The following is a 57,671-nucleotide window of genomic DNA, read 5'->3' as shown; positions in this document are numbered from 1 at the left end:
TTATTTTAAAAGAGTTGAATCAAACGGTTGATTCGTTATTACCAGATGATAGATGATCCGAAGTAACTTTCGTACACAGTGTCCCTGAGCGCAACGATGGCCTTTCCCTTGCGACAACTTGAGATGATAGTATTCGTTAAATACAGGATTGTAGCGAATAACAGGTAAGATCACCTGATAAAGTGTTTTGCGAAGATATCGTGATCCCTTCTTGGTAATGGCTGTATGTTGGGCTTCATATTGACTTGATTGATGCTTATATGGGGAAACACCGGCAAATTTGATGATTTGAGACGCCTTAGAATAGTTGCGTAAATCTCCTAATTCAGCTAAAATAGAAGTACCGGAGAAATGTGAGATTCCCGGTATGGTGAGGATAGGAGAGTTAAGTTGCGTGCTGAACTCTTCTATTTTTATATCCACATCGTTGATTTGTTCTTTGATCAATTCGATCAAATCGATCAGATGACGTATTTCGATCACTTCAGCCTTTGAAGGAAACCCGATCGAATGCTTAGCAGCTTCTTTTAATTTTTCCGGTGTCAGTGAAATAGTGCGGCCGTTCCTATTGGTTTCGAAGCATTTGCGAATATTGCGGATATCGGCATGAGCAATAGCATTCGCACAGCCAAACGCTTTTAAGACCTTCATATATACAGTTCCATACTTGGATTTAAACAGGGAGTTATATTCAGGAAAAACGATATCAATACATTTCTGAAGCTTATTGGCATATACGTTTAATTGTTCCTTGAGATCGTGATGTTCACGGGTCAGACGTTTCTGCTCATAAAATTCAAAATTATTGATTTTAGAAATCCTGTAACCCTTTTTACGAGGACTGGAAGCCAGGACATCACAGATGGTCATGGTATCCAGGTTGTCGTCTTTGGTAGGATTTAGTTGCATCTTTCGGGTAAGATCGGTCGTTATGGGATTGATGAGTGCAACGGTATAACCGGAATCGAGTAAAAACTTCAAAAGGTTGAAATGATAATGGCCTGTATCTTCCATACCGATCAGCAATTTGTCTTTGGGATAAAGCTTGATGTTGCCCATCAGAAAATCAAAGCCTTGTTTATTGTTTTTAAAAGAAACAGGACTGACGAGGATTTCGCCATTGGAAGAATCCATGATGCAAAACATGTGAGAGAGCTTACCGACATCGATTCCAACAAGAAACATAAAAACACATCCTTTCTGAAATAAGAGTATGTGAAGTGAAGAAACCACAGCACTTAGACCATAAAACCTGGAACGAGATACGAATTCAAAGACTCATCTAACTCATCATTATTTTGGAATAAGGAGTGGTAAGAACCTTTCTAAAGTAGTCAGAGCCACAAGGAGCAATACAAATCCACATTCACATATTTCAATCATACAGACAATGAACCCCGTAATCAACCACGGGTATAAAGGTTGATAGAAAGGAAAAGGTATGTTGTAATGACTTTTAGATGAGTCATTTCCAATATACCAGGAGCTGTATGAATCGCTGTGCATTGTGTTTACAGATGTTGCGTTTATTAAAGGCCAGAGGCATGATGAGCCGACAGGAGCTCGCCGATGAGTTACAGACCAACATTCGCAATTTAAGTGAGTTTCGCAAAGAGCTGGAAACGGCCGGTTATGTGATCGAAAGCACGACCGGCCGCTATGGCGGATATCGGCTGGTAGAGGAAGAAGCGTTAGCGGTGCCATCGCTTAACAAAGATGAGCAGACGGCGCTTCTTGAAGCATGTGCCTATTTGCAGGCACATAAGGATTTTGCCTATGGCGATCCGTTTATGAAGGCCATGGATAAGATCCGTGCCGGTACAAGGGGAAAGGCGCATGGAAGCGGCACTTATCTGGAAGAGAGCGATCTGCATATATCCGCGCGTCTTAGACAGTATCTGACCCTTTGTAGGGAGGGAATCGCCCGGCAAAAAGCGATGCTTTTACAATACCGCTCTTTGCAAAGCAAAGAAGTCAAAGAAGTTACGTTATTTCCTTATGAGCTGGTGTATTATCAAAATGCTTATTATGTGATCGGCTATGCGCTGCATGCACGGGATTTTCGCACTTATAAGTTTTCAGAGGAACGTATGAAAGCCTGTACGCTAACCAATCGTTCCTTTACGCGCGATCGTGATTTTACACTGCGTGATCATGTCGGGATCGGGCTGATGAAAGATCAGGTGGTCGAACTGCGGCTGAGCATTTATGATGAAGTGGCGGTGCTGGTTTCGGAAAGCCGGATCGGATTGTGTCTGGAGGCGTACTGGCAAGAGGATGGCGGTTATTATATGCACTTGTTGATTGACGGTGAAATGCGGGCCGAGCAGTTTCTGCTTTCTTTGGGATCACATGTGGAACTGCATGAACCGAAGGCTTGGCGCAAACGTATTTATCAAAATGTGCAGGCAATGCTTGTAAACTGGAAAGAATCCGGTACATAAAAGCATTGGATATGCTTTGCCAATCGGCACTTGGTAATTGCGGCATCGTTTGGTATAATATACAGGATTGAGGGTGAATGATATGATACATCTGTCAGATGTCAAAAAATTTGAACGCTGTGCCACATTTTACTGGCGGCATGTGCATGAGCCGATCTATCCCAAGCCTTTTGTTTACTATAACGAAGATTTGATCGAACTTGTCAAAAAGAGGCTGCGCATCACAGATTGCTTTGAAGGAAAGCGGGGCGATGCAAAAGAGGTGGCGCTTGCGGCGTTAAAGGAGCATAAGGTGCTTGTAAATGCTCGTTTTGTGTATGAAGATTTACGGATCAAGATACCGATCATGATCAAGCAAGCGCAGGGCTATGTTCTGTATTTTCCATATGCGAACTGTTATCCCAAGGAATCAGAAGCGCAGTACATCAAAGACCATCTGACGGTTTTGAAGTGGCTGGGGATACCGGTGTCTGCTGTTTATGTCATTCATCTAAACGCTGCGTATATAAGAGAAGAAGAGCTTTGTGTCGATGCTTTGCTTTGTATCAACGACTGTCTGTATAATGCACATAATCGCATGCAGCACACGCTGGATTCGCTGCTTGAGAAATGTGCGCGCGATCTGCAGGCGGTATTGCTTGCAATGCGGCATGTAGCGGCTTTGAGCGAGCAAAAAGGCGAGCGGGGGAAAAACTGTACCCGCGGAGCGAAGTGCCTGTATTTTGACCGTTGTTTTCAAAAGCCGCAGGCAAATTCCATTTTACATCTGGTCAATTCCGCTCATAAGGGAAGGATGGAGCAACAGGGGCGCAAAACGTTGAAGGAGGTCGATCTTTCCTTGCTGGAAGGAAACCGGCTTCAGTATGCCCAGATCATGGCAGATCAGGAAGGCGGCTTGTTCTATGATCGTTATGCGCTTTCCAGCTGGTTAAAGGGAAGCATCGTTTATCCGCTTTCTTATTTAGACTTTGAATGGGAAACCTATGCCTACCCGCCTTATTCCGGTATGAAGCCATATGATGTGCTCTGCTTTCAATACTCGCTGCATATAGAAGAAACAAAAGGCGCACCTTTGCTTCATAAACAGTTCATCAAAGAAAAGGACTGCCGTATTTCTTTTATTGAAAAGCTGTTGGCGGATTTGCCAAAGGAAGGCTCGATCATGGTCTTTAATATGGAAGGAGCGGAAAAACTGCGCTTAAAACAATTGGCAAAACAGTACCCGCAATACCGGGAACAGCTGCATGCGGTATGTGATCGCATGGTGGATCTGGCGCTGCCTTTTGTAAGCGGTAATTTTTACCATATTGATATGGAAGGCTTTTATTCCTTAAAAAAACTGGTAACGATCTTTTCGGATTTTTCCTACGAGGAACTGGAAATTTCCTATGGATTAGATGCGGTACAGGCATGGCGCATGCTGCAAGAGCTTGATGAGCAGACGCAAGCTGTGCTGAAAGAGCAGCTTTATGCTTATTGTGCAATGGATACATATGCGATGTGGATCGTTTATCATAGCCTGTTATCGTTAGTGGAAACCGGCTGTCTGCATAAAATGCACATTGCTTCTGTAAATACCGATGCTTGATATAGGAGATGTCGATGATGCGGCATCTTTTTTATGTATTTTCTTTCTTGAAACAGGAAAAGAGATCGTTTTTGTTTCAAAAACGATAGAAAATAGGCGCTTTCCCATACGGTTTTGGGTAAATGACATATGGAAGGATGGGAGGTGTGATTATCGCAACCGGTTATTTACAGGTACAGCTGTTTACGGCAGAACAGGCGCTGCCGATCAAAGGCGGTACCATTCGTGTATTTAAGTCAGAGGAGAATGAGGTTGTATTTGAGGATTATTTTATGAGCGATGAGGAGGGAAAAACAGCTTGGATCGCCTTGTATGCACCGAGCAAGGAAATGTCGCTTGATGAAGCAAATCGCGAACGTCCTTATGAAACCTATAACGTGATCGTACGGTTAGATGGCTATGATAGTGAGGAACGCATCGGTGTGCAGATCTTTGCCGATGAAAATGCGGAACTGCCGATCGCCATGATTCCCAATAATATCGAATATGACGTGTATCGTATTCCTAATACCAGAAATGTCAATATGATCGAAGATCATCATTTATTGACAAACTATGGGGGCAATAACAGCGGCGCCGATCATTTGGCGATCGCGCAGGGAGAAGTGGTGCCGGCGGTATTGAATACGGTCATCATTCCAAGCAAGATCACCGTGCATTTGGGACGGCCAAGTGCACCGGCGGAAAACGTAACCGTAGATTTTCGCTATTATCTGAAAAATGTCGCAAGCAGCGAGATTTATCCGACCTGGCCTTATGAAGCGTTGAAAGCGAATATTTGGGCACAGTGTTCTTTGGCGCTGAATCGTGTTTATACGGAATGGTATCGCAGCCGCGGCTATGATTTTGATATTACGAATAATACGGCGTTTGATCAGGCGTTTGTCAAAAATCGCAATCTTTATGAATCGGTAAGCAATATCGTCGATGAAGTGTTTAATGAGTTTATTCGCAAGGAAGGATATTTAGAGCCTTTTTATGCGGAATATTGTGATGGCAAGATCGCTCAGTGTCCGGGCATGAAGCAATGGGGAACGCTGGAATTGGCAAATCGCGGCTATGACGCATTGCGTATCTTAAAATATTATTACGGCAATGATATTCTGATTGATTCTTCTGATAATATCCAAGATATTCGTTTGTCGTATCCGGGTACGCCGTTGCGGTTTGGAGATAGTGGCGAAGATGTCAGAACGATGCAGGAATTTCTGAATGCGATCGCGGTCAATTATCCGCTCATTACGCCGATCTATCCGGTAAACGGCGTGTTTAATGCGGAAACAGAGGCAGCGGTGCGCGTTTTTCAGCAGCAGTTTAATTTGCATGCGGATGGCATTATCGGCAAGCAGACTTGGTATCAGATCTCGTATATTTATGTTGCGGTGCGTAAGTTGGCAGAACTAAAAAGTCTGGGAAGAAGAGAGAGCTTTTTAAGCGGAGAATATCCGGGAATCGTCCTGCGGCAGGGAAGCCGTGGGGTGGAGGTACAGCAGGCACAGTTTTATTTGGCATCGATTTCCTTATTTTATCAGCAGATTCCGACCGTTACGATCGATTCTCGTTTCGGTGCACAGATGGAACGCGCGGTCCTTGCTTTTCAGAGAGCTTTCGGTTTGATCCCGGATGGACAGATCGGTCGTGATACTTGGAATAAATTATTTGAAATTTATTCCACTTTGGAAGAAACGCAGCCGGGGATCATCTTTCCGCAGTATCCGGGCACACCCTTGCAGCTTGGCAGCAGCGGCCTGGCAGTGGGACAGATCCAGGGTGCTTTGAATATCATTTCGCAGCAGTATAACAATATCCCGGTACTGATCGAAGACAGTATTTTCGGGGCGGCAACACAGGAAGCAGTCATGCAGTTTCAGCATACCTTCAATCTGGTGCCGGATGGCATCGTGGGAGAGACGACATGGGGCGCTATTTTTCAAACGGCCGCAAAACTGGTATTGGGCGATCAGCCAAGCGTCGGTATTCCTACTTTCCCGGGAACGGTACTGCGCCTTGGCTCTGTCGGTAAAGATGTGGAACTGCTCCAAAATCGTTTGAATACGATTTCTATCTACTATAAGAGCATTCCGGGAGTCATAGCGGATGGCATCTTCGGCAATGCCACAAGAGATGCTGTCATCGCCTTTCAGCAGCTTGTTTCCATTACGGCAGACGGCATCGTAGGGGAACAGACGTGGAATCTGATTCAAAAGGTTTATTATGAACTGACGACTTAAACTGCCAGCCGGCAGTTTTTGTCTTAGGAGCATACCGCTTTATGAACGGTTCATATGCTAAACAAAGGGTGGAGAGCATGGAATTGTATTTTTTCTTAGTTGGCGCTATAATAGTGCAGAAGATAAGGGAATGGAGGATAAGGAGATGCCTAATATCATCACGCATAAATTATTCGGCGAGCAGGCGATCACAGCTTTGATGAAAAGCACCGATCCGATGAAGCATGAAGCGCTGCGCGTCATTCAAAAGCATGCGCATTTATTTTATATCGGTACCAACGGACCTGATTTTCTGTTTTTTCATCATGCGAAGCCATGGGAAAGCTGGAAGTCCCACCGTCTTTCAAAAATAGGGGGGAGCTTGCATCGTGGACAGGTAAACGATTTTTACGAAGCGGCGATCACGGCGATCCGCAAGCAGGAGGATCCGCTCATCAAAGAGCGGATGGTCGCTTATTTAATGGGACATTTGTGCCACTGGGCGCTGGATAAGACCGCACATCCTTATATTTTTTATCGTACCGGCAACTGCAAGGGAAAAAGCGCCTATGCGCATCACCGCTTTGAATCGATGATGGATGCGATGATGCTGCGGCGCTATCACAATGAAACGATCGAAACCTACAAGGCGGCGGACATTGCGGCGGCGGATCGTGAGATGTTACAGGCGATCGCCAGAATTTATGTGCCTGCGGTAGGAAGCGCGCTGCATCAAAAACTAACGGTCCATGAGATCCATGAGGCTTTGCTTGACTGGCATGAGATTTTGTTGCTGCTGCACGATCCGACGGGCAAGCTTTGTGAAAGGCTACAAAAAGCGGAAATCAGGCTGCATCGCAAATGGATGATCAGCGGTCATATCATACCGAAAGACATCGATCCGCGTTTTGATGTATTGAATTTACAAAAGCAGACATGGTATCATCCATGTACGATGCGCCTTTTTAGCAATGCTTCCGTGCCGGAGATGTTTGAGGAAGGCATCGGGGTCGCCGCAGAAGCGATAAAGCTCGCTTATCAGGATATTTGTGAGGAAAGCGGTTTTGGCTTAGGCAATCTTTTACATGATCAGGCATATGATACAGGGATGGATCCAAGTGCGAAAATGAAGCACTTTGATCTGATCTATGATGATATGGATTAAAAAGGAATGAGGGAAATGATGCGGGAAATCGGTTATTTTGATCTGCATGGCGATATCGGCTATGATGTGCTGCTGCATAAACGAAGAGGCGAAAGCGATATTTTTGCCAATCGTCATCTGAAAAAATTTCAAAGAGGCAATATCCAGATCATGTGCATGGCATGCTTCTTCGATGGGCATGAGACATGGGAGGAAATGCAGGAAATGGTGCTGGCGTTAAAAGCGGATCTGGCAGCTTGTAAAGAAGTGGAAACGGTGTGTGAACTGCCTGATGTGCTGCAGGAAGGAAAAATCTATGCGATCATCAGTGTAGAAGGCATGTGTGGGATCAAAGAAGATGTGGGAGCGAAGATCACATGGCTCTATGAGCAGGGCGTGCGGCTGGCGTCGCTGGCATGGAATGATGAAAATGCGCTGGCGAGTGGTGTCGGCGGCAGTGAAGAGCGCGGCTTGAGCGAACTGGGACGGTGCGCCATTGCGAAAATGGAAGAGTTGGGGATGATCTTAGATGTATCGCACTTAAACGAACGCAGTTTTTGGGATGTCGTTGCATGTGCGCGCAAACCGTTCATCGCCAGTCATTCGAATGCTTATGCGCTTTGTGCCCATCGCCGCAATCTCAAAGATGAACAGTTAAAAGCGATCGCAAAGGCAGGCGGGATCATCGGCATCAACAGCGCCAATCAGTTTATTGATGAGAAGCGAAGCAAGCAGGACTGTGCGCATTTGGTGAAGCACATGAAGTATATTGCCGATCTGATCGGCATCGAGCATGTGGCGCTTGGATTAGACTGCATGGATTTCTTTGAAGATGATAATGAGATGCCGCTGGACTTTTTGAGCTGTGAGGATACCGGTCGTCTATTAGAAGAGATGAAAAAGGTGTTTACGCTGACAGAGATCAAACAGATTGCTGGTGAAAATGCAAAAGCGTTATTTAGAACAAAAAAGAGATAAGGCAAGCAGCCGAATCCCTTTCTTCTTTGCATCGTAAATTTTCCATATTCTTCCCATTACATCCCATTTTCCAAATCCCCGCTACAACGATATTATAACAGAAACAACGATGAAAAGAAAGACTGGTAAATCAAATTATCTGACATATAATATAGGTAAAGATAAGGAGTGATTTTATGAAAGTCCAAATTTATGGGAAGAATTTTCCGGTAACTCCGGCAATCGCAGAAAAAATTGAAAAGAAGCTGGATCATTTAGCCAAGTATTTCATCATTGATGATTCGGTGGTTGCCAATGTCGTGGTAAGAGTTTACCCGAACAAACAGAAGATAGAAGTAACGATTCCTACCAAGTATGCAGTGCTTCGTGCAGAGGTTACGCATGATGATCTCTATGCGGCCATTGATTTGGTAGTTGATAAACTGGAAGATCAGATTCGTCGTCAGAAGACGCGTTTAACACGGAAGCATAAAGAAAAACTGGCGATGGCTTTCATTGATGATGAAGCGCTTTATGTTGATTATGATGAAGTGGATGAAGATGAGGATGAAGTGGTCAAAACGAAATCGCTGGTTCCGGAAACGATGGATCTGGATGAAGCGATCATGCGTATGGAAATGTTGAATCATACATTCTTCATCTACCGTGATGAGGAAACAAATGAAATTGCCGTTGTTTATAAGCGTCATGACGGCGGTTATGGTTTGATCGAAACAGAATAGGTGTGCAAACACCTTTTCTTTTTGGGGAAATACAAAGAAGCGTTATATGCAATGAGTATGGACTGCTAAAGAAAGCAGGGTGGAAAAACGGTTTTTTATGAAATCCGCTTGACAAAAGCAAAGTGATGCGATATTGTATAATTGTACTAGGATAGTAATACAATATGGGAAGGAGGCATATGTTTGCAGTATCAAAACAATGAACCGATCTATTTACAGATCATTCATGATTTTAAGAGCAAGATCGTAAGCGGCGCTTATCCACCGGGATCAAAGGTACTGCCGGTGCGGGAGTGTGCCATCGCATATGCGGTCAATCCCAATACGATGCAGAAGGCGTTGTCGATCTTAGAGCAGGAGGGACTGGTTTATACCAAGCGTACGGCCGGACGCTTTATCAGTGAAGATGCCGGACGCATTGCACGGCTCAAAGAAGAAATGGTTTCAGTCTATGTAAAACGGCTGGTTAGTGAAATGCGTTCTTTTGGCATCAGTGATGAAGTCATATTGACATCAGTGAGAGAGGAGTTGAAGCGAAATGTTGATGGAAGTACGTCATGTAAGTAAACGATATGGAAAGAAAACCGCTTTGGCAGATGTGAGCTTAAAGCTGGAAAAAGGAAAACTCTATGCCCTTTGCGGCAATAATGGCGCCGGTAAAAGCACCTTGATGCGCATATTGGCCAGTGTGGAGCGTGTTGATCAGGGAGATGTGCTGTTTGAAACACATTCGCTCAGTTATTTAGATCGAAAGGAGATCGCTTATTTTGCGGATGAAAGCTTTTTTTCAGATGATGTGGAAATAGAAGAGATCTTTGATTTATATGAATATTTTTTCGATGATTTTGACCGAAAAAAATGTGAGCGGCTAGTGTATCAAAACGGAATTGATCGTAACAGCGCTTTATCCTCTTTAAGCAAGGGAAACAGAGTGAAGCTGGAGCTTTCATTTACGCTCAGCCGCCGTGCTAAGCTGTACCTGTTTGATGAACCGTTTGCAAGTCTGGATCCTTTGGCAAGAGAAGAAGTGATGCAGATGATCGTTTCCTGCGGCAGCGAAGATGCGACCTATGTGATTGCGACACATCTGTTGGCGGAGTTTGAATCCTATTTTGATCAGGTCCTGTTTTTACAGGATGGCAAACTGATCGTCGATCAAAGCGTGGATAAGATCCTTGGCGAAAAACAGATGGGCGTGCAGGATTATTTGAAAACGTGTCTTAGAGCAAACGGTTAAAGGAGGAAGCATCATGAAATGGTTGGTTTATGAGTGGCGGCAGCTGCGTTCCTTTCTTCTTGCCTATGGTGGTGTATGGATTATTTTGTTTGTGATCGCATCGTTTTATTTCATGCAGCCGCAGTATCGAAGCGATCACGCAGACGGTGCGGATGCCATTGTGATACCGCTGTTGGTGATGTTGCTGCTGCATGCGGCGGCAATGCTTTTATGGCGCAGCCTGTATGCGGGCAAATTAGCAAAGCGGCGGTCTTTGATCGTTGCCGGAAAACATCAGATCGTCCTTTGGAAAATGTCTTTGATCTTAGTGAATAGCGTTATTATTTTGATCGTAACGCTGCTGCTAACGCATATGATCCTGTATTTATGCGGACATGAACAAGGACTTCTCAGTAATTTTGCGGATCGGAAATTTCCGGTTTGGCTGGTGGAACAATTCGTTCATGTATCAATTGCCGTGATGGTGCTGCAACTGCTTTTTGTTTATCTGAAAGAGTTTACTGCCGTGCATAGAGAAACGATCATGATCACAGCAGAAGCGGTGTGTCTGATCCTGATCTTTGGCGGAATGAATCTGTTTGCTTCACATGCGATCGCTTTGATCTTATTTGGGTGTGTGCTGCTCCTATTGCTTGGCATGTTCTTTTATCAGTTTCATAAGGAGGGATGAGGATGCTTGCTTTTTTACGCTATGATCTGCATAAATTAAAATCACCGCTGCTGATCATTTTCGGAATTCATCTGCTGGGATCGCTTTTTCTCATTGCATCGGCACAGGATCGTTCTTATGAACAGACGGTGCTGGTATTAACGATCATGCTCATGCTTGAGTATCTGATCGGCTGGATCAGCGTGGAGAAGGTACAGAATACATGGTACAGCGGCAAGAACCGCTTTCTGAAATGTATACCGGTATCCTTGAAAAAACGTATTTATGCTTCGATCTTGTTAAACAGCATCGTTACTTTATTCATTTCCATGGTCTTTGTCATGACTGCGTTTCTGGGGCTTCCTGTACTTTATGAGACCGGCTTGTTGTGGGAAAACGTCATTCAGGTGATCGTTTCCTTACATTTGATCTTTCTTACCTTTATGAGCGCGAATTTATGGCTCGATCTGATACCGCTGCCGAAGCGCTTTGAGAAAAACCGCAAAAGTTTTAATGCTTTGCTCGGCGGGCTTTTGGTTTTATTTCAATCTTTTATCGTCAATAAGTTTCTGTCTCTTCAGACGTATCTCATCATTATGGTGATCCTTTGTCTGCTTCTGCATATCGTTTTGATCCGTTTGGCAAAACACAGTGAATGGTTATAACCGAACGCATAAAAACATGTTCTTCTCATTCGGAGCATGTTTTTTATATGTCTGCGGGAAGAAAAGGATAGAAAGCAAACTGTTCTCATAATCTGACAAAATCCGGTTGTCCTCCTTTCTATAATACAGGAGGAGGGAAGCAGTGGACAGTTATTTGGAGGTTACTTGGCTGAATGCCGTGATCGTGATCTTATTTTCCTTATGCACAGCGTCCTATCTGTCCATTCAGCCGCTGTCATGGCGCAAGATGCTCATTTATACGCTGTTTATTACCTTGTTTGGTGTAGTGCTTTGGAATGATTGGAGCTTATGGTTTATGATCGCCATGGAGGTCATTTTGTTTTTTTCGATTTTTCGCTGGCATATGAAATGCTACGTGTTCGCATATACCATACGCATGCTTTTGTCCTTTGCGGAATATGCTTTTTTGAAGGGCAGTTTTCACAATCTGCTCTACTTTGTGCCGATGCGCTGTGAAATCATTTTGTTTTGGGTGGTTTTATTGCTCGGTCTGGTATTTTTGTTTGCGAATGGCAAATTGTTTCTATGTGCGATGCAGTACAGTTATCCATTTACGCTTTATACGGCAGATACAAAGCTGAAGCTGATCGGATACTTGGACAGCGGCAATCTGGCGACTTATCATCAGATTCCCATTATTTTTTTAGATCAGCGCTATTGCTCCTATTTTACTGCTTCACAGGTCGATCTGGTCATTTTGCACAGTGTGAGCGGGGTCGAGATCACAAGGGTGTATGAAGCGCGGATCAAATTGGAAAACGGCATATGCGCGAAGGTATATGTCAATGTAGAAAAGACGATATCCAAAGAACTGGGTGCGGCTTGTATTTTGAATCGCAATATATTTATGGTGAGGTGAACATATGAAACGATGGATGCGTATTTGGAAATGGCTATTTCATAAAAAAGATCTGCACAGCGTCGCGTATTTGCAGGGAAGTGAAGCGCTCCCGCAGCCGCTTTCCAAAGAGGAAGAACGGGAAACGCTGATCGCTTTTGAAAACGGCGATGAAGCAGCGCGCAATAAATTGATCGAACACAACCTGCGGTTAGTCGTCTATATCGCCAAGCGTTATGAGACCAATCCGATCTTTATGGAGGATCTGATCAGCATCGGCAGCATTGGCTTGATCAAGGCGGTCAATACCTTTAAGCGGGATAAGAATATCAAGCTGGTTACATATGCTTCCCGCTGTATCGAAAATGAGATCCTGATGTTTCTGCGCAAGAAAAACCGGCGCAAAGCCGAGGTATCCTTTGATGAACCGTTAAATGTCGATTATGACGGCAATGAGTTGTTGCTATCGGATATCATCGGTACCGATGATGATCTGGTAACAAAAGAATTTGAAAAGAATGAAAACCGCAGAGAGCTGTTAAAGGCGATGAGCACGTTAAAGGAGCGCGAACGGCTGATCTTACAGATGCGCTATGGGATCGATCACGAAGAGCTGACCCAAAAAGACATTGCGGATCGTTTGGGCATTTCACAGTCGTATATTTCCCGCCTGGAAAAGCGGATCTTGGCAAAATTAAAAACGACGATGCACCAAGACTAGACAACTGGCATGTTTTACCAGTTGTTTTTTGTTTGCTTTCGGGAACAATGCTACTAGCAAGGAGGCTGGGGCATGAGTCGCTATAAAGTGGAGATCAGCGGTATTACGACATCGTCGCTGCGTGTTTTATCCAATGAGGAAATGAAGGAACTGTTTTTGAAACTGCAGGCGGGGGATGAAAGCGCCAAAGAAAAACTGATGAACGGAAATCTGAAATTAGTGCTGTCGATCGTACAGCGTTTTTCATCTCGCTGTGAGAATATGGATGATCTGTTTCAGGTCGGCTGCATCGGGCTGATCAAATCGATCGATCATTTTGATCTGAAGCATGAAGTGCGCTTTTCCACTTATGCGGTGCCGATGATCGTCGGTGAGATCAAGCGTTATTTAAGAGACAATAGCGTGATCCGCATTTCTCGGCATCTGAAAGATCTCGCTTATAAGGCGATGCAGGAAAAAGAGCGCTACCTGCAACAACATCAGCAAGAACCGACTAACCAGTGGCTGGCAGAAAAGCTGCAAGTGAAGGTGAAGGATATTGAGGATGCGTTTGATTCGATCCAAAGCGTACTTTCGATCTATGAACCGATCTATAATCATGACGGCGATGAATTATATTTGATCGATCAGGTAAAAGACGAGCATGATGAGATCGGCAAGCTGTGTAATATCATGACGCTGCGCAAAAGTATGCGGACATTGAGTGAAAAAGAGAGCGATATCATTCGCAAACGCTATTTTCAGGATATGACACAGGTTGAGATCGCACAAGAGCTTGGTATTTCACAGGCGCAGGTTTCAAGGCTGGAAAAAAACGCCATCGCGGCATTGAAAAAGCAGTTTGAATAGCACTATTTGATAAAAGCGCGCATATATTGTAGCAGGGTGATAGGATGCGTTATACGGAGCTAAGAGAAAAAGAAGTGGTCAGTGTTTGCGATGGGCGCTTTTTAGGCTATATCAGCGATCTGGAAATCGAGGAATGTGATCTGAAGATCACGGTGCTCTTTGTAAGGCAGCCGCCCAAAGGGATCCATAAATACTTTCCATGGCTGTTTCAGGAACCGGAAATTGCGATCGCGGTCAAACGGATCGAACAGATCGGTAAGGACGTCATTTTGGTGGTAGAAGCAAATTCTTAAAGCTTTTTGGACACAAAGACCTGAAAAAAGTGCAGAGGTACTATATTCGTGAGAAAAAGTATGTTATAATATCATGGAATTAGGAGGTGCCTTTATGGGATTTGGTCAGAAATTTAAGGAATTTATCGCGCCGATGGATGACGATGAAGTTCTTGAATTAGATGAGGAAGAAGCAGTCGGCCTTTCTGAATATGAAAGCCATCATGCCAAAGCGATGCCGAAGATGTCCGGTGATACGAAGATGGTGCTGTTTGAACCCCGTTCTTTTGATGAGGCGGAGGAAGTGGCGCGCCGTTTGAAGGAAAACCGTGCGGCAGTCATCAACCTGCATAAATTGCAGCGGGAATACGCACAGCGCACGATCGACTTTTTGACCGGTGTGGTGTTTGCACTGGACGGGTCGATCCAAAAGATCGGTCATAACGTGATCTTGTGTACGCCGAAAGTGATTTCGGTCGGCGGTAAAATCAACTTGGATGCCGGCGAAGAATAATGTAACAGGCAGCAGCGAACGAGGTAATGAAGAACTGATCGAGCGTCTGCATGATCTGATGGATCAAGCGCAGCGCACGTATCAGCCGATGATTACCTCTTTTTTGACGCCTGCACAGCTCATGTGCGCGGTTACATATATCGGCAGACGCATGACTTATACATACGGCGGCGGTTATGCCGGCGCTGAGCATTGTCGTTTGAAACTGTTTCCGCCCTATACAGAGGTCGATGAGGATTTTCAGATCGTGTTATTAAAGGCGCGTCTACATCCTCGTTATGACAAGATCACCCATCGTGATGTACTGGGGGCAATGATGAAGCTGGGCGTAAGCCGTGATGTATTCGGCGATATTTTGATCAAGGAGGACGCGCTGTATGTGTATGTGGCAAAGCATATGGCTGACTTTTTCATGATGGAGCTTACCCGTGTGCGCCATAGTAGCGTGAAGTTGGAATGCTGTGATGAAGAAGTGATCCATGAAGCAAAATACGAGGAGTTTCATCCGATCATCAGCAGTGCGCGATGCGATGCGGTAGTCAGCGCCTGCGCACACATTTCCAGAGCCAAAGCAAAGGAACTGATCCAGCGCGGCTTGGTAAAAATCAATCATGTAATACTTGAACAATGTGATAGAATATGCAATAATATGAGTACCATTTCGATTCGTGGCTATGGCAGATTTGTCTTTGTGGAAATCTCCCATACGACAAAAAAAGGAAACTTCGTTGCAGTGATAAGAAAAATGCGTTAGGGGAGGTGAAGGGATGGCAGAAAAATTTGATACGATGCGCAACGGCTACAATCGTTATCAGGTTGATGACAAGATCGCATCTATGAATGAAGAAATCGCCATGCTCTATCGCAAACTGGATATGTATCAGCTGCAAAGCGAGGAAATGGAAAAGCAGATTCGCCAGATCAAAGAAAAATACCAGCTGGTGGTGGATTCTTTGGCGGCGAAGGAACGGGCGGCGCAGGATTTGACCCGCATTGCCATGAAAGACGCTAACACGATCGTAAATACCGCGCATAACAATGCGGATCTGATCGTGCAGGAAGCGCTGATGACGGCGCGCAGGATCTTATTGGATGTGGCAAAGCTCGGTATGGAAGCCAGTGAACTGAAAGGAAATATGCGCGAGCAGTTAGATGCATTAAGCACAACTTTAGAGCAGTTTCAGATACCGCCGATCCCCGATCCGGAGTTTTTGAACAGTACGAAAACAAATGAAAAGCAATGAGAAAGACGAAGCAGTGAAACATTGATAGCGAGTCGAAGTATGGTGAAAGTTCGATGAATGGGAAACTGTTTGGATCACTTTTGAGCTGATGATCTGAAAGCGAGTAGGATCATCCGCAGCCTGCGTTACAGGTTTGAGCGCATATGAGCAATCATATGAACTAAGGTGGTACCGCGTAATTTTACGTCCTTAGCGATAAGGGCGTTTTTTTATGAAAGAAAGGAGCAGGAATGAAAAAGCATTCCGGGTGAAAAAGATGGAGTATAAAGAAACACTATTGATGCCGAAGACCGCATTTGAGATGCGAGGGAATCTGCCAAAGAAAGAACCGGGCATTCAGGAGCTGTGGCAGCGTGATGATCTCTATCACGAAATGCTGGCGAAACGGGAAGGCGCGCCGCTTTTTGTACTGCATGATGGTCCTCCTTATGCAAACGGAGATATTCATTTGGGGCATGCGATGAATAAGATCATCAAAGATTTTATCGTGCGTACACATTTTATGGATGGCTATGCCACGCCGTTTGTGCCGGGCTGGGATACACATGGTTTGCCGATCGAAACGGCGATCCAAAAGCTTGGCTACAACCGCAAGGAAATGAAGATCGCTGATTTCAGAAAGCTTTGTTACGATTATGCGTTAGAGCAGGTGGAAAGACAGAAAAAGGGCTTTTTATCACTTGGGTGCATCGGGGATTATGATGATCCTTATATTACCCTGCAAAAGGTATTTGAGGCACGACAGATCGAAGTATTCGGAAAGATGGCGATGGATGGCTTGATCTATAAAGGATTGAAGCCGGTCTACTGGTCGCCTTCCAGTGAATCAGCCTTGGCGGAAGCGGAGATCGAGTATAAAGATGTGAAATCACCGACGATCTTTGTTAAGTTTTCGGTATTAGATGGCAAAGGCATCTTGGATCAGGACTGTGCTTTTGTGATCTGGACGACGACGCCATGGACGATTCCTGCCAATCTGGCGATCTGTTTGAATCCGGATTTCACTTATGCCTTAGTGGAAAGTGAAAAAGGCAAACTGATCGTTTTGGAAGAATTAGTAGATACCCTTTGGGAGAAGTTTGCGCTGCAAGAGAAAAAACGGTTAAAGACGTTCAAAGGCAAAGAATTAGAACTGATTACCTGCAAGCATCCTCTTTATGATAAAGAATCACTGGTGATCTTAGGCGATCATGTCAGTGCGGATGCCGGTACCGGTTGTGTGCATACGGCGCCGGGCTTTGGAGCGGATGACTTCTTTGTCGGCATGAAGTATGGCTTGCCTGCTTATTGCAATGTCGATGAAAAAGGGTGCATGATGAAAGAAGCGGGCGAGTGGTTAGAAGGACAGTATGTGGAAGACGCCAACAAGACCGTCACCCAACGTCTGGATGAACTGGGCGCCTTGTTGAAACTGGAATTTATCACGCATGCGTATCCGCATGACTGGCGTACGAAAAAGCCGATCATTTATCGTGCGACGACGCAGTGGTTCGCATCGATCGATCAGATCAGAGAAAAACTGTTGCAGGAGATCGATCAAGTGGAATGGATCCCGGCATGGGGCAAACAGCGCATGCACAATATGATCGCAGACCGCGGCGACTGGTGTATTTCCCGTCAGCGTGCATGGGGCGTGCCGATTCCGATCTTCTATGCGGAAGATGATACGCCGATCATGGATGAAGCGGTGTTTGCGCACGTGGCAAAGCTGTTTGCGGAGCATGGCTCTAATATTTGGTTTGAAAAAGAAGCGAAGGAATTATTGCCGCTGGGCTATACGCATCCATTATCGCCAAACGGCATTTTCCGCAAAGAGATGGATACGATGGATGTTTGGTTTGATTCCGGTTCTTCCCATACCGGCGCCATGATGGAGAAAGGCTTAGGCTATCCGGCTGATCTTTATTTTGAAGGCAGCGATCAGTACCGCGGCTGGTTTAATTCTTCTTTGATCATCGGTACGGCAGTGCATGGACATGCGCCGTATAAACAGGTGCTTTCCCATGGCTTCGTAATGGACGGCAAAGGAGTCAAGATGTCAAAATCACAGTGGAATGCGGTGGCACCGGGTGAGATCACAAAGAAATACGGTGCGGATATTTTACGCATCTGGGCGGCAAGTGTGGATTATCAGGCAGACTGCTCGATGAGCGATGAAATCTTGAAGCAGTGCAGCGAAGCCTATCGCAAGGTGCGCAATACGTTCCGTTTCCTGCTTGCCAATATCAGTGATTTTACCAAAGCGGATCTGGTAGCGGCTAAAGAGCTGCCGTTAAGTGATCAATACATGCTTTGCGTTCTTAACGATGTCAATGAAAAAGTGAAACAGGCGTATCGGGAGTATCGCTATTCCGATGCGAGCGGTTTGCTTACCAATGTCATGACGAATGAATTTAGTGCGTATTACTTGGATTATACCAAAGATATTTTATATATCGAAAAGCAGAATGCGCCAAGACGTCATCAGGTACAGAGCGTGCTGTATCATGCGGTAGATGTGCTGCTGCGCCTATGGGCACCGATCCTGGTACATACCTGTGAAGAGATCAATTCTTTCTTCCATGCAGAAGAAAAAAGCATTCATCTCGGCCGCTTTGCGGAAAACGTACCGATCGCAAACAGTGATGATATCGTTTCTAAAATGAAACGGTTACTGGCAATGAGAAGCGATATTTTCAAGGCGCTGGAAGAAGCGCGCAGTGAGAAGATCATCGGTAAATCATTGGAAGCACATGTGCATTTGCAGGTAAGCGAAGCAGATCGTGCTTTGATCGAGAAAGTATTCGGCGATCGCTTTGCCCAGTGGCTGATCGTATCGGAAGTTTCTTTCAGCGGCGATCAGCTCAAGACCTATGAAACATGTGAGGCGGCGGTTACAAAAGCGGAGGGCGTCGTATGTCCACGCTGCTGGAACATCACCCATTCACATGCAGAGGATGGACTTTGCGAACGCTGTGCCAATGTTTTGAAATAACACATTGAAGTTTTATCAAATGATCGATCCCATCTATTTTGCGGCAGCCGATCTTGTGCTGCTGAGCAGATGGGATTTTTCTATTGTTTCTTTTCGCTGAAACGCTGGGAATACCGCTGGGCATTATGCTATAATAACGATACGAAGAAGGGATGAACAGCATGCAGATCACGTCAAAAACAAATGCAAAAGTAAAAAAATGGGTAAAATATCACCAGAAGAAATATCGGATGCAGGATCAGCGCTATTTGATCGAGGGCCTGCATTTATTAGAAGAAGCAAAAAATGCCGGCGTATTGGAAACGATCATTGTGGAACGCGGTTATCCGCTGCCTTTTACGGGCTATGAGGTGTATGAAGTAAGCGGCGAAGTCATGGAGAAACTGCGCATGCACGTATCAAAGGAGCATTACATGGGGATATGTCGAATGCAGGAAGCCACCTTGTGCGAAAATGCACAAAGAGTCATCTTGTTAGATGGCTTGCAGGATCCCGGCAATGTCGGTACGATCATTCGTACGGCGTACAGCTTTGGCTTTGATGCAGTGGTCTTATCCTCTAACAGTGTCGATCTGTATGGGGATAAGCTCATTCGTTCGACGCAGGGGGCGCTCTTTCATATCCCGGTATTTCAAAATGACCTGCTCACGGTGATCGCTCAATTAAAAAAGCAGAACATACCGGTGTATGGCACCGCTTTGCGCGGCGGTAAAGGACTTTCTGCATTCATGCCTGTCAAAGCAGTGGCACTGGTGTTTGGCAATGAGGGAAACGGCGTCAGTGAAGCGGTGTTAAACGCCTGTGATCAAAACATCTTTATCGAGATGGAATCGTTTGAATCACTGAATGTAGCGGTAGCGGCGGGGATCTGTATGTATCATATGAGGGGAAATGGGCATGCTTCTTGAGATTTTGCCCATAGAGAAAAAGCAGTATGCGATCCTTTTTCGGATGCTGAGAAAAAAACATCGTCTTACACAACAGGAGATCGCGGATCGCTGCGGCATATCCCTTCGCTCTTATCAGTCGCTTGAAGCAGGCAAGCTCTTAAAAGATGACGAACATTATGAAAAGATCTTAGCGATCTATCATTTGCATCATGATGCACATATGGACGAGTATGTGGAATTTCATCAATTAACGAAGCGCTTGTCAGATGCGTTTGCTTATTATCACGATAAAGAAGTTTTCATTCTTTTGGCGGAGCTCTCCGAAGTATTATCGAAGCAGTCCGGCGCTTTCTCAAAAATTGCCTGTGAAGCCTGTGTGCTTATGAAAGAGATCCTGGAACAGGAGCGCGGTTTTACAAATGAAGAGGCGGGAAAGTGGCTGGAGCTATGCGGCTGCTTATCCGGCAGCATCAAGGATGTAATGGCTTTTTTACTTTATCAGCGGGAATATGCCTATCGCCATGATCGCCTCTTTTTAGCGAAACTGTACGAACGATATATCAGTCAGTCTAACGCCTACCGTTTACTGATCACGGCGGCGCTGCATTTGGCGAATTTATCAGATAATCAAATTGCGGCATATCGGCTGCTGCGCATTTGTTTGAAACAAAGCAGAAAAGCTGAGAATCATACCGGTGAGGTCGATGCGCTTGCTTATCTGGCATCTGTTTGCGGCATCTGCGCGAAAAATGAGTTTGTTTATTATGCCTCTTTATGTGAAAAGCAATTTGCTGCTTACGAAGACTTAGAAGAAAAACGGAAACTGGCCGCGGTTCATAATCTGGCACAGTGCTATGCGGATATGGGAATGTACGAGAAAGCGATCAAATGGTTTGCCTGCTATCTCAATGATGATAGATCCGTACAGCTGCCTGCCTTGCTTTGGTATATGGATGCCCAGTTTGCTTTTAATGGCATGCTTTCAAAAGAAGCAATCGTCATACGCGATCTTTCAAAGGCGAGCAAAGCGCTGCAGAAGTGCTGGAGCTATTATGATGCTTATTTTAAGGGAAAAGACGTGTATTTTTTAGAACGGTGTCTGATGAAAGAAGTATTGCCGGTTCTAAAAGGTCTGCACCCTGCTTTTCATCAAGTATTTCATAAACAGTTGGTATGGCTGGTAAAGCAGACAAAGCATTATAAAAGTCTGTATGAATTTGAATGTGTGCTTGCGTATCGGTAGAAAAGAAGTGCATGAGTCGCTTCTTTTTTGTTGATGTGCAAAGAATCCAATGTTTCTTTTTTATCTGTTATCCTATCATATAGAGGTGAAAGAATATGGATTATCAAACGTATTATCAGCAATTTCAAGAAGAAAAAAGATTTTTGAGTCAGGCGCTTTCTATTGAACACTGGATGACGATGCAGATCATTATGGAACTTCCTCTAAAAAAAGGCATGAAGATCTTAGAAGTCGGCGCCGGCTGCGGCGCTTATAGCACTACCTTAGCGAAGCTTGGATATGAGGTTGTGGCTATTGAGCCGGTAAGGCGCAATGTGAAGGTGCTAAAGGAGCAGGCAAGGGATCTGCCGATCACCGTGATCCATGCGGATCATCAGGCGCTGCAGCATTTTGAGGATGGACAATTTGATGTGGTATTGTGCTTAGGACCGATGTATCATCTGCATGAACAAAGCCAGCAGGAACTATGCTTAAAGGAAGCGTGGCGGGTATGCAGATGCGCACTGTTATGTGCCTTTGTGAACGAAGAAGCGGTATTTGTCAGCGAAGCGCTATATCAAGCGAACCAGTCTATGCTGTTAAGTGAAGATTATGAGCGGGAAAATATGCAGATCAAAGATGGTGTCTTTGTGTTCTTTGATCCATCAGAAATAACGGCACTGTATCAAAGATTAGGCATTTCAAATGATCATTTGTATGCGGTCGATCCATTTTCCGAAGTAAAATACGATGTGATCAATGCGTTTACCGATGCACAGCTGGACGAGTGGAAACGCTATATTTGGAAACATCGTGAAAATCCACACTATTATGGGGCAAGCAATCATCTGCTGATGATGTCTTTGAAATAGATTTCTCAATGAATGGCTTTTGCCAGTAGTGGTACAGCTTGCAATTTGTTGTTGATTTTTATGTTGGCAGAGAAGAATGAATGATAAAACACTTGCGATTTAGCGATTATCTGCTATAATTAAAAACAGTAAAAGCGTTGAAAAGGACTAGTATTATAGAGGATTTCTGTCAGGGAGAGAGGGTCATCGACTGCAAGCCTTCTTCGGATAGTCTATAAGAATTCACCTTTGAGCGAGGCCAATCCCCTCCCGTATCAAACGGTTATCATGAGTATGAAATAAAGGGTGTCGTAAGATGAAGCGAGATGGTACCGCGGTGAAAATCGTTCTCGCACAGATTGCGGCTTTTTTTAATGCCGGCAAGGAAAGGAAGAAAGTTATGGAATTACAGGAATTAAAACAGGAAAGCTTGTCCCAGATCGAAGCATGTGAAAACTTAGCGGATCTACAACAGTTACGTGTGCTTTATCTTGGCAAGAAAGGACCGATTCAAGAAGTTATGAAAAGCATGAAGGATCTGCCTAAGGAAGAGCGGCCTGCCTTTGGACAGCAGGTCAATGCGATCAAATCGCTGATCTTGGAAGCGATCGATGAAAAAAAGGCGGTCTTGGAAGTCAAAGAGATGGAAGAAGGACTGGAAAAGGAAAAGATCGATATTACCTTAAACGGTTATGAAGCGCGTCTTGGCAATTTACATCCGCTGGTATTGGTACAGCAGGAACTGGAAGATCTGTTTGTGGGACTTGGTTATACGGTAGCGGAAGGACCGGAAGTAGAATTGGATCTTTATAATTTTGAACGTGCCAATATTCCCAAGAATCATCCGGCGAGAGATATGCAGGATACGTTCTATATTGATGCGCAAACACTGTTAAGAAGCCATACGACAGCCATTCAGACCAGAATGTTGGAACAGTTTGCACCGCAGGTGCCGGTCAAGGTCATCTGTCCGGGAAAGGTATATCGCCGCGATGATGATGATGCGACCCATTCCCATCAGTTTACACAGTGTGAAGGATTAGTGGTCGGAGAACACATTACATTAGCTGATCTGAAAGGCACACTGGAATTTATGGCAAAGAAGATGTTTGGGGAAAAGCGCGTCATCCGCTTTCGTCCAAGTTATTTCCAGTTTACCGAACCGAGTGTGGAAGTCGATGTTTCCTGCCATATTTGCGGCGGAAAAGGCTGCCCGGTATGCAAAGGTACCGGCTGGATCGAAATTTTAGGTGCCGGCTTGGTACATCCTAATGTATTGGAAATGGCGGGCTATGACAGTAAAAAATATTCCGGTTTCGCATTTGGCGTGGGAATCGAGCGTATTGCCATGTTGAAATACGGCATTGACGATATTCGTCATTTTTATACCAATGATGTGCGTTTCTTAAAGACGTTCACACGCTTTGAATAGGAGGAAGAATCATGCTGATTAGTAGAAAATGGTTAAGTCAATATATGGATCTTTCTGATATCAGTGATGCGGTGTTTGCCGATGCGATCACGCAGGCTGGTTTAGAAGTAGAAGCGATCCATCCATTATCAAGCGGTACAAATCTTGCGATCGGTGAAGTATTGTCTTGTGAAATGCACCCGGACAGCGATCATCTGCACATTTGTCAGGTAGATCTGAAAGATCAGGTAGAACAGATCGTATGCGGTGCGCCGAATGTTGCCAAAGGGCAAAAAGTCATCGTGGCAAAAGTCGGGGCAAAGCTGCCGGGCGGCGAAATCAAAGCAGGTTCGATTCGCGGAGTTGCTTCCAATGGCATGATCTGTTCTTTGGCAGAGTTAGGCGTCGATCCGCATTTATTGAGCGAAGAAAGTAAAAACGGTATTGAAGTATTAAGTGCCGACGCCCCGATCGGACATACGGACCCGCTTGCTTACCTAGGCTTAAATGATACGGTTTTTGATGTCGGTCTGACACCGAATCGCAACGACTGTCAGTCCGCATGGGCGATGGCAGTGGAGTGCGGGGCGATCTTACATAAAGAAGTCATGCTTCCAAGGGTGGAAGGGGCAAGTCAAAAAGGTTCCTCGACAAAACTGAAAATCGCTTCTAAAACCGCAAAATGTCCGACTTTTTTAGGAAAGGTCATCAATCATGTAACGATCAAAGAATCGCCGCAGTGGATGAAAGAATTGCTTTTGGCAAGCGGTATGAAGTCAATTAACAATGTCGTGGACATTTCCAATATCGTCATGCTGGAAACCGGGCAACCGATGCATTTCTATGATATCGACGCGATCCCGGCACAGGAGATCACAGTTGTAGATGGTCTGCATACCACTTATACCGCTCTTGATGGGAATGAATATGAAGTGCTGCCGGACGATATCATGATTACTACCGAAGCGAAACCGATTGGCTTTGGCGGAGTCATGGGCGGTGATGATTCTAAGATCGAAGCAACGACCAAAGGCATCATCATCGAAGCCGCAAGTTTTGATCATGTATCGATTCGCAATACTGCACGCCGCTTAAACTTAAATACCGACGCCTCTTTGCGCTATCAAAAGGGAATTGAACCGTTGGCTGTTTATAAGGCGATGGACCGTGCGATCGCGTTGTTGGAACAATATGCCGATGCAAGCGGATTGGAAGAAACGGTTGTTTATGAAACCAAGCAGTATGAACCGACTGTGCTTACCGTAGATGCGGATTCCATCAATGCGATGCTGGGCACTGATTTCACTGTTGAAGAAATGATTGAGGTACTGGCTGATCTGAAACTATCGCCGATCGTACGCGACCATAAAATTGATCTGTGCATCCCGAGTTATCGCAGCGATCTGAAGATCGAAGCAGATATTGCGGAAGAGATCATCCGTATCATCGGTTATGATCGTTTGCCATCTACTTTACCGCTGCTTCCGGAAAGTGAAGGTGCGCTTTCTCCTCGTCAGGCAATGCGCAGAAAGATCCGTACACAGCTCAATCAGGCGGGATTGTATGAAGCCAGAACTTATACGCTCATATCAGATGCCTTTTTAGAAGATGCGATTTTAAGCGCCGGAGAGGCGGTGCGTTTGGCAGTGCCGATGAGCGAAGAGCGCAAATCCATTCGTACCTCTGTACTCCCATCTTTATTAGATGCGGTTTCCTATAATCAAAATCGTTCTGCAAAAGATGTCGCCTTATTTGAAATCAGCTCTGTTTACAGTACAGAAAAGGAAGTGGAGCATCTGGCGATTGCAATGGAAGGTGCGCTGCAGAAAAGCAGATGGCAAAATATTGAGATCAAAGCAGACTTCTATACGTTAAAAGGACTGCTCATGAATCTGCTTCAAACATTTGGCTTCGAGGGCACACGAATCAGTGTGAAAGAGAATACGGTGGATACCACTCATTTCCACCCATATCGCAGTGCCTGCCTGTATATCGGAAAAGATCTGTTCGCGGTATTTGGGGAAATCCATCCGGCAATGGCAAAACGCTATGATGTAAGCCGTCTGGTCATGGCAGAGGCAAATATCGAGGTGCTGCTTGCTAATCGCGCAAGCAAGATTAAATATGAACCGATCTCAAAATTCCCATCGGTTGTTCGTGATTTAGCATTGGTCGTATCACAAGCGGTCAATGCCCAGCAGTTAATTGATATCATTCGCAAAAACGGCAAGCAGTATGTCAGCCATGTAGAAGTATTTGATGTTTATACCGGTGAGCATGTGGCAAAGGGCTATAAGTCGATCGCTTTAAGCATTACCTTTGGTTCACATGAAAAAACGCTGACTGATGAAGAGATCAGTGCAGTAAATGCAAAGATCATGGATGCTTTGCAGAAAGAAACAAACGCACAGCTGCGTGCTTGATCACTTATTAGCAGAAACTGTCTTCTTTCTTGAGGAGGACAGTTTTTTATTAGTAGAGATATCTGGTGTTTACGCTTACAATAAAAGTAGATAAATATGGGAAAATATGGTATAGTGTAAACAAGCAAAGATAGCGTCTGTAAAAGGAAACAGACGAGAAGGAGGAAAAAGATGAAAAAGAAAGTATCGTTGCTTTTGGCAAGTCTATGCCTGATGCTAGGCATGGCAGTAAAACCGAACATGATTTTTGCCCAGGGGGGGGGGGTACTGTAAATCAGTACTCTGAAAATGATGTTGGCGGATTAACGCTGGATGATTGGGATTATACAGAAACAAGTGATAAGATCACATTAACGAAGTACAAAGGGGATCAAGTAAATGTTGTCATTCCTTCTGAGTTTGAAGGACAGGAAGGGAAAACAGTAGAGATCGTAACAGCTCTTGGAAATATGTTTGACAAATTCAAGATAGAGAATCCATCTGGAAGACCATCAAAATACTATAATAAATTAGTATCACTGAAAGTAGGAACCACCGATAAGAAAGTGATTTCAAAAGGACAAATTCTTGATTGCGCATTTTATCCAACAACAACGAATTATGATAAGGTTCAGTTTTATAAATTAGTATCAGTAGATTTAAGCGGACTAGATACAAGTGGTAGTGGTATAACTAGTATGTATGAGATGTTTATGAATTGCACAAATTTGAAATATGTAAATTTAAGTGGGCTGGATACAACTAGCATTACGACTACCTATGGAATGTTTAGTGGCTGCTCAAGTTTGCAAAGTGTAGATTTAAGTGTGTTTGATACAAGTAATGTTGTTAATATGGATGAAATGTTTTATTATTGCACCAATTTAGAAAATATAAAAGGATTCGAAAACCTTAATACAGGAAAACTTAAAAGAATGGAAAATATTTTTAATGGATGCTCAAAAATATATATTTTTGACTTAGGAAACATTGATTTCGACAATATAGTAACTGAATTGGACTACATGTTTGATTCTGTGGATACTGAAAATGTTCCTATTCCATCTATCATTATATCTGATTCAGAAAAACTATATAATAAATTGAATGATCCAGATAGCATCTGGGGTAGAACCCCATACTATGCAAAAGTCGTATATCATGGAAATGACGGTACTTTTAATAATGGGAATACAGAAAGTGAAATAATCGTATATCGAGCAGATCATTTCATCTATTCCACAATGGAAGAAGCAAAACAAGAGTTTACCTTAACCGGTACAACCGTATTAACAAATAACCCATCTACTAGCCTAAGCAAAGAGGGAAGCATATTCAATGGGTGGTATTTAGATGAAGCATGTACGAAGCCATTTGATGAAGCAGCAACGATCGACTTTACGACATTAGCGAACGGTACGCTGCACTTATATGCAGGATACAGTGAACCGCTTCAAGCAGTCGAACTGATCGCATATGAAGGAGGATCGGGAACCGACGCCAGCAATCATGGCGATGCCTTGCCGGAACCGCAATGGGAAGAAGGCTTGGAAAGCTATGCGATCAGCGTAGATGGAGAAGCATGGGATCTGGAAGAAGAGGGAGTGCCATTTGCATGGGAATATCGAAACAGCGAGGGAGAGAAGGTAGAGAGCGCAGCGAAAGCGGGAAGCTATGCACTGTATGCATTACCAAGAGTAGATGATAAAGAGATCCGATTAGATGAACACATATTGAGTATACCGGAAGAAGGGATGGCAGTAGGGGAAGTAAAGGTAAGAGAAGTAAGCGATGAAAGTGCAGAGACACTGAGCAGTGAGATCTATAAGGGTGTATATGAAGAAGAAGGAGCATGCCAGATCAAAGAGGCACATGCACATGTAAAAGCAGGGACGCAGTTTTATAAGAACGGGAATACGATGTATCCGGTAAATGAAGATGCGAAGATCGTGCTGTTATGGGATGAATTGATCGAAGAGGTATTGGGATCAGCAGAACGGATGGAAGCACTGCATGCAAAGGGAATGGAAGCAGTGAAAGGGATAGATGAAACGAAGGAAGTAAAAAGAGAGTTTCGGTATTTGGATCTGGTCGATCAAAATGACGGGAACTTATGGGTAGGAACGGAAAAGGAAACGGTAAGCGTATATTATCCATATCCGGAAGGAAGCGAAGCGGGGGATCGGTTTGCGGTCGTGTATTATGAGGGATTGACAAGAGATTACACGATGCAGATGAGCGAAGAGGCTTTGGATGAAGAGATCGCAAAGAGCAAGGCGAGAGAGATAGAAGTAAGAAAGACAGAGGGTGGATTGGAGTTTGAGGTAGGAAGCAAGGAGTTTGGGACATTTGAGGTGATGTGGCAGAAGGAAGAGAAGCCGACAGATCCGGAAGAGAAACCAAGTGAACCGGAGGAAAAACCGACAGAGCCGGAAGAAAAGCCGAATACACCAAATGAAGAGGAAAAGGGAGAAAGCAGTATAGAGGAGATCAAGAAAGAGGAGAGCGAAGCAGTAAATACAGGGGATGAAGTAAGCAAGGGAATGTATTATGTACTGCTAGGGGGAAGTGTGATCGTGTTCGCTGCAATGTTACGCAAGAACAGAAGAAGCGAGCAGTAGACAGATAACAGGCAGTAGAAAAAACGAGCAGGTCAAACAAATGATCTGCTCGTTTTCATGGAATGCTGAATCAAAATGATAGTGTGCTATGCTTGATCGGCAATCAAGCGATAGATCAATACCTCCGGCGGTGCGAATAAACGCATGTCATAGCCGGTCGTACCTAAACCGTTGCTGATGTGCAGCAGGGTGTTGCCGACTTGCTGCGTACCATAGGAATAGTTTTTTGCACCTTCCACCGTTGCGATCGGACCGAAGAAAGGAATGCGTATCTGTCCGCCATGAGAATGTCCCGCAAACATCAAATCAACGGCCGTGGTCGGGATCTCGCTGATCAGATCAGGACAGTGCGTTACGACAATATTAAATTCATTGGCGTTGATATCCGCAAAAGCTTGTTCAATATTCGGGACACCATTTACCATCGAATCTATACCGAACAAGGTAATGCTGGAATTAGATTCATTGCGAATACGGATGGAACGATTTTCCAGCAGTTCAAAGTCCGCCTGATATAAAATGCTTTTGGCGATTTCTTTCATTGATTCGCTTGTTTCATCCTGTTCACCGAGCACTGCGAATTTGCCAAGCGGCGCTTCCAGTGATTTTAATAAATTCAGCAATTCCGCCTGTTTGCTCTCATCCGGCATCTGATTGGCAGTATCATCAAAAAGATCTCCGCCGAAGATGATTACATCAGGATCGGTACTGTTGATCTTTTCAAACATGGAAGTAAGACGCTCCTGATTCATAAAGCCGTTGTAATGAAGATCGGTAATGAATGCGATATTCACTTGATTGAGATCCTGCGGGATCTTTGCGGAAGCGATGCTTTCATAATTGAGGTTGATGCGCTCCACACTGACATAAACACCATATAAAAAGAAACTGACTGCAAATAGGGAGACTACCAATAGGACAGTCAAAAATCTTCTGATTTTTCTAATCATAGATAACACCTCATATCTTTACCTATTTTATCATATCCTAAACTAGAAAGGAAAGGCATGTCATGAAAAATAAACAATTTACCAATAAAGGTATTATGATCGTAAAAGGGATCCTGCAAGAGGATGAAACGGTGCACGGAAAAGATTTTACGCTATTTTACGGAGATATGCGTAAAGCGAAAGAAACGATTAGAAAAAAACAGGCAGTTATTTTATATGAACAGGTAGAATGTGTTCATTCTTTTTTCGGCCTTTTGGATAAATTATCGCAGCCGGCGAGAATCGAATATGGGGCAGTGATCAGAGAGGGCGTGCGATTAAAAGAAGATGCTGTGATATTGATGGGAGCGATCGTAAATAAAGATGCAATGATCGGGAAACGCACCATGATCGATATGAATGCGGTAATCGGTTCCGGCGCGCAGATCGGCGATGATGTGCATGTCGGTGCCGGAGCAGTGATCGCGGGAATGATGGAGCCTGCCTGTACTACACCGGTCATCATTGAAGACGGCGTATTTATCGGTGCCAATGCGGTCGTTGCTGAAGGCGTCAGGGTCGGCCATCATGCGATCATCGGTGCGGGCAGCGTCGTGCTGCACGATGTGGAAGCAAAGGCAGTCATGATCAAAGCGCCTGCTGAAAAGATCAGAGAGCGAACTGTTGATGATGAACAGCGTCTTTGCATCAATCAAGCGCTTAGAAAAAAGAAGTGAGCGATCACTTCTTTGATGAAACGATGGATTGAGCTATGCTTCTTCAGCTGTTTCTTTCTGCTGCTTTTGCTGAAAACGCGCCTGCCGCATTGCCTGCATTTGCGCCATCGCTTCTTTGGAATTTAAGATAACCGGAATGACGATCGGATTACGATGCGTTTTTTGATATAAGAACGGCTCCAGCGAAGAACGCACGGTATTTTTGATATCGGAGAAAGTAATTTTTGTAGCCATTCTTTCTTTTAATGCATTGTAACAGATCATTTCCGCTTCCTTTAACAGTCCCTGTGAATCTTTGATGAAAACAAAGCCTCTTGATACGATGACCGGTTTTGCCAAAATAGAATTGGTGCGGGAATCGATCGGGATGATGACCGCAACTAAGCCGTTGTCTGCTAAGATCTTGCGGTCTTTTAATACTGCGGTAGATAAACCGCTGATATCATTGCCATCGACATAGATGTCATCTGCTTGGATCCGCATCGAAGAAAGGAATACCCGTTCATTGCGCATGAGCAGGACATCGCCGTTTGCGCAGGTAAAGATATTTTCAGGCGGGATCCCGACTTCTACCGCGGTATCGCGATGCTGCTTCAGCATTTTATATTCGCCGTGGATCGGCATAAAATATTTCGGTTTAATGAGCTGCAGCATCAGTTTCTGTTCTTCCTGAGAAGCGTGTCCGGTCGTATGCAGGTCGTTTAAGACTGATTTGGTGAGTACGTTCGCACCGGCACGGAACAGTTTGTTCAAAACGGTATTGACGCTGCCGGCATTGCCCGGAATCGGCGAGGAAGAGAAGACGATCGTATCACCGGGAATCAATTTGATAAAGCGGTGGGTGCCGTTGGCAATTCTCGACAGCGCCGCCAAAGGTTCTCCCTGTGAGCCTGTGCAGACGATGCAGATCTTGTTTGCCGGGGTAGTGGAAAGCTGCTCCGGCGTTAAAAAACATTTTTCGGGAATCTTGATATTGCCCAGCTTTCTTCCGATCGTAACGACATTTTCCATGCTGCGGCCAAGTACGATCACCTTGCGTCCGCATTGTACTGCCGCCTCAAGAATCTGTGCGACACGATACATATTGCTGGCAAAGGTAGCTACGATCAAACGGCCGCTTGCCTTGCGGGTGATTTCCAGGATCATATTGGCAACCCGTTTTTCCGAAATGGAAAAATCTTCGATGCCGGAATTGGTCGAATCACTTAACAGCATCGTAACGCCTAACTGTCCGATAAAAGCCATTTTCTGATAATCGGCGTTTTTCGCAACTGGTGTTAAATCGAATTTGAAGTCGCCGGTATGAACGATCTTGCCGTTTGGCGTCGTGATCAAAAGTCCGAGTGAATCGGGAATCGAGTGAATCGTATCAAAGAAACCGACGGTAAAATGTTCCATTTGAATCGAACTGTCGGAATTGATTTCTCTTAGCTTGACGCCGCGCATGCGCCGTTCTTCCAATTTGCGGTTGATGAGAGCGATCGCAAAGCGAGGTGCATAGATCGCTTCGATATTCACCTGTTTTAATAAAAACGGGATACCGCCGATGTGATCTTCATGACCATGCGTAATGACGAGCACTTTGCGTTTGTGATTATGCCGCATCAGATAATTAAAATCAGGGATGACATAATCCACGCCGAGCAGATTTTCTTCCGGGAATAAGACACCGGCATCCACGATCAATATCTCGTTTAGATGTTCGATGCAGTACATATTCTTTCCGACTTCGCCAAGTCCTCCCAAAGCATAGATCATGGTATCATTGCGGCGATGGATCGGATGATTATACGTTGATTCTTTTGGCAACTGATTGTGTACAGGTGCACTTTTTCGATAATTTTTCGTTGTGTGGTTCATTGATAAACTCCTTTCGTTATAATTATTGTCGTATGAAAAAGCACCACTTTTATTCAATAGCAACATTATAACATATCTGAAATAAAATTGTGTGCTTTGATAAAACAATTAAACTGACTTGCACATTTTCGCATAGTTCTTAGAAAAATGCAAGCAGAAAAAAAGCGGTTCTTAAAGAATGCGCTTTTCTTTAGTCGATTACCATTGCGTTTGGATCTTCTTTCCAGTTGTCGTCGGCAGGGATCCGATCATAAAAGAGCGTGCCGCTGAAATGATCGATCTCATGCTGCAAAACGATCGCTTCATAACCGGATACACGAAATTTCACTTGCTGTTTTTGCAAAGCGTCATAGGCGCTTACGGTAATGCGCGCATGTCGAAATACATGACCGGGATGTTCATTTACAACAGATAAGCAGCCTTCTCCCTGTGCCAGATAAGCGTTTTGTACGGAATGCGACACGATCTTGGCATTGCATAGCGCATATTCGACTCGTTCATCCTCATAGTCGATGCAGATCGCAAGCATCTGCTTCAAAACACCGATCTGTACGGCCGCGATCCCGACTGCCGGGCGCAGATCATTCGCTGCGGCGATTTCCGGATCATGGGAATCCCTAACGTATTGCAGCATATCCATCAGCAGTTCTTCGTCCTCTTTTGAAAGGGGAGTCGTTACCGGCTTTGATTTTTTTCGCATCAAAGGATCACTGTCTTTGATGATTGTCTGATTATTGATTAACATAATATCACCTTTCCGTTAAACATACTTTTTCCATCTGCACCCTATTTTAACACGAAATGGGAAAAAAGGAAATCATGATGCGACCGGCATGGACATCTTTGCTTTCGAAAATAGAAGTAGTCCTTTCAAAAATGATGAAAATTGTGTAAAATAGAATACAGGAGTGATTCTTTTGAAAAATTCACAACAGTCTTCTAAAAAAACACTGTTATCTTATATGAAATTGAGAATGCCGGCAAAATATGATTTTTTGTTGCATCTTTTTGTTTTGATCTTGGTCCTGTTCGGATCACTGATGGTCTTTTCTGCTTCTCAGGCATCGGCTACGGAGAATGTGCTGTCGGTGGTCATTGCCTGTGTCAAGCAGGTGGCATTTGTCATCTTCTCTTATATCATGATGGTTTCTTTTGCCAATTACTTTACGATGCAAAGAGCCAAGCAATATGGAAATGTGATCGGCTTTTGTTTTATTGCGCTTTTGGCCATGACCTTTCTGTTTGACGATATGGGCACCGGATCGCAGGCATGGATCCGGATCCCGCTGGTGATCACCGATATCAGTATTCAGCCTTCAGAATTTGTCAAGGTGTTTATGATCGTGATCATGGCGGTCAATGTAGAACGTTTTTTTCAGAAAAAGGTAACGTGGTGGATGATCGTGAAATATCCGGTCATCTTTTATGCCGTTTTTGCACTGTTGATTGCCAAGCAGCCGGATTTCGGTACCTTGGCGATCTTGACGGCGATCTGCGGTCTTTGTTTTTTGATCCCTTCGCATCCGACGCTGCGCAAATATCAGAAATGGCTGGCATGGCTGATCGTCATTGCGGTGGTGTTTGTCTTATTATTGACCAGTAAATTCGGGTCTTCTTTGTTAAAGCATATTCCGATGCTGGACTATATGGTAGGACGCTTTGAAGCGAGCATGAATCCGTTTCAGGATATTTACGGTACCGGTTATCAGCTGGTAAACGGCTTGTATGCGATCGCCAATGGCGGTTTGGGCGGTTTGGGCTTTACGCATTCTACACAGAAATTCGGTTATCTGACGCAGGCGAGCAGCGATTATATCTTTGCGATCACCAGTGAGGAACTAGGCATCATCGGTCTGTTCATCATCGTGCTCGGTTATGGGATCGTCATTTATCGTCTGGTCTATTATGCGCTGCGTACCCGCAGTGAAGGCTATAAGATCATTTTAATGGGAACGGCTTTTTATATACTGCTTCATTTTATCTTGAATATCGGCGGGGTTACGGGATTGATACCTTTGACCGGCGTGCCGTTGTTATTTATTTCAAGCGGCGGATCTTCCCTGATGTCAGTCATGAGTGCGATCGGGATCGCACAGGCGGTCATTTCCCGCATCAGACGACAATCACAGACATAAGGAAAGAATCCCACGTTTCAGCAGTGGGATTCTTTTAGAAAGGGAAGAGGAGAAACAAAGATTGGGGGATTGCATCATTACCTGATGCGTTATTATCTTGCCCATTACCATCTGCTTTATACAAAAAAATGAAGAAAAGAAAAAGGAGGGATCGTATGCGGATCATTGCCGGCACACATCGGTCGCGGATCATTGCCACCCTTGAGGGGGCAGCGACCAGACCGACATCGGATAAAGCCAAAGGCGCGGTATTTTCCAGTCTCGGCACTTATTTTGACAAGGGGGAAATGTTGGATCTTTTCGCGGGAAGCGGCAGTATGAGCTATGAAGCGATTTCCAGAGGGATGTCGCATGCCCTTTTGAATGATCACAGCAAAGCGGCGATCGGAATCATCAAAAAGAATGTAAAACAGTTTCAGATGGAACAACAGTGTACGATCTGGAATTTAGATTATGCGCAGGCGCTGCTTCGCTGTCATGAGGAAGGGCGTCAATTTGATTTGATCTTTGTCGATCCTCCTTATGCGTTAGGAAAGATGGAGGAGATCATCACTCTGATCGACGCTTATGAATTATTGAAGGATGACGGCGTACTGGTCGTAGAAAGCCTGAAAGAGGATCAGTTTGCGAAACAGTTCGGTTCGCTTTATCAAGAAAAGGAGGCGGTGTACGGCATTAGCCGTATGCGCTATTATCGAAAAGGAGGAAATGTAGATGATCGTATATCCGGGGACGTTTGATCCGATCACGAAAGGACATATGGAGCTGATTGCCAGAGCGGCGGCGCAGTTTCAAGAGGTGGTGGTGCTAGTGATGGAAAATCCCGCCAAAAACTGCTTATTTACCGTTGAGGAGCGAATCGAAATGATCGATCATGCAATCAGCGGCTTTCCCAATGTAAGGGTAACAAGCGGCAGCGGCTTAGCTGTGCAGGCGGTGCAGCAGCTTGGTGCGACGATGATGCTAAGGGGGTTAAGAAGTGCGGCGGATTTTGCACTGGAAGAAACACTGGCACGCAATAATGCGCATTTAGCGCCGCAGGTGGAAACGATCTGGATGCTGGCAAATGCTGAAACTGCTTTTATCTCATCCAGCGCTGTCAAAGAAGTGCTGTATTGCGGCGGTAAGATTGATGGCTATGTGGATGCGCACGTAAAAGCGAAGCTGCTGGAAAAGAACGCTCATCAGCGCATATAATGGAAGTGGTGATAATGTGAAGATCAGAGAAGAAATCGCTTTGCTTGGCGAAGATGTGATTCGCCATCGGCGCGCGCTTCATCAGATTCCGGAAATTGGATTGGCTACGATCGAAACGAAGGCGTATTTGAAAAAACAGCTGGAACAGCTGAAAATTGATGAACTGCGGGAAGATTTTATCGAACATGGACTGGTGGCGGTCTTATATGGTAAGCAAAATACCGAAATGATCGCTTTTCGTGCTGATATGGACGCATTGCCGATCAGTGAAGAAACGAAAGCGGCCTTTGTCAGCAGTTATCCGGAACGGATGCATGCCTGCGGTCATGATGGACATATGGCAGCGCTGCTTGCTTTGATCACTTATCTTTGCGCACATAAAGAAGCGCTGAAGCAGGGGATCGTCTTTATTTTTCAGCCCGGGGAAGAAAACCCCGGCGGGGCGAAGATCATGATCGAAAACGGCTTGTTTCGCACTTATCCGATCAAAGCGATCTTCGGGACACATGTCATGCCGGATCTTGAGAAAGGGAAGATCGCAACAAAAGCAGGGCCTTTGATGGCACGGGTATCGGAGCTTTACTTTGATATTTTGGGAAACGGCGCCCATGCGGCAATGCCACATGACGGCAATGATGCGCTGTTAGCGGGATGTGCATTCGTCGAGCAGTTGCAAACGATCGTATCGCGTTCACTCAATCCTTCACATAGTGCTGTTTTGACGATCGGAACGATGCGTGCAGGAGAAGCGCGCAATGCCTTGGCTGCCAAGGCGCATTTAGAAGGCACGATGCGCAGTTTTGATGATCAGGACCATGAACGGATGAAAAAACGAATCCATGAGATTGCCAAAGGGATCGAGCTGCTGCATGGGGTCGTCATACAGGTCAAGATCGTTGACTGCTATCCGGTCGTGCAAAATGATCCACAGCTTTATACGCTGGTCAAAGCTGTTTGTGCAGATGATTTCATCGAGGAATCGCCACGGATGATCGCCGAAGATTTCAGTTTTTATCAGCAGCAGACAAAAGGATTGTTTTTCTATACCGGGATCAAAGATGCCGATTTCCATCAGCCGCTGCATGATCCCACCTTTAATTTTGATGAACTGGCTTTGTTAAATACGGTGGAAACCGATGTACGCATCTTAGAGGAGCTGCAAATATTAAAATAAGGAAGGCGACCACCTTCCTTATTGTTTGAGCAATGCAAGGGTTGCTTCTATATCCGCGTCCGCATGCGCATTGTCCGCAAACGCAATCGTAACATGATTTTCTCCTGTTTCATAACGCGGAATCAGATGTACGTGAAAGTGGGAAACACTTTGTCCGGCAGCCGTACCGACATTGCTTAAAATGTTTAATCCATCGGCATGCAAGGCCGCCTGCAGGCGTTTTCCCAGCATTTGCGCTACCTCAAACACATGCTTCATAAGCGCTTCATCACAGTTTAGAAAATGATCATAATGCGCCTTTGGAATGACCAGCGTATGACCTTTGGCAGCTTGTGAAATATCGAGAAACGCCATTACGGTATCATCTTCATAAATACAATGCGAAGGGATTTCCTTATTTACGATCTTACAAAATATGCACATATGCAAAACACCTCTCTTATTTTCTTCATTTTATCATATCCCTCATTTCCTGAAAAGAAAAAAACTGCCGAAGCAGTTTTTACAGACTGTTGACAAAGTGAAAGGAGTCAACAGTTTTTTTCTTTTCTGATAGGGAAAGATATGATAAAATAAAAAAGCAAGAAGATGACCTCGTCCTAGTTCGCAAAACATGAGGCACTTCTTGTTTTTTATATATCCGATCGTATCATAAAAAATGGTATAATCCCAAGTTTGACACCTAGACAATGAAAAAACTCAAGAAAAGCTGATAAATAAAGGCTAATCTTGAGTTTTCGTTTTGTAACGATATGTGGTATTTTTTTATCTGTTCTTTGATTTGTGGATAATATTTCTCATTTTCTTCTGTTTGATAATCTGGGTATCTGTATAAAATCCAAACAATTCATGTAATTTGTCTGTTAGATCGGTTCGTTTATAAGTCGGTATATATCCATATCCTTCTATCTCACATACATTCATTTCTCGTAATGTATGTATGATCTGTTCTACGCTATATTCCTTATCTAACTTTTCTTCCAGTAAACGATAAACCAACAGTGATATGAAACAGATCAGAAAATGCGCCTTGATCCGATCCTCTCTTTGTAAATATACCGGCCTTGCCTCAAACTCTGTTTTCATGATACGAAAGCATTCTTCTATCTGCCATCTTCTTTGGTTGATCTGAATAATTTCTTCTATGCTTCCATCTATATCCGTTGTAACGGCATAGAAACCATCATACATTGCTTCTTGTCCTATCTTTTCCTGATCTAGTTCATAAATAACTTGATCAGCGACTTCTCCATATTCTGTAACGGATGTTTTCTTTATGAATCTAGCCGGATCATTCGGGTTCTTCCGCTCTTTTCTAATGTTCTTGCTTGTATTTAATAGTTTTTGTGCTCGTTCTAATTGCTTTTGACGTATATTTGCTTGATAAGCACGATATTTAGGCGAATAGGTTACGATCATCGTTTCAGATAGTTTCTTTGATTCGATAGGTACTTCTTTATAATAAATCTCTCCGTAAACAGATGGATCGCTTTCGTCTAATTCACGCAAATCGATCAATCGATTACTTCCTACTTTTCTAAATTGAGTAGGATCCAAAGCAATTTCTCTATCTTCTTTCTTCAGTTTCTTCAAGGATTGGGCAATAACATAAGAACGTCCTTGCATATCATTGAACAGTTTATTATCTTGAGAACCTAGACCGGCATCACTGCAATAGATAAACTCACTGCAATCAAAATCACGAATGATCTTCTGTTCTAAAGGCTTCAATGTTTTCTGTTCATTTTGATTACCGGGATACAGATCGAAAGCCAAAGGGATCCCGTCGGTATCCATAAACAGTCCCATCGTAACGATTGGATTTGGCCGATGTTCTTTTGATTTTCCATATTTTCTTAAATCATCGTCCTCTTCAATTTCAAAATAGTAATTGGTACAGTCATAATAAAGGACCTTTGTATTACGATGATGAATGAAGTGAGAGTTCTTATAAACTTCGGATTGAATATAATCAGATTCTTGAGCGAGAATAGATAACGCTCTGTAAATATGATGGATATCATATTTAGGCTGTTCCAGCAAGGTGTGAGCGAAATCATAAGAGCTCTTTTTACTGGAAGGATGAAGGATACGAGAATAGATCAGATCGGAGAAGATGGATTGAATAGGGAAAGTGAAGTTATGACGGGTTTTCATGTTGCGGAAGATATTATCGAAGCGAAGCTGAGAGCAAATAGATTGAAGAAACAAATAACCGCAATTAAAAGAATGTTGTTCATTTTTCTTGATATGTAGATTAGGATGAAAAGATATAGAAACTTTTTCATTTTCTTGATCATATTGTTCGGTAGCAAGACGAGCCTGCTCTTTGGCCCAGGCAAGGACCTGATCACGATCATTGTTATGAAGAGGAAGGAGTTGATCCATAGAGCCAAGTTTTTTATAGATTTTGGAAGTATTCTTACCGTTTATTCTGTAAGAGTGAATAATATAGAGTTGTTCAGCATTCTTAGATTTGACAATATTGATACGCATAGAAGGATCACCACCTAACGACATTATAACACAATACGGCACAATACGCTATACAAAAACTAAAAAATTGACAAAAAAAGTATAAAAAAAGCTTTTGATTAAGCCTTTATTTGAATATTGTTATTTTTTTAGGTGTCAAACTCCCGNTTTAGAAAATGATCATAATGCGCCTTTGGAATGACCAGCGTATGACCTTTGGCAGCTTGTGAAATATCGAGAAACGCCATTACGGTATCATCTTCATAAATACAATGCGAAGGGATTTCCTTATTTACGATCTTACAAAATATGCACATATGCAAAACACCTCTCTTATTTTCTTCATTTTATCATATCCCTCATTTCCTGAAAAGAAAAAAACTGCCGAAGCAGTTTTTACAGACTGTTGACAAAGTGAAAGGAGTCAACAGTTTTTTTCTTTTCTGATAGGGAAAGATATGATAAAATAAAAAAGCAAGAAGATGACCTCGTCCTAGTTCGCAAAACATGAGGCACTTCTTGTTTTTTATATATCCGATCGTATCATAAAAAATGTTATAATCCCAAGTTTGACACCTAGACAATGAAAAAACTCAAGAAAAGCTGATAAATAAAGGCTAATCTTGAGTTTTCGTTTTGTAACGATATGTGGTATTTTTTTATCTGTTCTTTGATTTGTGGATAATATTTCTCATTTTCTTCTGTTTGATAATCTGGGTATCTGTATAAAATCCAAACAATTCATGTAATTTGTCTGTTAGATCGGTTCGTTTATAAGTCGGTATATATCCATATCCTTCTATCTCACATACATTCATTTCTCGTAATGTATGTATGATCTGTTCTACGCTATATTCCTTATCTAACTTTTCTTCCAGTAAACGATAAACCAACAGTGATATGAAACAGATCAGAAAATGCGCCTTGATCCGATCCTCTCTTTGTAAATATACCGGCCTTGCCTCAAACTCTGTTTTCATGATACGAAAGCATTCTTCTATCTGCCATCTTCTTTGGTTGATCTGAATAATTTCTTCTATGCTTCCATCTATATCCGTTGTAACGGCATAGAAACCATCATACATTGCTTCTTGTCCTATCTTTTCCTGATCTAGTTCATAAATAACTTGATCAGCGACTTCTCCATATTCTGTAACGGATGTTTTCTTTATGAATCTAGCCGGATCATTCGGGTTCTTCCGCTCTTTTCTAATGTTCTTGCTTGTATTTAATAGTTTTTGTGCTCGTTCTAATTGCTTTTGACGTATATTTGCTTGATAAGCACGATATTTAGGCGAATAGGTTACGATCATCGTTTCAGATAGTTTCTTTGATTCGATAGGTACTTCTTTATAATAAATCTCTCCGTAAACAGATGGATCGCTTTCGTCTAATTCACGCAAATCGATCAATCGATTACTTCCTACTTTTCTAAATTGAGTAGGATCCAAAGCAATTTCTCTATCTTCTTTCTTCAGTTTCTTCAAGGATTGGGCAATAACATAAGAACGTCCTTGCATATCATTGAACAGTTTATTATCTTGAGAACCTAGACCGGCATCACTGCAATAGATAAACTCACTGCAATCAAAATCACGAATGATCTTCTGTTCTAAAGGCTTCAATGTTTTCTGTTCATTTTGATTACCGGGATACAGATCGAAAGCCAAAGGGATCCCGTCGGTATCCATAAACAGTCCCATCGTAACGATTGGATTTGGCCGATGTTCTTTTGATTTTCCATATTTTCTTAAATCATCGTCCTCTTCAATTTCAAAATAGTAATTGGTACAGTCATAATAAAGGACCTTTGTATTACGATGATGAATGAAGTGAGAGTTCTTATAAACTTCGGATTGAATATAATCAGATTCTTGAGCGAGAATAGATAACGCTCTGTAAATATGATGGATATCATATTTAGGCTGTTCCAGCAAGGTGTGAGCGAAATCATAAGAGCTCTTTTTACTGGAAGGATGAAGGATACGAGAATAGATCAGATCGGAGAAGATGGATTGAATAGGGAAAGTGAAGTTATGACGGGTTTTCATGTTGCGGAAGATATTATCGAAGCGAAGCTGAGAGCAAATAGATTGAAGAAACAAATAACCGCAATTAAAAGAATGTTGTTCATTTTTCTTGATATGTAGATTAGGATGAAAAGATATAGAAACTTTTTCATTTTCTTGATCATATTGTTCGGTAGCAAGACGAGCCTGCTCTTTGGCCCAGGCAAGGACCTGATCACGATCATTGTTATGAAGAGGAAGGAGTTGATCCATAGAGCCAAGTTTTTTATAGATTTTGGAAGTATTCTTACCGTTTATTCTGTAAGAGTGAATAATATATAGTTGTTCAGCATTCTTAGATTTGACAATATTGATACGCATAGAAGGATCACCACCTAACGACATTATAACACAATACGGCACAATACGCTATACAAAAACTAAAAAATTGACAAAAAAAGTATAAAAAAAGCTTTTGATTAAGCCTTTATTTGAATATTGTTATTTTTTTAGGTGTCAAACTCCCGCAAGAAGATGACCTCGTCCTAGTTCGCAAAACATGAGGCACTTCTTGTTTTTTATATATCCGATCGTATCATAAAAAATGGTATAATAAAGACGCGGCTAGGAGTGATTACATATGGCAATGACCAAAAGAAATAGCAAAAACGATAGTATCATATTGAATACAATAGAAGGACTAGTACCACAAGATCATGAAGTAAGGAAACTGGAATCCTGTATAGATTGGAGTTTTATTTATCCATTAGTCGAACATCTATATAGTGATTTTGGAAGACCAAGCATCGATCCTGTGGTACTTTTCAAAATGATTTTTATAAATATCATATTTGGTATAGGATCTATGCGAAGAACGTGTAAAGAAATACAGGTCAATTTGGCATATCGCTGGTTTCTTGGGATCTCAATGGAAGAACAAGTGCCCAACTATTCGACATGGAGTCAAAATTATATACGAAGATATGGAGACAGTCAGGTATTTGAACAGATATTTGATCAGATACTAAAACAGGCTATTGGCTATGGATTCGTAGATATGGAAACAGTATTTGGAGATTCCACACACCAGAAAGCAAACGCCAATAAAAATAAGTATACAGATGAAGAGGTCATGATCGCAAAGAAAGTGTATGAAGATGAACTATTGGCAGAGATCAATAAAGACCGTGAAAAGCATGGGAAAAAGCCAATAAAAGCCAATAAACAAGAAGAGCTGAATTATGATGAAGAAAGTGGCAAGCTGAAAAGAGATGTAGAAACAAAGCACATCAAGGTAAGCAGAACGGATCCAGAAAGCGGATGTTTTCATAAAGGGGAAAAAGAAAAATGCTTTGCATATTCTCATCAGACATTCTGCGATAAGAATGGATTTGTAATTTACACATTATGCGTGTCAGGGAATGTGCATGACAGCGTATCCTTTTTTCCGGCATATGAGGTAATGAGCGAAAAATATAGAGAACAGATAAAGAATATATGTTTAGATGCAGGATATATTACACCGGCAATTTGTAAGACCATACTGGAACATAAGCAAAAAATGTATGTTCCTTATAAAAGGCCAATGACGAAGAAAGGGTTTTTCAAAAAGAACAGTTACGAAATGGTATATGATGAAGGCTTTGACTGTTATCTGTGTCCAAATGATAAGGTACTGCATTACAGCACAACAAACAAACTAGGATATAAGGAGTATAAATCAAATCCGGAAGACTGCAGGAATTGTCCATTTAGAGAAAAATGTACGCAATCAAAGAATCATCAAAAGGTAATCACACGTCATGTATGGGAAGAGTATCGAGAAGAAGTAATGGATGAGATACGACATACACCTGAATGGAAGGAAATCTATCCGAAACGAAAAGAAAGCATTGAGCGAGTATTTGGCGATTGTAAGGAACACCATAATCTAAGATATACAAGGTTAAAAGGGCTACTAAAAAATCAGCATCAAGCGCTGATGATTTTTGCGTGTCATAATCTGAAAAGAATGGCAAGGTGGAGATGGAAAAATAGCTCTAAACCTGCACAAAATCTAATAAATCTAATAAAATATACCATTTCAAATTATTTTACTAAAAAAGAAAAGCGATACTTACTTTTAAGTACCACTTTGTCAACAGTCTGAAAAAACTGCCGAAGCAGTTTTTACTGTACGATATAGTCAGGCTGTGATTCGTTGATATCCTGATAGATGTCGATGTCATAAATGCGGAAGTCATATTTTTTCAGATAATGGGTAAAGGCAGTCGTCTGCATCGTGGAGATCGAAGCCATTGCCTCTATTGCTTCTTCCTTAAAATCATTTGGATCGGCATGGATCACACGGATCACATAGTATTTACCGGTGGTCGTATCGGAAAGCACTTCATCAAACAGATAATCGGATTTGGTATTCTTCTTTAACTGCTCAAAGATCGATTCCGGCAGAGAAGTTGTCTGAGAAGTGATGATCTCCGCTTCGCCCTTGAAGTTGGTGGTATCGCCATAGGCAGTGACGTTCTCTTCAAAATCACCGCCGTTTTTGATCGCTTCCAGTGCGCTCTGCGCATTGCCTAACTCAGTTGTTTCTAAGATCTGCACCTTCATCGGGTGATATTTTTCTGCCTGGCTCTTGAAATTGTCCTTGATGAACACATAAGGCAGCTGCTTGGTCTTGATGTTTAAGAGCAGATAACGGTCGCGATAGTCATTTTCATCCTGATAGCCGCCCAGTTTGATATAAGATTCACTTTGATCACCGTAGGTGTTCTTAAAGTTGTCCAGCTCCTCCTGTGCCTGTTTTTCCATTTCTTCCGTCGTTTCGACTTCCTGATCGACGATATAGCGTGTCGCTTCCTGAATGATATAGCTGGCGCCGGAGGATTTATAAGTCGTAAACATATCTTCACGGGTAACCGATCGATCACCGACGCTGAATACGACTTCGCTGCCGTTGCTGATCTCAGCCACAGCATCACTGCATCCGCTAAGGGCAAGCAAACCTGCCGCTAAGGCAAGAGTCCATAATTTCTTCATTGTGATCGCCTCCTTACTCGTCTAAGCCCAGTGCTTCTAATAGGGCTGCTTTCAGTTCTTTATCCGCGAAAGAGATGTCCAGTTTCTTACCGGCTTTCCAGATGATCTCGCTGCGAATCGTCGAGTTGGCGCTTTCGATCGCCGAATAGATGCTTTCTTTGACATCTTTATTTTCGATGATCCCTTCATAGCTGTCTTCCACGCACAAGATCTTGTGCCAGCCGGAATAATTGGTAGAAGTTACTTTTACCCAGTCGCTGACTTCACCTTTTTTCAAGGTAGCCGCCGTTTCCTTAAAGGCCGTTACATAACTGGTGTCATCATCGCTGTAACCGAGCAGACCGCCGTCTGATGCGCTGCTGTCGTCGGAGTATTTTTCCGCAACATCGCCAAAGTCCTCGCCTTCGGCAAGCGCCGCATCAACTTTTTCGATCTTTGCCAATTCTTCCTCCGTCGGGTTTTCCGCATCATCCATCTTGATCAAGATATGTGAGAGCACCCGTCCGTTCTTTTCCTCGCACAGCGGCTGAAACAGCTCTTCTAAATGCTTGTCATAGTAATCCTGATACAGCTTCGTCTTTTTTGCTTCGATCAAGAAGTAATCTTCCAAAGAATCAAAATTCAGCTGTTTTAATGATGCAGCGATCATATCGTCCGTAGCGGTTCCATAGGTTTGTTCCACATAAGAGCGATAGCCCTCTGCATTGGTCTTTGCTTCTTCTTTTAGTGCATCTGTCGTTTCTACGCTTTGATCTGCTACATAGCGGCTGAAATAAACGGATGCGACGCTGCCGCTCATCGTTTTGTCTAAGCCGTCGTACAGATCATCGGCAGTGATCGTCTGTTCGCCGATCGTCGCAACAACATCTTTGCCATCTATGGATTTACCGGGCAATTTGCCTTTATTGGTGTCATAGATATAATAGATCGCAAATGACGTGAAGATCAGTGCGATCAGAACAACGAACCACTGTTTTTTTAACACTTCGATCATGAATATCCTCCTTTATTATCGTTTCCGTACCATTATAGCCGATTTTAATAGGGAATGCAATTTATCCCATATGCTTTCTTGCATAACCCATGCTTTCACACGATACTGAATAAAAACGGAAAGGGAAGGGAAAAGAATTGTCGGAAAGGTCAAACAATGATAGAATGATACGGTAAGAAAGGATGTGTTTGCTTTGGAAGATGCGCTGCTGCGAAAAAATTATCCTTTTTTTGATCAGCATCCGGATTTGATCTATTTTGATAATGCCGCAACGGCATTGAAGCCGCGCTGTGTGATCGATGCGCTGGTTCGCTATTATGAAAAAGAAAGCGTAAACGTGCATCGCAGTGCTTATCCATTGGCGCAGGCACTGGAGAAGCGTTATGAACAGGCAAGGGAACAGGTCGCTTCTTTTCTGCATGCGCAGGCAGAGGAGATCATCTTTACCGGCGGCACTACGGCGGCGATGAATCAGCTTGCCTACGCCCTGCTGCCGCAGTTGACAGACGGCGATGTCATTTTGACGACTTATGCGGAGCATGCGTCCTGTATTTTGCCGTTTCTGCACTTAAAGCAGTTCAAAAGGATCGAAGTTGCTTATATCCCGCTTGATGCACATGGCCGTTTTTCTTTGCCGGCATTAAAAGCTTCTCTGCACAGCCGGGTCAAAGCAGTGGTATTAGCGGAAATCGGCAATGTGCTGGGATATCGGCTGCCGCTCGCACAGATTGCGGAGCTCGTTCATGAAGCAGGCGCATTATTATTTGTTGACGGGGCGCAGAGCGCAGCGCATGGCAGAACAGATGTCAAAGCGAGCAAGGTGGATGCGTTTGCCTGCAGCGCACATAAATTGGGCGCTACGACCGGTGTCGGCGCCTTGTATTTGAAAAAGGAGCTGTTCCCCGTACTTCAGCCGGCGTTTTACGGTGGTACGAGCAACTGCGATTTCGATGAAGCGGGGCACATCGTATTATGCGAAGGAAGTGCAGGTTATGAGGCAGGTACACCGCCGATCGAAGGAGCGATCGCCTTCGGTGAGGCATGCGCTTATCTGCAAAAGATCGGTCTGGATGTGATCGAAGCAAAGGAACAACAGTTAAAAGAACATCTGTTTGCGGGATTAAAAAAGATCGCTCATGTTACGTTATGGAATGAGGACAGTGCGATTCCCATCGCTGCTTTTACGATCGATCACATTCATGTGCAGGATGCCGCCGCCTATTTCGCCAAGCATGGCGTCTGCTTGCGCAGCGGTCAGCACTGTGCAAGGCTTTTGAAGCAGGCGATCGATGCAAAGGCGACGCTGCGCGTCAGTCTGGCATTTTATAATACGATCGAAGAAATCGATCGCTTCTTAGCGCTTTGTGAGAAGATCACGCTGGACGCCTGCGTCGATCTTTATATGGAATGAGGTGAAACAGATGGATCCGATGAAAAAAAGAGCGCTTTTGATGGAACATGCGACCCATCCCCGTCATTATCGGAAAGAAGAACGATATGTGTCGGTACGCGCTTACAGCCATACGTGCGCTGATGATCTGACACTGATGGTAAACATACAAGATGATGTGATCGAAGATGTCTGCTTTTACGGTCATGCCTGTGCGATCGCTACCGCCGCTGCTTCCATGATGTGTGAAGAACTGCGCAAGCAGGATCGCAAATCGGCACTAAAGCAGATCGAGGCGTATGAACGCATGCTGGATCAGCAGCCGTATGAAGCTGAGCGAATCGGGGAAGAAGCGATCTTTGCGGACGTCGCAACGAAGGCCAATCGCAGGGAATGCGCGTTTTTAAGCTGGAAGGCAATGCGTCAGGTGTTGGAAGATGAAAGATGAAATTCGTAAGCATATGCGTAAAAAACGCGAACAACTGAGCGAGAGCGAGCGAAAACAGGCTTCCAAGCAAGCGGCCAGATGGCTGGAAACATTGTTGAAAGAAGATATGCTGATCGCATCGTATCGGGCCTTTCGTGCGGAATTGGAAATACTGCCCTCTGCGAAAGGAACCTGGTGCTATCCGCGGGTACTGGATGAAACGCATATGGAAATGATCGTTCCGGATGATTTTAGACGCGGCCGCTATGGCATTGAAGAACCGATCGGCAAAAGCGTGGATCCAAAACAGATCGACATTATTTTAGTGCCGCTGCTCGCCTATGATGAAAACGGCTATCGCATCGGTTATGGAAAGGGCTATTACGATCGCTATCTGAAAAAATGCAGTGCGTTGAAGATTGGCGTTGCTTACTGCTTTCAAAAGGTAGCGGATACATGGCCGCATGATCTTGATGTAAAGCTGGATCTGATCCTTACCCCTGCGGGAATCACCCGCGTATAAGCAAATCAAAGCGTTACATACTAAAGCCAGGGAGTGAAATCAATGAAGCGAAACGCGCTTTTATACATACAGAATTTCCTGGCTTTTTTTGTATTTTCCTATGTTTCGACCCAGCTGATCCCTTTTTTGAAGGAGCATGCGTTCTCCCTTGAGCAGCGGGGCATCGTATTGGCGCTTGTGGCGGTGATCGCGACGATCGGGCAGATCGTTTTCGGCCTTCTTTGTGATCGCTATCATCAGATGAAGCGTTTTTTACTGATCGGTTATTTGATTCTCGCTGTGTCTGCTTTGGCGATGGTGTTAAGCAGCGGTGATTTATTTGCTTATCTTTTGTTGGTATGTGCGATGGTCGGCGGTTTTGCAAAGATCATGCAAGGATTAACGGAAACTTATTTATTTCAGTTGGATCAACAAAATTATCCAAAGCTAAGAGCAGCAGGCGCGCTGGGTTTTACTGTCGGTGCGATCGCGGCAGGGCAGATCGTTTCGCTCACTTCTTTTCCCATGCTGGCAATCGGCCTGCTTATCGTATCTGTGCTTTGGCTGTTCTTCTTTCGAAAATTGCAGGATGTGCGTATTGAAAGCAATTACAGCTTAAAAGAAATCAAAAAGCTGTTTCGCAATCGCCGTTATCTCGCCTTTGTGTTTGTCTTTTTCATGATCTATTTGATCGGCAACGGCGATCAGTATATCGTCGTGGATAAAATGGTCGCCTTAAAGGCAAGCCACGATGTGATCGCAATCAAATGGGCAGTACAGTCGATCATGGAGGTGCCGCTGCTGCTTGGTGCGAATCGGCTGTTAAAAAAGGTGAATGCCTATACGCTTTTATTAGTGGCAGTCGTGATGTATGGCATCAAATTCTTTTTGTATGGCTTTGCACAGGATCCTTATTTCATCATCGGCATTACCTTTTTACAAGTCGTAACGCTGCCGATCGTCGCCCTCGTCAGCAAGCTCATCATCGAAGATATTTGTGAAAGCAGTCTGCGCAGCAGCGCCCAGTTATTTGCATTGGCAATCTTTGTTGGATTAAGCGGTTTACTGACGCCGCTGATCAGCAGCGCTTTGATCGATTGGCTGGGCTATGATCTGACGCTTTATGTGTTTGCGGCCGCCAATCTTGCACCGTTTGCGTTTCTGATCGGCTTTCGAAAAAAACTGAAGCCGCAGGCAAAAGCATGATATAATAAAAAAGAAAGGAATGAGGATATGAAAGAACGATGGAAGCATAAAACGTGGCTGATCGATCTGGATGGAACGATGTATCGGGGCAAAAAGCAGATACCCGGTGCGATCGAATTGATCAGCTATTTACAAAAAGAAAAAATCCCTTATTGCTTCGTTACCAATAACGCCATGCGCACGAAGAAGCAGAATGTTGCACATATGGAAGCGTTGGGGTTTCATGGCATCAAAGAAGATGAATTTTTTACCAGTGCCATGGCAGCGGCGCGTTATGTCGCAAGAATGAGTGATCGGCGTAACGCCTACTATATCGGTGAGGACGGATTAAGGGAAGCATTGCTGGAAAATGGTTTTACGATCGTGGATGATCACAGTGATTTTGTATTTGTCGGTTTGTCGCGCTCTAAAACGTATATGGATTATTCCAAGGCCTTTGAACAGTTGTGGAATGGGGCAAAGCTGATCGGCACGAACTGTGATCGACGCTTGGCGGATGGCGATCATTTTCTGATCGGGAACGGCAGTATCGTAGAAATGCTTGCTTATGCGAGCGAACAGGAGTCCTTAAAGCTGGGCAAGCCATACGCGCCTATGCTGGAGGAAACGCTGGCCTATCTGAATAAGCAAAAAGAAGACTGTATCATTTTGGGCGATAATATGGAAACTGACATCGCTTTTGGGGCGCTGCATGGTGTAGAAACGATCTTGGTGGAAAGCGGTGTGCACACCGCTGCGGATTGTGCACGCTATGCATTTGCGCCGAGTGCATGCTATCATGATCTGTTCGCCTGTATGGATGACGAATAAAAGCAAGAGAAAAAACATACCTTGTAGCAGGTGAGAACATCATGACAGGTATGTTTTTTCTTTATCAAAATGTGGCGTTGTTTCTTTATGCCTGCCTGAAGGCCTTTTTACCGCTCCCTTCATTGGAGGTCGTGTTACTGCCGCTATGCTTGAAGCTTCCCGCATACTGGCTGTTCTTTTGTGTGATCGGCAGTTTCGGCACGATGCTCGGCGGCGCGGTCGGCTATTTTTTGGCATGGCGCTTTGGCAGAAAGATCCTGCAGCATTTGGCGAGTACATCGGATATTGATAAAGGGGAACGGATCATGAAGCGCTATGGGATCATCGCTGTGATCATCGGCGGCATCACACCAATTCCTGACTTTCTGCTTGCCTATTTGGCCGGACTGATGCGCATGCCGCTGTTTCCTTTTTTGCTCAGTGATGGCATCGCTCGTTTTATGCGTTCGCTTTTGGTCTGCTACGCTGCCAAGGAAATGGCGATGTCAGTACCGCTGGATCGCTTCCTAAACTGGCTTTCTTTGCTTATCATCGTTTATTTTTTATGGCGCTGGTGGAGAGGAAAGCGACAAGTGGCACAGGCATGCAGAAAATAAGGAATGATGACATCGTCCTCCATTTTTTCCGGATGCCACTGTACCGCCAGGATCGAAAATGTTTTGTGTATGATCGCTTCGATCGTTTGATCGCGATGAACGGCGATCGCCCGCAAATCTTTTCCTAAGCGGTCAATGGTCTGGTGATGGTAAGAGTTTACTTCCATGACCGGCTTTTGCATAGAGGATAAAAAAGAACCGGGCAGGATCGTGACCTCATGAAGATGATCGCGTTCATGATCATCGGTATTGATATCCTGTTTCAGCGTACCGCGAAAAAAGACATTGATGACCTGTAAGCCGCGGCAGATGCCTAGTATCGGTTTGCCTTCCTGTAAGAATGCTTCCAATAAAGCAAAATCCAGTGCGTCAATGGGGTTTGGATAACGCTTTGTTGCCGGATCGCATTGCTTTTGATAGTAAAGCGGATCTATATCTAAGCCACCGGGTATGAGCAGCGCATCCAGATTTTGGGCATACCAGTTCGCCAAAGCGATCTCATTGCAAAATACGGGGAACCATCCTTCTTTACGAATGGCGTTTCCATAACTGTCATTCACAAAGGTCCTTTCGATTCCTTCCAGCGCTTCTGTTCTTGTGACGATCCCGATTTTTTTCATACTTCACCTCATTTCATACTATGCGGTTATAGAAAAATGGAAAATAAGGGAAGGATTATCCACAAAATGCGTAGAAGATCAGAAAAATAATAAGAAAGCGACTTTTTTTAGTAGAAATTTATTGACAAACAGAATAGATTTTAGGTATTATTAACATGACATTGATTTGAGTGTGCTTATTCCCATCTTCCCCCACCCAAATAAGGGAATTTGCATGAATCTCCCCCAAAAAAAATTATCAAATCAATGTCGCCGAAAAGACAGTCACACGGGTGGCTGTTTTTTCTTTTATAAGGAGTGAAGACGATGATTTTGGCAAAACTGGAAGATACGGTATGGAAAAAACAAGCAATCGCTGAGGTGCGTCATACTGTGCGGGTGATCGCGGTAAATGATCATGATGAATATGCTTTTTTGCGAATCGTCGGAGAAGATGCGTTTGGGCAGCGCGATCATTTAGAAACGATCGGCGGCGGCATTGAGGAGAACGAAAGTGAAGAAGCGGCCATTCATCGGGAAGTGATGGAGGAAAGCGGCTATACCTGTGAGATCATTGGAGCGATCGGAGAGATCGTTGATCGTTATTATCTGATCAAGCGGGAAACCCATTCTCATTTCTATGCGGTGCGCTTAGGGGAAAATATCGGACAGATCAAACGCACGCCGCTTGAACAAATGCTGATCGCGGAGGTAGTCTGGCTGAAAGAAGGGGAAGTGCTGCCGATATTGGAAAATGAGCGGGCAAAGGGGATCAATCGACTCATTCAACAAAGAGATGCCTGTGCTTTTGCGGCATATTTGAAACAAAAAAGTAAATGAACGGCTGTTTATGATATAATGAACGAAAGAGGTGATGAGATTGTTGAATCGCTATTATGATGACTGGATGAAAACTTCGCTGCAAAGCAAAGTCATCGATCGTATCAAAGAGGAAAGGGGCTATTGGATCGCCTGTGAGGAAAGTGTGTTTTATGTGGAAGGGGGTGGCATGGCTTCTGATCGCGGCACCTTAAATGATCTCACGGTAAAAGCGTTGAAATGGGAAAACGGACATATTTATCATTTGGTGGAAGAACCTTTGGAAGGCGTCGTGACCCAGCAGGTCGATGTGGCATATCGGCGCATCAAGACGCAAATTCACAGTGCGCAGCATTTGATGTGCGGGATCATGAACAAACGCTATCATGCACCGACGATTTCATTTTTTAATGATGCGGTCGAAGCCGGTGCGGAAATGGGTTTTACAGCGTTCGATCATGCGCTGATGGAAGAACTGGAACAGTTATGCAATGCGTATATCTGTATGGATCTGCCGGTGGAAATCGTGTATCCTACCAAGGAAGAGGCGCTTCGCCATGTTGCGCTGGAAAAAACGGATCATGAGGAGCTGCGCGCGGTCAAGATCGGCGATATTGACTATAATATGTGCGGATGTGTGCAGGTGCCAAGCCTTCGCCATATCCAAATGATCAAGTTTCAGCGCTTTGAAAAAACGACGCGCGGCTACCGGATTTACTTTTTATGCGGAGATCAGCTGCTTCACACCTATGGCAAGCAGTTGGAAGCACTGAGCAGCTGCGCCAAAAAACTGGCAGTGCCGCTATTAGAGAGCGCAGCGGGCGTGGATCGCTTACAAAATGAACTGAAAGCAGCTAAGCAGGAAGAGCAGAACTGGAAAAATCAGTATGTGGAGCTGTATGCGAAACAGATGGCTGAAACACATCAGGAACCATTGATCGTTGCGGAAATAGATGATCTTGATACAAAGATGTTTACTTCCCTGTGCTCGATATTGGTGCGAAACTATGAAAAGAGCCTATTATGTGTATGTCATCATGAAGCGCGTGCACACGTGGTGATCGCACATGCACCGTCGATGACTTTTAAGGCCAATGCGCTATTTCAGCAGGTAGGCAAACGCTTTGCCTTCAAGGGCGGCGGCAGTCCTTTTATGGCGCAGGGCGGCGGTGCTTATGAGGCAGGGATCCTCGCTTATCTGCAAGAATTGGCAAAGGACCTAACCTAAAAAACAGCAGTCTTTCAAAAGCGAAGGACTGCTTTCATTTTTTGGATCAGCGGCGCATACACTGAAGCGAGGTGATGTTCTTGATCCAGATCAATACCAATCAAATGCGCGTATATCCTTATACGCAGCTTATATCGGTAAATGAAGAGCAGATCCTGATACAGATGAAACAGCGCCGGTTGTGTATCGAAGGAAAGCGGCTTTCCTTGAGTGCAATGGATGAGGAGGAAATCTGGATCAAGGGCGAGTTTAGAAAGGTCGAGCTGAGCGATGAATAAACTGCTGATGGAAAAGTGGCAGGTGAAAGCGACAAAGACGGCTTTTTTTCAAACGGTCAAAGCGCAGCGTCTAGCGATCAGTGAGCTGTCTTTTCAGGAACATACGATCATTTTCCATGCGTCTTTATTTCAGCATGCCCGTATCGCCGCCTGCTTTCCAAACGCCAGTGTTGAAGCGATCAAGACATGGAAACTGCTGCGATCGATCTTGTTTCGTCCCAATCGGCTGTTAGCGATCATTTTGTGTGCGGCGCTTTGGTATCTATTATCGCAGACGACCTTTGCGATCACGCTGGACGGTGAGATAAGAATGCGGGAAGCGATACAGTCATATTTAGAGGAACAGATCACACTGCCTCGCTTTCGTTTAGATGAGGAACAGCTGCAAAACAAGCTGAAAGAACAATTCAAGGATCAATTAAACTGGCTTGAGGTACGCCGCAGCGGCAGCCGCTTACAGATCTCCTATACGGCAAAGGACCATGCGCAGATCCATACGCCCGCTGCCGATCGGCTGATCGCGCAAAGGGATGGCGTGATCGCTTTTTTCGCTTTACAGCATGGAGAAAAAGCAGTGCATATCAATGATTTTGTGAAAAAAGGCGATGTGCTGGTCGAAAATGTATTGATCAACAGCAATGGTAAAAATGAACAAATCTATGTAGAAGGAACCGTATTCGCTTATACCTTTGAAGAAGTAACGGTTACGATGAAAGAGGATGCGGCCCCCAAGCCTTTGCAGTTTTATCGATTGCTGTTTCGTGCCCGCAATGAAGTTTCCAAGCACTTTCTGCGTGATGATCGCATCGAAGATGAAAATATTTTGCAATTTCAAAAAGAAGGGGGTACAATAACGATGACGGTGCTCTATACTTGTTATCAAGACATTTCGACACCGCGTTAGCAGAAGGAGAATGCAATGGAAAAACACCTGACTTACCGCTTAGACGATTATACGATCGATCATTTGTTGGCGCTGTGCGGACCGCATGACGCTTATCTGGAGCTGATCCGCAAAGGCTTTGACGCCGCGATCACGATGCGTGATAATTTATTCATCATCAGTGATGACCATGGTGAGGGAAAGGCGATCTGTGCGTTGTTTGACGCGTTGAATCAGATGCTTGCCAGCGGCATAGAAATCAATGAGCAAGATGTCATGTATGCGATCCATTTACAGCAGGCGGGCAAACTGTCGCGCCTTCACACGACCTATCACAAAGCGATCGGCAAAACGCTGCAAGGTAAGTGGATCTATCCGAAAACATTAGGACAGCGGATCTTATGCGCGCATATGGAGAAGGATCAGATCGTGTTTGCGAGCGGGGTTGCGGGAACCGGGAAAACGTATCTGGCAGTCGTCTATGCGGCGACCCTGTTAAAAAAAGGTGAGATCGACAAGATCATCTTGACCCGTCCGGCAGTGGAAGCAGGGGAAAATCTAGGTTTTTTGCCGGGTGATCTGAAAGAAAAAGTAGATCCATACCTGCGTCCGCTCTACGATGCGCTTTACGATGTTTTAGGGAAAGAGGGCGTTGAAAAACTGATGGAGAAAGAAATCATCGAGATCGCGCCGCTTGCCTATATGCGTGGCAGAACGCTGGATCATGCGTTTATCATCTTAGATGAAGCACAGAATACGACGCGTTCACAGATGAAGATGTTTTTGACCAGAATGGGCTTTCAATCCAAAATCGTCATTACCGGCGATGTCAGCCAGATCGATCTGATTTCGAAGAAAGACAGCGGTTTGATTCATGCGATGCGCTTATTGAAAGGAATCGAGGGCATCGGGTTCGTGGAACTGGGCGTCCTTGATATCGTAAGGCATCCATTGGTGCAAAAGATTATTACCCGCTATGAAGAAGATGAGGCAAAGCGCTGAGCCTTGCCTTTTTTGTTTTACCTATTTTGAAAGATATAGTATAATTGAGTAGGATTTAAGGAGTGGACAATATGGAACTGACACTGATCAATCAATTAGAGGATGCTGCATGGGAAAAACAGCTGCCGCTTTTAGAAGCGATCATGGCACGCTGTGAACAGGTATTGCGACTGGAAGAATCTTATTTGGTTTCTTTGGTGATCGTCGATGATGAACAGATTCGTACGATCAATCGCTCCTATCGCAAGATCGACAAGCCGACCGACGTGATTTCCTTCGCATTAAAAGATCAGGAAGACGATTATGAGATGATGGAAGGAGAAAGGGAACTGGGGGATATCTTTATCAATGTCGATGCGCTGAAACGGCAGGCAGAAGCTTATGGACACAGTGAAGAGCGGGAATTTGGCTTTTTATTTACGCATGGCTTGCTGCACCTATGCGGGTATGACCATATGAGCGAAGAACAGGAACGGGAAATGTTTGCTTTACAGGAGCAGATCATCGATGCGATCATTAAAAGATAAATTCGCTTATGCGTTTGTGGGCTTGAAAAAAGGAATCTTAGAAGATCGCAGTGTAAAGCTGCAATGCTTTATCGCCGCTTTGGTCATCCTTTTCTGTTTGTTTCTTCCCCTTGCACGGTGGGAATGGGGGATCGTTCTGTTATTGTGCACGCTTGTCATCGCCTTAGAGTTTGTGAACAGTGTCATTGAAAAATGTGTTGATTTGATATGCCCGCATTATGATGAGCGGGTCAAGACGATCAAAGATCTGATGGCCGGTGCGGTCTTATTTGTTTCCTTGGCGGCCGCCGGGATCTTTGTGATCATATTAGGAGGAAAGATCATATGACAAAAGAAGAGTTATTGCAACATGCGTTTGAAGCGATGGAACATGCTTATGTTCCTTACTCACACTATCGTGTCGGGGCGTGTGTGCTGCTGCGTGACGGCGTGATCGTAAAGGGCGCCAATATTGAAAATGCTTCGTTTGGATTAACGAACTGTGCAGAGCGAAGCGCTTTGTTTGCGGCTTACTCCGCAGGATATCGCAAGCAGGATATCAAGGCGCTGGCGATCGTAAGCGAAGGCGCATATTTGGCGGCGCCATGCGGTGCGTGCAGACAGGTGATCGTGGAGCTGATGGAAGAGGATACGCCGATCTATTTAAGCAACGGCAAAGAAGAAGTATCGACCACGATCAAGGAGCTGTTGCCGATGTCATTTACGGAAAAGGACGTGTTGTGATGCGCAGCGGGATGATTGCCATCATCGGCAGACCGAATGCCGGCAAGAGCACTTTATTGAATGCGATCTTAAAGGAAAAGGTTTCGATCATATCCGACAAACCGCAGACGACGCGCAACAATATCCAAGGCATTTATACGACCGACACCTGTCAGTTTGTCTTTATCGATACGCCGGGCATTCATAAACCACACCATGAACTGGGGCGCACCCTGAATAAAAGCGCTTATCTTTCTTTGCAGGATGTCGATCTGATTTATTTGATCGTCGATGCCAGCAAGCCATACGGCAGCGGGGATGCTTTTCTGTTAGAACGCTTAAAGCAGTATCAGACGCCTTGTTTTTTGCTGTTAAATAAGATCGATCTGTTGAAAAAAGAAGAACTGCTGCAGCATCTTGCCTCATGGGAAAAACGTTTTTCCTTTGAACAGATCATTCCGCTTTCTGCCAAAAAAGAAGAAAATATCGAAGAATTGCTGAAAACAAGCGAACCTTATTTAAGTGAAGGCATGCTGCTTTATCCAAAAGATATGGTCAGCGACCATGGCAAAACCTTTCAGACGCAGGAGATCATTCGTGAAAAGGTCTTGTTGAAAACGATGGAGGAAGTGCCCCATTCGATTGCTGTCGTCGTAGAGCGATTGCATGAGGAGGAAAAGGAAGTGGAGATCGATGCGCTGGTCATCGTCGAACGTGATTCTCAGAAAGCGATTTTGATCGGGAAGCAGGCGGCGATGATCAAGTCGATCCGTTTGCTCGCACAGAAAGAACTGAAGGCGCTTTATGGCAAAAAATGTCATTTATCCCTTTATGTGCGGGTAGAGAAAAACTGGCGCAACCGGCAAAGCAAGCTGCATCAGTTCGGCTATGCGTTAGAAGAATAGACCATGAAAGAAATCAAGGGCATTATTTTATCGATCAAGGATTATCGCGAGTATGATACCTTGATGCAAATCATGAGCGAGGAAGGGATCTATAGTGTTGTCGGCAAAGGACACCGCCGGATGAAGAGCAAACAGGCGCCGCTTTGTCAGTTATTCGCCTATGTTTCCTGTATCTGTCATGCGAAAAATGAATATGCGACGATCTATACGCTCAGAAGTGTTCAAATGCTTACCTATTACCGTAAGATCAGAGAGGATCTGTGCAAGCAGGCGATCGCTTTGTTCTTTCTGGAAGCGGTTTTGCAGCTAAAAGAGGGAGAACTGTTTGAACACTTGAAGTACGCGCTTGATCTTTTGGAAGATAGTACGAAGCCTTATGCGGCAGCTGCTCTTTTTGCTGCACAGCTTACGCATTTGCAGGGAATTGATCCTTATGTCGATGGCTGTGTAAAGTGTGGATCAAAGCAGGTAAGCGGCATTTCCGTAGAACATGGCGGTTTTGTATGCAGAGAATGTATGCGGGTTCAAGAGGCTGTATTGACAGTGGAGGAGCTGCGCAAGTTTCGCTTGCTGCAAAAAGCGGACTATACGCACTATGCGCTGTTAGAAAGTCATGGAGACTGGAATTTACAGGATCTGGAACGTCAGCTTGCCTTTCTTACTCGCTATGGCTTCTTACAGTTTAACAGCGTGGAGCTGCTTGAAAAAATCGCGGCACTGGATTGAAAGATTTCCGATAAAGGGAAATCTTTTTTGAAGTTGTCAAAGCTTTGGTATCAGT

Annotated in this window: 56 protein-coding genes, 2 pseudogenes and 1 other annotated feature; of the genes and pseudogenes, 47 read left to right on the top strand and 11 right to left on the bottom strand. The window is 44.1% G+C overall.

The window, feature by feature from the left end; all coding sequences use genetic code 11:
- On the bottom strand, positions 1 to 1,185 hold the full coding sequence (locus C1712_RS03515; protein ID WP_102266835.1) for an IS110 family RNA-guided transposase: 1,185 nt from the start codon (positions 1,183 to 1,185) through the stop codon (positions 1 to 3).
- A 305-nt stretch (positions 1,186 to 1,490) separates the two neighbouring features.
- Here C1712_RS03515 and C1712_RS03510 point away from each other — a divergent pair, with 305 nt between their 5' ends.
- The 25 genes and pseudogenes from C1712_RS03510 to C1712_RS12975 all read left to right on the top strand — a co-directional run bounded on the left by C1712_RS03510 (position 1,491) and on the right by C1712_RS12975 (position 28,467).
- The gene (locus C1712_RS03510; RefSeq protein WP_180963061.1) at positions 1,491 to 2,444 is read left to right on the top strand and encodes a helix-turn-helix transcriptional regulator; all 954 of its coding nucleotides are present in this window, start codon (positions 1,491 to 1,493) and stop codon (positions 2,442 to 2,444) included.
- 82 nt (positions 2,445 to 2,526) lie between these two features.
- Entirely contained in the window at positions 2,527 to 4,032 is a 1,506-nt protein-coding gene (locus C1712_RS03505; protein ID WP_102266831.1) for a DUF2779 domain-containing protein, read from the top strand.
- Positions 4,033 to 4,154: 122 nt separating this feature from the next.
- Positions 4,155 to 6,263, top strand: a complete 2,109-nt coding sequence (locus C1712_RS03500; protein WP_180963060.1) for a peptidoglycan-binding protein — start codon at positions 4,155 to 4,157, stop codon at positions 6,261 to 6,263.
- Positions 6,264 to 6,408: 145 nt separating this feature from the next.
- Complete coding sequence (locus C1712_RS03495; protein WP_102269732.1) at positions 6,409 to 7,407, top strand: zinc dependent phospholipase C family protein; 999 nt, start codon at positions 6,409 to 6,411, stop codon at positions 7,405 to 7,407.
- 6 nt (positions 7,408 to 7,413) lie between these two features.
- A complete protein-coding gene (locus C1712_RS03490) occupies positions 7,414 to 8,364 on the top strand; it encodes a dipeptidase (RefSeq protein WP_245858049.1) in 951 nt (316 codons plus the stop codon).
- 176 nt (positions 8,365 to 8,540) lie between these two features.
- The gene (gene hpf, locus C1712_RS03485; RefSeq protein ID WP_102266827.1) at positions 8,541 to 9,086 is read left to right on the top strand and encodes a ribosome hibernation-promoting factor, HPF/YfiA family; all 546 of its coding nucleotides are present in this window, start codon (positions 8,541 to 8,543) and stop codon (positions 9,084 to 9,086) included.
- A gap of 183 nt (positions 9,087 to 9,269) precedes the next feature.
- On the top strand, positions 9,270 to 9,653 hold the full coding sequence (locus tag C1712_RS03480; RefSeq protein WP_178200951.1) for a GntR family transcriptional regulator: 384 nt from the start codon (positions 9,270 to 9,272) through the stop codon (positions 9,651 to 9,653).
- Positions 9,625 to 10,323, top strand: coding sequence for an ATP-binding cassette domain-containing protein (locus C1712_RS03475; RefSeq protein ID WP_102266823.1), 699 nt, complete (start codon positions 9,625 to 9,627; stop codon positions 10,321 to 10,323). Before C1712_RS03480 ends, C1712_RS03475 begins: the two co-directional genes overlap by 29 nt.
- Before the next feature lie 13 nt (positions 10,324 to 10,336).
- Complete coding sequence (locus C1712_RS03470) at positions 10,337 to 10,993, top strand: hypothetical protein (RefSeq protein ID WP_102266821.1); 657 nt, start codon at positions 10,337 to 10,339, stop codon at positions 10,991 to 10,993.
- Positions 10,994 to 10,995: 2 nt separating this feature from the next.
- Positions 10,996 to 11,637 carry a hypothetical protein gene (locus tag C1712_RS03465; RefSeq protein WP_102266819.1) on the top strand — a complete coding sequence of 214 codons (642 nt, stop codon included), beginning with the start codon at positions 10,996 to 10,998 and terminating at the stop codon, positions 11,635 to 11,637.
- Positions 11,638 to 11,779: 142 nt separating this feature from the next.
- Complete coding sequence (locus C1712_RS03460) at positions 11,780 to 12,517, top strand: hypothetical protein (RefSeq protein ID WP_102266817.1); 738 nt, start codon at positions 11,780 to 11,782, stop codon at positions 12,515 to 12,517.
- A gap of 4 nt (positions 12,518 to 12,521) precedes the next feature.
- Positions 12,522 to 13,217, top strand: a complete 696-nt coding sequence (sigK, locus tag C1712_RS03455; protein WP_102266815.1) for an RNA polymerase sporulation sigma factor SigK — start codon at positions 12,522 to 12,524, stop codon at positions 13,215 to 13,217.
- 72 nt (positions 13,218 to 13,289) lie between these two features.
- Entirely contained in the window at positions 13,290 to 14,066 is a 777-nt protein-coding gene (locus C1712_RS03450) for a SigB/SigF/SigG family RNA polymerase sigma factor (protein ID WP_102266813.1), read from the top strand.
- 44 nt (positions 14,067 to 14,110) lie between these two features.
- Positions 14,111 to 14,359 carry a PRC-barrel domain-containing protein gene (locus C1712_RS03445; RefSeq protein ID WP_102266811.1) on the top strand — a complete coding sequence of 83 codons (249 nt, stop codon included), beginning with the start codon at positions 14,111 to 14,113 and terminating at the stop codon, positions 14,357 to 14,359.
- A 94-nt stretch (positions 14,360 to 14,453) separates the two neighbouring features.
- On the top strand, positions 14,454 to 14,852 hold the full coding sequence (locus C1712_RS03440; protein ID WP_102266809.1) for a cell division protein SepF: 399 nt from the start codon (positions 14,454 to 14,456) through the stop codon (positions 14,850 to 14,852).
- Positions 14,836 to 15,606, top strand: coding sequence for a YlmH family RNA-binding protein (locus C1712_RS03435; protein ID WP_102266807.1), 771 nt, complete (start codon positions 14,836 to 14,838; stop codon positions 15,604 to 15,606). Before C1712_RS03440 ends, C1712_RS03435 begins: the two co-directional genes overlap by 17 nt.
- 13 nt (positions 15,607 to 15,619) lie before the next feature.
- Positions 15,620 to 16,096 (top strand): DivIVA domain-containing protein, encoded by a 477-nt coding sequence (locus C1712_RS03430; protein WP_102266805.1) that lies wholly within the window; start codon positions 15,620 to 15,622, stop codon positions 16,094 to 16,096.
- Positions 16,084 to 16,290, top strand: a binding site (T-box leader). It overlaps the preceding gene by 13 nt.
- A 62-nt stretch (positions 16,291 to 16,352) precedes the next feature.
- Positions 16,353 to 19,070: an isoleucine--tRNA ligase gene (gene ileS, locus C1712_RS03425; protein ID WP_102269728.1), complete on the top strand. Its 2,718-nt coding sequence runs from the start codon at positions 16,353 to 16,355 to the stop codon at positions 19,068 to 19,070.
- Positions 19,071 to 19,231: 161 nt separating this feature from the next.
- Entirely contained in the window at positions 19,232 to 19,978 is a 747-nt protein-coding gene (locus C1712_RS03420; RefSeq protein ID WP_102266803.1) for a TrmH family RNA methyltransferase, read from the top strand.
- A gap of 43 nt (positions 19,979 to 20,021) precedes the next feature.
- Positions 20,022 to 21,203, top strand: a complete 1,182-nt coding sequence (locus tag C1712_RS03415) for a helix-turn-helix transcriptional regulator (protein WP_180963059.1) — start codon at positions 20,022 to 20,024, stop codon at positions 21,201 to 21,203.
- A 95-nt stretch (positions 21,204 to 21,298) separates the two neighbouring features.
- Entirely contained in the window at positions 21,299 to 22,054 is a 756-nt protein-coding gene (locus C1712_RS03410; RefSeq protein WP_102266799.1) for a class I SAM-dependent methyltransferase, read from the top strand.
- A gap of 379 nt (positions 22,055 to 22,433) precedes the next feature.
- Complete coding sequence (pheS, locus tag C1712_RS03405; protein ID WP_102269727.1) at positions 22,434 to 23,465, top strand: phenylalanine--tRNA ligase subunit alpha; 1,032 nt, start codon at positions 22,434 to 22,436, stop codon at positions 23,463 to 23,465.
- Positions 23,466 to 23,476: 11 nt separating this feature from the next.
- A complete protein-coding gene (gene pheT, locus C1712_RS03400; protein WP_102266797.1) occupies positions 23,477 to 25,867 on the top strand; it encodes a phenylalanine--tRNA ligase subunit beta in 2,391 nt (796 codons plus the stop codon).
- A 449-nt stretch (positions 25,868 to 26,316) separates the two neighbouring features.
- A pseudogene (locus C1712_RS13190) lies at positions 26,317 to 26,886 on the top strand (BspA family leucine-rich repeat surface protein); the annotation flags it as partial.
- A gap of 63 nt (positions 26,887 to 26,949) precedes the next feature.
- Positions 26,950 to 28,467, top strand: coding sequence for an InlB B-repeat-containing protein (locus C1712_RS12975; RefSeq protein WP_245858048.1), 1,518 nt, complete (start codon positions 26,950 to 26,952; stop codon positions 28,465 to 28,467).
- 86 nt (positions 28,468 to 28,553) lie between these two features.
- Here the strand turns inward: C1712_RS12975 and C1712_RS03390 are convergent, their stop codons facing one another.
- Positions 28,554 to 29,417 carry a metallophosphoesterase gene (locus tag C1712_RS03390; protein ID WP_102266793.1) on the bottom strand — a complete coding sequence of 288 codons (864 nt, stop codon included), beginning with the start codon at positions 29,415 to 29,417 and terminating at the stop codon, positions 28,554 to 28,556.
- A 62-nt stretch (positions 29,418 to 29,479) separates the two neighbouring features.
- Here C1712_RS03390 and C1712_RS03385 point away from each other — a divergent pair, with 62 nt between their 5' ends.
- Positions 29,480 to 30,133 carry a DapH/DapD/GlmU-related protein gene (locus C1712_RS03385; RefSeq protein ID WP_102266792.1) on the top strand — a complete coding sequence of 218 codons (654 nt, stop codon included), beginning with the start codon at positions 29,480 to 29,482 and terminating at the stop codon, positions 30,131 to 30,133.
- Between the two features lie 33 nt (positions 30,134 to 30,166).
- On the opposite strand, the gene rnjA is transcribed toward C1712_RS03385, so the two are convergent.
- Complete coding sequence (gene rnjA / locus C1712_RS03380) at positions 30,167 to 31,993, bottom strand: ribonuclease J1 (RefSeq protein ID WP_102266790.1); 1,827 nt, start codon at positions 31,991 to 31,993, stop codon at positions 30,167 to 30,169.
- Between the two features lie 190 nt (positions 31,994 to 32,183).
- Complete coding sequence (gene def / locus C1712_RS03375) at positions 32,184 to 32,738, bottom strand: peptide deformylase (RefSeq protein WP_102266788.1); 555 nt, start codon at positions 32,736 to 32,738, stop codon at positions 32,184 to 32,186.
- Between the two features lie 172 nt (positions 32,739 to 32,910).
- On the opposite strand from def, the gene C1712_RS03370 reads away from it, so the two are divergent.
- The 4 genes from C1712_RS03370 to C1712_RS03355 all read left to right on the top strand — a co-directional run bounded on the left by C1712_RS03370 (position 32,911) and on the right by C1712_RS03355 (position 36,499).
- Positions 32,911 to 34,128 (top strand): FtsW/RodA/SpoVE family cell cycle protein, encoded by a 1,218-nt coding sequence (locus tag C1712_RS03370; protein ID WP_245858047.1) that lies wholly within the window; start codon positions 32,911 to 32,913, stop codon positions 34,126 to 34,128.
- Positions 34,129 to 34,256: 128 nt separating this feature from the next.
- Complete coding sequence (gene rsmD, locus C1712_RS03365; protein ID WP_281254625.1) at positions 34,257 to 34,868, top strand: 16S rRNA (guanine(966)-N(2))-methyltransferase RsmD; 612 nt, start codon at positions 34,257 to 34,259, stop codon at positions 34,866 to 34,868.
- Positions 34,843 to 35,325, top strand: coding sequence for a pantetheine-phosphate adenylyltransferase (gene coaD / locus C1712_RS03360; RefSeq protein ID WP_102266784.1), 483 nt, complete (start codon positions 34,843 to 34,845; stop codon positions 35,323 to 35,325). The genes rsmD and coaD overlap by 26 nt, the downstream gene beginning before the upstream one ends.
- A gap of 16 nt (positions 35,326 to 35,341) precedes the next feature.
- Positions 35,342 to 36,499: a M20 metallopeptidase family protein gene (locus C1712_RS03355; RefSeq protein WP_180963057.1), complete on the top strand. Its 1,158-nt coding sequence runs from the start codon at positions 35,342 to 35,344 to the stop codon at positions 36,497 to 36,499.
- Between the two features lie 18 nt (positions 36,500 to 36,517).
- Here C1712_RS03355 and C1712_RS03350 read toward each other — a convergent pair whose 3' ends face one another.
- From C1712_RS03350 to C1712_RS03335, 4 genes and pseudogenes are all read right to left on the bottom strand, one after another.
- Positions 36,518 to 36,922, bottom strand: a complete 405-nt coding sequence (locus C1712_RS03350) for an HIT family protein (RefSeq protein ID WP_102266781.1) — start codon at positions 36,920 to 36,922, stop codon at positions 36,518 to 36,520.
- Positions 36,923 to 37,264: 342 nt separating this feature from the next.
- Positions 37,265 to 38,995: an IS1634 family transposase gene (locus C1712_RS03345; RefSeq protein ID WP_102266373.1), complete on the bottom strand. Its 1,731-nt coding sequence runs from the start codon at positions 38,993 to 38,995 to the stop codon at positions 37,265 to 37,267.
- 149 nt (positions 38,996 to 39,144) lie between these two features.
- Positions 39,145 to 39,291: pseudogene (locus C1712_RS03340) on the bottom strand (HIT domain-containing protein); the annotation flags it as partial.
- A 342-nt stretch (positions 39,292 to 39,633) separates the two neighbouring features.
- Positions 39,634 to 41,364 carry an IS1634 family transposase gene (locus tag C1712_RS03335; protein ID WP_102266373.1) on the bottom strand — a complete coding sequence of 577 codons (1,731 nt, stop codon included), beginning with the start codon at positions 41,362 to 41,364 and terminating at the stop codon, positions 39,634 to 39,636.
- Between the two features lie 259 nt (positions 41,365 to 41,623).
- Between C1712_RS03335 and C1712_RS03330 the strand changes: the two genes are divergently transcribed.
- Complete coding sequence (locus C1712_RS03330; RefSeq protein WP_102266779.1) at positions 41,624 to 43,132, top strand: IS1182 family transposase; 1,509 nt, start codon at positions 41,624 to 41,626, stop codon at positions 43,130 to 43,132.
- Positions 43,133 to 43,152: 20 nt separating this feature from the next.
- On the opposite strand, the gene C1712_RS03325 is transcribed toward C1712_RS03330, so the two are convergent.
- Positions 43,153 to 44,022 (bottom strand): peptidylprolyl isomerase, encoded by an 870-nt coding sequence (locus tag C1712_RS03325; RefSeq protein ID WP_102266777.1) that lies wholly within the window; start codon positions 44,020 to 44,022, stop codon positions 43,153 to 43,155.
- 13 nt (positions 44,023 to 44,035) lie between these two features.
- Positions 44,036 to 45,016 (bottom strand): peptidylprolyl isomerase, encoded by a 981-nt coding sequence (locus tag C1712_RS03320; RefSeq protein WP_102266775.1) that lies wholly within the window; start codon positions 45,014 to 45,016, stop codon positions 44,036 to 44,038.
- A gap of 184 nt (positions 45,017 to 45,200) precedes the next feature.
- On the opposite strand from C1712_RS03320, the gene C1712_RS03315 reads away from it, so the two are divergent.
- From C1712_RS03315 to C1712_RS03290, 6 genes are read left to right on the top strand one after another with little or no spacing between them, the layout of a single operon-like run.
- Positions 45,201 to 46,427, top strand: coding sequence for an aminotransferase class V-fold PLP-dependent enzyme (locus C1712_RS03315; RefSeq protein ID WP_102266773.1), 1,227 nt, complete (start codon positions 45,201 to 45,203; stop codon positions 46,425 to 46,427).
- A 10-nt stretch (positions 46,428 to 46,437) separates the two neighbouring features.
- The gene (gene sufU, locus C1712_RS03310) at positions 46,438 to 46,854 is read left to right on the top strand and encodes a Fe-S cluster assembly sulfur transfer protein SufU (RefSeq protein ID WP_102266771.1); all 417 of its coding nucleotides are present in this window, start codon (positions 46,438 to 46,440) and stop codon (positions 46,852 to 46,854) included.
- Positions 46,844 to 47,356, top strand: coding sequence for a 5-formyltetrahydrofolate cyclo-ligase (locus tag C1712_RS03305; protein WP_102266769.1), 513 nt, complete (start codon positions 46,844 to 46,846; stop codon positions 47,354 to 47,356). The genes sufU and C1712_RS03305 overlap by 11 nt, the downstream gene beginning before the upstream one ends.
- 42 nt (positions 47,357 to 47,398) lie before the next feature.
- Positions 47,399 to 48,541: an MFS transporter gene (locus C1712_RS03300; RefSeq protein WP_102266767.1), complete on the top strand. Its 1,143-nt coding sequence runs from the start codon at positions 47,399 to 47,401 to the stop codon at positions 48,539 to 48,541.
- A gap of 27 nt (positions 48,542 to 48,568) precedes the next feature.
- Positions 48,569 to 49,351 carry an HAD-IIA family hydrolase gene (locus C1712_RS03295; protein WP_102266765.1) on the top strand — a complete coding sequence of 261 codons (783 nt, stop codon included), beginning with the start codon at positions 48,569 to 48,571 and terminating at the stop codon, positions 49,349 to 49,351.
- A gap of 41 nt (positions 49,352 to 49,392) precedes the next feature.
- Positions 49,393 to 49,947, top strand: a complete 555-nt coding sequence (locus C1712_RS03290; protein WP_102266762.1) for a YqaA family protein — start codon at positions 49,393 to 49,395, stop codon at positions 49,945 to 49,947.
- Here the strand turns inward: C1712_RS03290 and C1712_RS03285 are convergent.
- Positions 49,887 to 50,567, bottom strand: coding sequence for a gamma-glutamyl-gamma-aminobutyrate hydrolase family protein (locus tag C1712_RS03285; protein ID WP_102266761.1), 681 nt, complete (start codon positions 50,565 to 50,567; stop codon positions 49,887 to 49,889). The genes C1712_RS03290 and C1712_RS03285 overlap by 61 nt on opposite strands.
- Before the next feature lie 306 nt (positions 50,568 to 50,873).
- On the opposite strand from C1712_RS03285, the gene C1712_RS03280 reads away from it, so the two are divergent.
- From C1712_RS03280 to recO, 10 genes are all read left to right on the top strand, one after another.
- Positions 50,874 to 51,386, top strand: a complete 513-nt coding sequence (locus C1712_RS03280) for an NUDIX domain-containing protein (RefSeq protein ID WP_102266759.1) — start codon at positions 50,874 to 50,876, stop codon at positions 51,384 to 51,386.
- 34 nt (positions 51,387 to 51,420) lie between these two features.
- Positions 51,421 to 52,593 (top strand): alanyl-tRNA editing protein, encoded by a 1,173-nt coding sequence (locus tag C1712_RS03275; RefSeq protein WP_146003307.1) that lies wholly within the window; start codon positions 51,421 to 51,423, stop codon positions 52,591 to 52,593.
- Between the two features lie 80 nt (positions 52,594 to 52,673).
- A complete protein-coding gene (locus tag C1712_RS03270; protein ID WP_178199953.1) occupies positions 52,674 to 52,871 on the top strand; it encodes a YabP/YqfC family sporulation protein in 198 nt (65 codons plus the stop codon).
- Positions 52,864 to 53,775, top strand: a complete 912-nt coding sequence (locus C1712_RS03265) for a sporulation protein YqfD (protein WP_102266753.1) — start codon at positions 52,864 to 52,866, stop codon at positions 53,773 to 53,775. Before C1712_RS03270 ends, C1712_RS03265 begins: the two co-directional genes overlap by 8 nt.
- Positions 53,776 to 53,790: 15 nt before the next feature.
- Positions 53,791 to 54,756 carry a PhoH family protein gene (locus tag C1712_RS03260; protein WP_102266751.1) on the top strand — a complete coding sequence of 322 codons (966 nt, stop codon included), beginning with the start codon at positions 53,791 to 53,793 and terminating at the stop codon, positions 54,754 to 54,756.
- 71 nt (positions 54,757 to 54,827) lie between these two features.
- On the top strand, positions 54,828 to 55,283 hold the full coding sequence (gene ybeY, locus C1712_RS03255; RefSeq protein ID WP_102266749.1) for an rRNA maturation RNase YbeY: 456 nt from the start codon (positions 54,828 to 54,830) through the stop codon (positions 55,281 to 55,283).
- The gene (locus tag C1712_RS03250; protein ID WP_102266747.1) at positions 55,264 to 55,611 is read left to right on the top strand and encodes a diacylglycerol kinase family protein; all 348 of its coding nucleotides are present in this window, start codon (positions 55,264 to 55,266) and stop codon (positions 55,609 to 55,611) included. The genes ybeY and C1712_RS03250 overlap by 20 nt, the downstream gene beginning before the upstream one ends.
- Positions 55,608 to 56,006: a cytidine deaminase gene (locus tag C1712_RS03245; protein ID WP_102266745.1), complete on the top strand. Its 399-nt coding sequence runs from the start codon at positions 55,608 to 55,610 to the stop codon at positions 56,004 to 56,006. Before C1712_RS03250 ends, C1712_RS03245 begins: the two co-directional genes overlap by 4 nt.
- On the top strand, positions 56,006 to 56,890 hold the full coding sequence (era, locus tag C1712_RS03240) for a GTPase Era (RefSeq protein ID WP_102266743.1): 885 nt from the start codon (positions 56,006 to 56,008) through the stop codon (positions 56,888 to 56,890). The genes C1712_RS03245 and era overlap by 1 nt, the downstream gene beginning before the upstream one ends.
- Positions 56,891 to 56,893: 3 nt before the next feature.
- Entirely contained in the window at positions 56,894 to 57,616 is a 723-nt protein-coding gene (gene recO / locus C1712_RS03235; RefSeq protein ID WP_102266741.1) for a DNA repair protein RecO, read from the top strand.
- Positions 57,617 to 57,671 lie beyond the last annotated feature (55 nt).

The sequence above is a fragment of the Massilicoli timonensis genome, assembly GCF_900199515.1.
Taxonomy (GTDB): Bacteria; Bacillota_I; Bacilli_A; order Erysipelotrichales; family Erysipelotrichaceae; genus Massilicoli; species Massilicoli timonensis.
The sequence above is the reverse complement of the archived record's forward strand: the minus strand, read 5'-3'. Positions and strand labels throughout refer to the sequence as shown.

Excerpts from the sequence above, each read along its gene's own strand:
- C1712_RS03515 (WP_102266835.1), bottom strand. The coding sequence starts at position 1,185 with ATGTTTCTTGTTGGAATCGATGTCGGTAAGCTCTCTCACATGTTTTGC.
- C1712_RS03510 (WP_180963061.1), top strand. The coding sequence starts at position 1,491 with ATGAATCGCTGTGCATTGTGTTTACAGATGTTGCGTTTATTAAAGGCC.
- C1712_RS03505 (WP_102266831.1), top strand. The coding sequence starts at position 2,527 with ATGATACATCTGTCAGATGTCAAAAAATTTGAACGCTGTGCCACATTT.
- C1712_RS03500 (WP_180963060.1), top strand. The coding sequence starts at position 4,155 with ATGACATATGGAAGGATGGGAGGTGTGATTATCGCAACCGGTTATTTA.
- C1712_RS03495 (WP_102269732.1), top strand. The coding sequence starts at position 6,409 with ATGCCTAATATCATCACGCATAAATTATTCGGCGAGCAGGCGATCACA.
- C1712_RS03490 (WP_245858049.1), top strand. The coding sequence starts at position 7,414 with ATGAGGGAAATGATGCGGGAAATCGGTTATTTTGATCTGCATGGCGAT.
- hpf (WP_102266827.1), top strand. The coding sequence starts at position 8,541 with ATGAAAGTCCAAATTTATGGGAAGAATTTTCCGGTAACTCCGGCAATC.
- C1712_RS03475 (WP_102266823.1), top strand. The coding sequence starts at position 9,625 with ATGTTGATGGAAGTACGTCATGTAAGTAAACGATATGGAAAGAAAACC.
- C1712_RS03470 (WP_102266821.1), top strand. The coding sequence starts at position 10,337 with ATGAAATGGTTGGTTTATGAGTGGCGGCAGCTGCGTTCCTTTCTTCTT.
- C1712_RS03465 (WP_102266819.1), top strand. The coding sequence starts at position 10,996 with ATGCTTGCTTTTTTACGCTATGATCTGCATAAATTAAAATCACCGCTG.
- sigK (WP_102266815.1), top strand. The coding sequence starts at position 12,522 with ATGAAACGATGGATGCGTATTTGGAAATGGCTATTTCATAAAAAAGAT.
- C1712_RS03450 (WP_102266813.1), top strand. The coding sequence starts at position 13,290 with ATGAGTCGCTATAAAGTGGAGATCAGCGGTATTACGACATCGTCGCTG.
- C1712_RS03445 (WP_102266811.1), top strand. The coding sequence starts at position 14,111 with ATGCGTTATACGGAGCTAAGAGAAAAAGAAGTGGTCAGTGTTTGCGAT.
- C1712_RS03440 (WP_102266809.1), top strand. The coding sequence starts at position 14,454 with ATGGGATTTGGTCAGAAATTTAAGGAATTTATCGCGCCGATGGATGAC.
- C1712_RS03435 (WP_102266807.1), top strand. The coding sequence starts at position 14,836 with ATGCCGGCGAAGAATAATGTAACAGGCAGCAGCGAACGAGGTAATGAA.
- C1712_RS03430 (WP_102266805.1), top strand. The coding sequence starts at position 15,620 with ATGGCAGAAAAATTTGATACGATGCGCAACGGCTACAATCGTTATCAG.
- ileS (WP_102269728.1), top strand. The coding sequence starts at position 16,353 with ATGGAGTATAAAGAAACACTATTGATGCCGAAGACCGCATTTGAGATG.
- C1712_RS03420 (WP_102266803.1), top strand. The coding sequence starts at position 19,232 with ATGCAGATCACGTCAAAAACAAATGCAAAAGTAAAAAAATGGGTAAAA.
- C1712_RS03415 (WP_180963059.1), top strand. The coding sequence starts at position 20,022 with ATGCTGAGAAAAAAACATCGTCTTACACAACAGGAGATCGCGGATCGC.
- C1712_RS03410 (WP_102266799.1), top strand. The coding sequence starts at position 21,299 with ATGGATTATCAAACGTATTATCAGCAATTTCAAGAAGAAAAAAGATTT.
- pheS (WP_102269727.1), top strand. The coding sequence starts at position 22,434 with ATGGAATTACAGGAATTAAAACAGGAAAGCTTGTCCCAGATCGAAGCA.
- pheT (WP_102266797.1), top strand. The coding sequence starts at position 23,477 with ATGCTGATTAGTAGAAAATGGTTAAGTCAATATATGGATCTTTCTGAT.
- C1712_RS03390 (WP_102266793.1), bottom strand. The coding sequence starts at position 29,417 with ATGATTAGAAAAATCAGAAGATTTTTGACTGTCCTATTGGTAGTCTCC.
- C1712_RS03385 (WP_102266792.1), top strand. The coding sequence starts at position 29,480 with ATGAAAAATAAACAATTTACCAATAAAGGTATTATGATCGTAAAAGGG.
- rnjA (WP_102266790.1), bottom strand. The coding sequence starts at position 31,993 with ATGAACCACACAACGAAAAATTATCGAAAAAGTGCACCTGTACACAAT.
- def (WP_102266788.1), bottom strand. The coding sequence starts at position 32,738 with ATGTTAATCAATAATCAGACAATCATCAAAGACAGTGATCCTTTGATG.
- rsmD (WP_281254625.1), top strand. The coding sequence starts at position 34,257 with ATGAAGAAAAGAAAAAGGAGGGATCGTATGCGGATCATTGCCGGCACA.
- coaD (WP_102266784.1), top strand. The coding sequence starts at position 34,843 with ATGATCGTATATCCGGGGACGTTTGATCCGATCACGAAAGGACATATG.
- C1712_RS03350 (WP_102266781.1), bottom strand. The coding sequence starts at position 36,922 with ATGTGCATATTTTGTAAGATCGTAAATAAGGAAATCCCTTCGCATTGT.
- C1712_RS03345 (WP_102266373.1), bottom strand. The coding sequence starts at position 38,995 with ATGCGTATCAATATTGTCAAATCTAAGAATGCTGAACAACTCTATATT.
- C1712_RS03335 (WP_102266373.1), bottom strand. The coding sequence starts at position 41,364 with ATGCGTATCAATATTGTCAAATCTAAGAATGCTGAACAACTATATATT.
- C1712_RS03330 (WP_102266779.1), top strand. The coding sequence starts at position 41,624 with ATGGCAATGACCAAAAGAAATAGCAAAAACGATAGTATCATATTGAAT.
- C1712_RS03325 (WP_102266777.1), bottom strand. The coding sequence starts at position 44,022 with ATGAAGAAATTATGGACTCTTGCCTTAGCGGCAGGTTTGCTTGCCCTT.
- C1712_RS03320 (WP_102266775.1), bottom strand. The coding sequence starts at position 45,016 with ATGATCGAAGTGTTAAAAAAACAGTGGTTCGTTGTTCTGATCGCACTG.
- sufU (WP_102266771.1), top strand. The coding sequence starts at position 46,438 with ATGGATCCGATGAAAAAAAGAGCGCTTTTGATGGAACATGCGACCCAT.
- C1712_RS03305 (WP_102266769.1), top strand. The coding sequence starts at position 46,844 with ATGAAAGATGAAATTCGTAAGCATATGCGTAAAAAACGCGAACAACTG.
- C1712_RS03300 (WP_102266767.1), top strand. The coding sequence starts at position 47,399 with ATGAAGCGAAACGCGCTTTTATACATACAGAATTTCCTGGCTTTTTTT.
- C1712_RS03295 (WP_102266765.1), top strand. The coding sequence starts at position 48,569 with ATGAAAGAACGATGGAAGCATAAAACGTGGCTGATCGATCTGGATGGA.
- C1712_RS03290 (WP_102266762.1), top strand. The coding sequence starts at position 49,393 with ATGACAGGTATGTTTTTTCTTTATCAAAATGTGGCGTTGTTTCTTTAT.
- C1712_RS03285 (WP_102266761.1), bottom strand. The coding sequence starts at position 50,567 with ATGAAAAAAATCGGGATCGTCACAAGAACAGAAGCGCTGGAAGGAATC.
- C1712_RS03280 (WP_102266759.1), top strand. The coding sequence starts at position 50,874 with ATGATTTTGGCAAAACTGGAAGATACGGTATGGAAAAAACAAGCAATC.
- C1712_RS03275 (WP_146003307.1), top strand. The coding sequence starts at position 51,421 with ATGAGATTGTTGAATCGCTATTATGATGACTGGATGAAAACTTCGCTG.
- C1712_RS03265 (WP_102266753.1), top strand. The coding sequence starts at position 52,864 with ATGAATAAACTGCTGATGGAAAAGTGGCAGGTGAAAGCGACAAAGACG.
- C1712_RS03260 (WP_102266751.1), top strand. The coding sequence starts at position 53,791 with ATGGAAAAACACCTGACTTACCGCTTAGACGATTATACGATCGATCAT.
- ybeY (WP_102266749.1), top strand. The coding sequence starts at position 54,828 with ATGGAACTGACACTGATCAATCAATTAGAGGATGCTGCATGGGAAAAA.
- C1712_RS03250 (WP_102266747.1), top strand. The coding sequence starts at position 55,264 with ATGCGATCATTAAAAGATAAATTCGCTTATGCGTTTGTGGGCTTGAAA.
- C1712_RS03245 (WP_102266745.1), top strand. The coding sequence starts at position 55,608 with ATGACAAAAGAAGAGTTATTGCAACATGCGTTTGAAGCGATGGAACAT.
- era (WP_102266743.1), top strand. The coding sequence starts at position 56,006 with ATGCGCAGCGGGATGATTGCCATCATCGGCAGACCGAATGCCGGCAAG.
- recO (WP_102266741.1), top strand. The coding sequence starts at position 56,894 with ATGAAAGAAATCAAGGGCATTATTTTATCGATCAAGGATTATCGCGAG.